The sequence below is a fragment of the Thalassobellus citreus genome (assembly GCF_044385915.1).
GTDB lineage: Bacteria > Bacteroidota > Bacteroidia > Flavobacteriales > Flavobacteriaceae > Thalassobellus > Thalassobellus citreus.
Map to the genome: position 1 here is coordinate 1 of NZ_JBISCC010000121.1, position 57,671 is coordinate 57,671.

A 57,671-nucleotide genomic window follows, 5' to 3' on the forward strand; every position below is an offset into this window, starting at 1 on the left:
ATCCACTTTAAAATAGGCATCCATAGCACCTATTTCCATGGTATTAATACCAAATTTTTTTAACTGAGCCATAACTGTGTTTAAAATATCTCTGTTTTTTATGGCAATTTCATCTGAAACCCTACCTTCTACGATACCCCAGTTTTTTGGATCAAAGTTAAAAATTGTAGCTTTTGAAATATTTTTAGCACTTTCTATAATAGAGTTATTATCATCTAATTGAGCTTCAACAAATAAATCTTCATCATTACAAGACATTATTAATATTGTAAATAAGAATAAAATGTTTGAGATTTTAAGTGATTTTGCTAAAAAAAATTGCATTTTGTTTTGAGAGTTAAATTTTAATTAATTTAATAACAACTTTTAATAGGTCATTAAAATTTCATTAATATACGATTAAATGTAACTTTTGGACGCTAAAAAATTTCGAATTGCAAATATAATTCACAATACACCTTTATCATAAGATTGTTAATAACTATTAGTAAATCACATACTTATAACAAAAAAAAAGACTCCTTGTTAGATAATTCTCATTATAATAAAAAAAATAATAGTATATTTCAACATTAAACCTTTCAAATAGACTTGAAATACTTAGTTTTATAAAAAATGTACGTTATCGAGAAAATTATAATTGTTAACGAAATTTTATGCTATTAGCTGTTAAATCTTAATGATAATTATATATTTGAAAAGTTTTTATAAACTTCCCTCCCCCATTTAAGAACTAATTTAAAATTATAAACCTACTTTAATTGTAATGATCTACAAGACTACTTTTAAGCCACTATTAGATTTTTTAGTGTCTCTATTTGCCTTAACAATTCTTTCTCCTATAATTATAATAGTTACCATTCTACTATTTATAGTAAATAATGGTAAACCATTTTTTTTGCAAAAAAGACCTGGAAAAAATGAAAGAATATTTAATATCATCAAATTTAAAACCATGACCGACAAAACAGACTCTGATGGAAAATTGCTTTCAGACTCAGATCGGTTAACAAAAATTGGTTTAATTGTTCGAAAAGCTTCAATTGATGAAATACCACAATTATTCAATGTAATAAAAGGAGACATGTCTATTATTGGACCTCGACCTCTATTACCACAATATTTACCATACTACACTAAAGAAGAAAAAAAAAGACATTTAGTCAAGCCTGGAATTACAGGGTTAGCTCAAGTAAATGGTCGTAATTTTTTAGATTGGGAACCTAGATTAAAATTGGATGTAAAATATGTTGAAAGTGTTTCATTAAAAGTAGACTTTAATATTTTTATAAAAACAATCTACAAGGTTTTAGCATCTAAAGATGTTGCTACTGATGCTACCAAAGCTCAACCCTATTTAGATGAATTAAGAAAAGATGATATAATTATTTAACTTTATCAACAAATTAATATATTATATACTCCCCCTTCTTTTCAAGGAAAAAATATTATATTTTAATTACATCTCAAAAATTAAGAAAAATGAGTATAAATAAAATTAAAAAAGTTAGAATTTATGGTGCTGGTGGGCATTCTCAAGTAATAAAAGAAGTTTTAGAAATTAACAACTTTACTATTACAGAAACTTTTGATGATAAGCCAGAAACTACTCATTTTGCATCAAAAAATGTTCACATGGGTGCTCGAAATCATTTAACAGAATTTCCACATGACGGAGATCCCATGATAATTGCAGTTGGTATAAATAAAGATAGAGCAGAAATTGCTGGTTTTTTAAAATGTAAATTTGAAAAAGCAATTCATAAATCTGCTATAATTTCACATAGCGCTAAAATTGGAACTGGGACTGTTGTTTTTGCAGGTGCTATTATACAATCAAATACCGTTGTTGGAAAGCATGTTATTGTCAATACTGGAGCTAGTATAGATCATGACAACATAATTGGTGATTATGCACACATTTCTCCAAAAGCAGCTTTATGTGGCCATGTAGAAGTTGGTGAAGGCTCTCATATTGGAGTTGGCGCAGTAGTTATTCCTCTTGTTAAAATTGGAAAATGGTGTACTATAGGTGCAGGAACCATTGTTTTAAATGATGTTCCTGATTATGCAACTGTAGTAGGAAACCCTGGTAAAATTATTAAAATAACAAAACCATAATTTTAATGGACAATATTAATAACATCTCTGATATTACATTTGTTGGTTCAGGAATATCAACATCCTTTACTCTTATAAATTTATTAAATCAAATAGAAAAAAACGTACTTAAAGATAAAACTACTATAACTATAGTTGATAAATATTCTGAGTTTAATACAGGTATTCCATATAGTTCTAGATCTGGGTTTTCAACACTTTTAATAACATCACTACTCAATTTTCTTCCTGAACCCGAGCTTACTATGTTTTACAGATGGCTCAAAAAAAACAAAGGCTGGTTGTTAGAAGAGTTCAAAAAAGAAGGTGGTGACTTATCTAAGCAATGGCTGTCTAATCACCAAGTAGAGATAGACAAAAACCAATGGGAAGATTTATTTATACCTCGTCGATTTTTTGGTTGTTATATTGATGAAAGAGTAAAAGAAATAATTAATGATTTAGAAAGAAAAAAGAAAATTAGTGTACGTTTTATTAATAGTGAAATAGTTAATATCACTAAACCTGAAGACTTTTTTAAGGTTTCAATGGAAAATGGAAAAAACCTTTTATCAAAAAGAATTGTTCTTTCTGTTGGTTCTCTTCCGTTTAAAAACCTTTGGAAAGACAAGGATATTATAGAAGAAGAAAATCTAATGTTTGTTAACAATCCTTACAAACCTGAGTTAAAATCAAGTTTAGATAGAATTAAAACATTTTTAGAAAAAAGAAAAATAGCGAATAAAAAAACTAATGTACTTATTATTGGTGCAAATGCAAGTGCTTTAGAGTTGTTATATAAATTAAATGATACCTCAATTAAGAAAAGTGAATCTAATTTTAATGATTTTACTTTTTTATCTACTCAAGGTAAAATTCCAGATTCTATAATAGACCAAGAAAGAAAAATGCAATTCAAAGCAACTAATTTACTTGATTTACATAGAAATGACTCTCTAACAGCAGACAAAATAGCTAAAGCCGCCTTTGAAGATATTAAACGCTCTGAAGAAATAAGTTTGGGAGCAGCTTCTACAGTTGAAACTATTTCATCAGCCTTTGGGTCTCTTCTTTCAAAATTAAGTTATTCTGAATTAGAAAAGTTTGCTTGTCAGTATGGCAATCAAATTGGTAAAAAGCAACGTTGTGCTGGTATACATTATACAAATACTGTTTTAAAATTAAAAGAAGAAAACCGTTTTAAGCATATCGCTGGACGTTTTATTGATATTGAGCTTAATAATGATGAGTATGTATTAAAATATTTAGACACAGAAACTCAAAAAGAATTAATTTACGACAAAAAAATCCACTTAATTATCAACTGCATCGGTGGAATGGATTTAACTCAAAAAAACTTACCGCAATTACATAAAAATTTAATGAAAAATAATTTATGTGATATAAATGATTCTAAAATAGGATTTAAGGTCAATGATTCATTAGAAGCATCTAGTGATTTACATATAATGGGACCATTATTAGCAGGAAATGTAATTAACAATAATGCGGTATGGCATGTCGAACATTGTGGTAGAATAATTTGGCTATCAGGAATGCTTTCTAAAACTCTGTTTAATTCTATTAGGAAAGAAAATTTAAACCTAGTTAATTTACTAAATCCAGATGGAAGTAAACTGGTTAAATCTCAATTTGAAATTATAACAGATAAAAATAATTGGGACTCAACTCTAAAGGAAATAGGTTGCTATGACTTCTATCATACATATGATTATCATAAATTATCGGCCCAGAATGGTGAAAACCCTACATTAATTAAATATGTTGAAAATAATGTAATTATTGCTTTACCATTAATTATTAGAGATATTTATAGTACAATTTATAAAGATGCCACATCTGTTTATGGTTATGCGGGACCAATATCAAACGGAATAGACGAAAAGTTTAATAATTATAACTTTATCAAATCGTTAAAGAGTTATTTCAATGAAAATAATATTATATCTGTTTTTTCAAGATTAAACCCCTACATACCAAATCAAAATGAAATTTTATTTGGCTATGGTGATTTAGCTCCTCAGGGAAAAGTAGTAAATATAGACTTAAAACTAAGCCTTGATGAACAAAGGAGTAAATACAGAAGCAGGCTAAAAACATATATAAACAAAGCCAGACGAGAATATTCTATAATATCAGGCTCATCAAATGAAGATTTAGATATTTTCATAAAACTTTACTATGAAAACATGGATAGAGTTAATGCAAAAAAGTATTATTATTTCAGTAAAAACTATTTTGAAAAAATTATTAACAGTACTGATTTTAAAACCTCAATTTTATTTGTAGTGGATAATAAAACTAAAGAAGTTATTGGTAGTGCTATGTTTATTGAAACAAATAAAATTATACAATACCATTTATCTGGTACAAAAAAAGAATATGCAAAATTAAACCCTATCAAATTATTAATTGATGAAATGAGAATTAAAAGTACAGAACAAGGTTTTCAGTTTTTTAATCTAGGAGGTGGTTTAGGTGGATCTGATGACGATTCATTATTTCACTTTAAATCATCATTTTCTAAAGATTTTAGTGAGTTTCACCTGTGGAAATGGATCACAAATAAAAAAATATATGACAAATTAGTTTCTACAAAAAAAGGTTGTAAAAAACGAAACTACTTCCCTCTTTATAGAGCTATTGAAGATATAAACGTACAATTGTGATTCATAACAATCCATTTATTTCACCAGTATTCATTAAGACCTGGATAAAACATTTCAATAAAAGTAAACCTACTTATTCTTTTGATTTTATTAAAGGATTGTCTTTTTTTAAAACACCTTTACCTCTATTTATAAATATTGGTAAAAACCTAACAAAGGGCATTTCTTATTATATAAATGAAAGCTCTAAAATATTAGATTTTAAAGGTAAAGTATTATTAATTTATGATGTACCAAGATTTTTTAATCTTAAAGAAAGCAATCTCCCAAAAAGAATTAAATCAATAAAAATTAAACAATATCCAGGATTTTTAATCAATCTTGAAAAATATATTGACCTAAATGATTATTTAAGTAAAAATTTCAGTAAAAGTAGTAAGCAAAAATTTAATAGATATAAATCAAGACTAGAACTATGCTTTGATATTAAGGAAAAAATGTTAATTGGTAATATTGAAAAATCAGAATATGATTTCGTTTTTAATCACTTTAAAGCATTACTTACCAAAAGATTTGATGACAAACAAATAGTAAACAACAATTTAAATCCTGAAGAATGGAATTTTTACTATGAAGTGGTTTATCCAATGTTACTTGAAAAAAAAGCCGCTTTATATGTTATTTATAATGGAGACATTCCTATTTGTGTAAGGTTATTATATTTTTCAGATACAATTATATTTGATGCTATAACAGTATTTGACATTGATTATTCAAAATTTCATATTGGCAAAGTTTCAATCATGAAAATGTTAGAATGGAGTTTTAAACATGAATATAAAATTTTTGACTTTTCAAAAGGTTACTATGATTATAAAGAAAGTTGGAGTGATTTAAAATATGATTTTGAATACCATGTGTTCTTTGATTCTAAGTCAATAATATCATATATTCTTGGTATTACTATTGCTATATATTTTAAATTCAAACAATTTTTAAGAGAGAAGGAATTAAACAAAAAGCTTCATGAATTAACTTATCGATTGAGAAAAAACAAAACAAAAACATATGATACGGTTTTTATTAAAGAAATAGCTCCTAATGATTTCGATTCATCTAAACTTAAAGAAATAAAACTAGATAACAGTAATACTTTTTTAAAAAAACACGCATATGATTTTCTTTTTATCACTAAAGAACATTTCAAAAATTTAAAGGTTTATAAAGTAAATAATATATACATGCTAGAAGTGAATGAACATAGAAAAATTTTATCCTTAAAAATTTAGATATGCTAAAAAAGATACTCAGTACTGAACATTTCCAATTTAGATTGTTTGAAAAAAGGGGGTTGCAGGAATTTTACAAAGGTGTCTATAATCACCATAATAAAGATTCTTTTCTTTCTAAGGACGAATTTAAAATAATAAAAAAAACTTCAAACCAAAGATTATCAAGAGTAAATTTCGTGCCACCATACTTAAATTTAGCTATAGACGAAAGCTCTAAACTAAAAAAAATAGAAATTAATAGTATTGACAAAGGCTATTTAGCAAATTTAAAAAAGCATTCAAGCATTGAAGAGTATTTATTATCACAATTTAGTGCTAAAAACAGAACTAAAATTAGATCCAATGTAAAGCGCTTAGAATTATGCTTTAATATTTCATATAGATTTTACTATGGAAATATACAAAAAAAAGATTATGATTTTTTGTTTAAAAACCTCTATTCATTAATAAACACAAGGTTTACAGAGATTAATAAAGAGCACCAAGCTTTAAAAACTTGGGATAAATATAAAGAAAGTGTTTATAAAATGATTTTAAATAAATCTGCTTCAATTTTTGTAATTTATGATGATGAAAAACCAATAGATATTTGTATCAATTATCACTTCGACAATGTATTTCTTAATCATATTAGGTCTTTTGATATAGACTACTCTAAATTCAGATTAGGGTATATTGATATTTATAAACAAATAGAATGGTGCTTTGAAAATGGTTTTGGAATTTTTGACTTAGACATGGGGACACTTCGATACAAAAAAGAGTGGTGTAACGAAGTTTACACTTTTAAGCATCATATTATATTTAATAAAAAAAATATTTTAAATCACATATTAGTAGCGTTAACAAAAACATATACCTCAATGACAAAAAAAATATTTCAAATTAAAAGTACAAAAAAGAAAGCTCCACATAATAAAATTGAAACAGATAAAAAATATTCATTACAAAATATAACTTTAGAAAACTTTAATACAAATATAGAGAACTACACAGAGCTGGATATAGAATCAGAAAAGAATAAACATCTCAGAAGCTATTTTTATGATTTTTTATATTTAACCAAAAATTCAAAAATATCAACCAAAATTTACAACGACTATTCTACAAATAAATATATATTTAAAGGAAAGAATAAAATTCAAGAACTTGAATTAACAACTTAATTCTATTAAGAAAAATGGTTAATTATATTTTAAACAAAGAGAATTTTTATACAGATCTATTTGAAAACAATAAAATTTCAAATGCGATTGAGAATATAAGTATTTCTAATTCAAATAAAGAAATATTTAAATCTGAACAGAATATAATTTTTGAAAATAAAATAAACTCCATACAATTAGTCCCTAACTATTTAAAAATACATATAGATAAAAAATTAAAAAGCAATACTGTATTTCAAAAAAAAGGATATGCTGTAGACTTAAATGGTTATGAAGATATAGGACAATATTTGAAAGCCAATTGTAGTAATAGCACCAAAAAAAACACCCTTAGAAGTATAAAAAAATTAGAAACTTGTTTTAGTATTCAATATAAAATGTTCTATGGAAGTATTGATTTTGATACTTATTCATTTATAATGAATAGTTTACTAGAAATGCTAATAAAAAGATTTGAACAACGTACAGGTAGGAATAGAGTTATTGAAAATTGGGATCATTATTTGAGTAAATGTTATAATCTTATTTTGAATAAAAAAGCATCCCTATTTGTAATATTTAATAACAACCAACCTATTAAAATAACTTTAAACTTTTATTATAATAGTATAGTTTATAGTGCTATATCATCCTATGATATAAGTTTTTATAAATTTAGTTTAGGTAATATTGACACTTACAAACAACTAGAGTGGTGCATAAATAATAAATTTTCAATATTTGACCTTGGATATGGTGACTTTAACCAGAAAAAGACTTGGTGTAATTTAATTTATGACTTTGAAAACCATGTGATATATCTTTCTAAATATCAGATGATAGCAAAAATTTTTACTTTTTTTATAAACTTTAAATATAAATTTATAAATTATTTGATATCTAAAAACATAAACACAATTTTCACTAAATACAAATCAATATTTAATAATAAAAAGAAATCTAAGAAAGTTGAGCAATATAAAACTGACATTATTTCAAAAGAACTTGTTGATTATAAACGCCTTGTTAAAGTAGATTTTTACAACAAAGAATATAACTTTTTAAAAGAAAATGTCTATGATTTCATTTATAAAAATAATGAACACATAGAAAATATTAGTACTTATAAATTTAAGAATAAAACAAATAGCTATATAATTGAAGGAGAAAAAAATTACAGGCAAGATAATTTTTAATAATCACCATTTAAATTAGGTTTATCTAGATAAATTAAGAAGAAAGAATAAATATGACAAGAGAGGTATTTATGTGGAATTACATTAAAAAAAATATAGTACCTAACTATTATAATGAATTATATATAAATTCTAAAAAAATTTATTCCCTAAAAAATGATTCTGAAAAAAAAAATATTTCCTCTTTAATTTTATACACCTCTCTTTTTCCTAGCTTTATTCAATCTAAAATACACAATAATGAAGACTATATATTAAAAAAAATAATTCATCGCAACTACGATGGTGCAGGTATTTTAATTAAAGATAACTATTCAATAGAAGATTATTTAAACACATTTTATAAGCAAAAATTTCGATCAAATATTAAACGCTATAAAAGACATTTAGAAAGTTCTTTTGATATTAAATATGAAACATATTTTGGAGATATTTCTAAAGAAAATTTTAACTTCTTAATAGATAATTTATACATATTACTAAAAAAAAGATTTAAACAAAAAAATAAAAAAAATCATTTTTTAGAGAATTGGGAAAATAACATTAAAGATTTACGTACCCAAATAAACAATAAAAAAGCATCATTGCTTGTTATTTATGATTGCAAAAAACCAATAAGTATATCTATAAGTCAACATAATGATGCAGCAGGCATTAGGTTTAGCGATTGTACCGCCTATGATATTGATTATTCAAAATTTGGTTTAGGCCATTTATCAAATTATAAAAAACTAGAATGGTGCCTAAATAATAATTATATCTTTTTAGATCTTGGTAATGGAATATCAAATATAAAAAAAGAATGGTGTAATACATTATATGATTTTGAATATCAATTATATTACAAAAAAAAATCCACCCTTGCCTACATAATAGCTTATTATGAAATTTTTAAAATAAAAGTCAAGAATTTGATTAAACATTTATTTATAAAAAATCAAGTTGAAAAAAACAAATCTAAAAGCCCTAAATTAAAACCATCATATTCTTTATATAAATTAAATTCTAACAAAAATATTCAAAATGGTAATCATGTTTTAGTAAATATTAATAAGCAGAACTTTGAATTTTTAAGACTCCCAGTTTATAACTATTTATTTTCTTGCAACGAACATATTAACAATATTACCATTTATGAAGTAAAAAATGAATTGAATACATATTTGATTAAGGGACAAAATAATTTCACAAAATTAATTTTAAATACATAACTCTTTCTATAATTAGAAAAAACATGGTATACTTGAAAAAACACTTATTTCTTTGGAACTATATAACAAAAGGAGAAACCCCAGAGTGCTATGAAGAATTAGCAATTAAAAATAAAATTTATGGCGCAAAAAATAATATAAAAATTTCGACTAAATCGCCAATTGTAACTAGCGTAAGTTTATTCCCTAAATTTATTACACCTCCAAAAGCTTTAAATACTTATAGCTTAAAAACCTTTAAACATTATGGTTTTGAAGGAGCAGGTATATATATTGAAATAGAAAAAAACGAAACAATTGATTCTTATATGAGTTCACATTTTAAGACTCAATTAAGAAAAAACATAAAGCGCTATATAAATCGTCTTGAAAAATCGTTTGATATTAAATATGAATATAACTTTGGTAACATATCTCAAAGCAAATATGATTTTTTGTTGACTGCTTTAAAAGGTATGATGACAAAAAGATTCGAACAGAAAAATATGGCTAATATTTTTTTAAAAAAATGGGAAGAAAACACAAAAGGTATTTATAACTTAATAAATAAAAAGAAAGCCTCACTTATAGTGATTTACGATGGTGAAAAACCTATAAGTATTTCACTTAATTATCATGAAAGTAATGCTATCTTATTTGGGCATTCTGGCTCATTTGATGTTGATTATTTAAAGTTTGGTCTTGGTCATATAGATCTTTATTTGCTATTAAATTGGTGTTTAAAAAACAAATACATGTTTTTAGATTTAGGCACAGGAATATTAGATTACAAAAAAAAATGGTGCAATACATTTTATGATTTCGACTATCATCTTTTTTATAAAAAAAAATCAATTTTAGCATTCATCATTTTATCTTTTGAAATTTTCAAAATAAAAATAAAAAACACTATCAAATTAATTAACCCAAAAGGTGTAATTTTAAAAATAAAAAACATATTTAATTCGAAAAAAGACTTTAAACCTAATTCTGTTTCTGATTATAACATTGAAACTATTGAAACACATAAAATAGATGAAACTTTGTTAAAAACAATAAATATTAATACACCAGAATATCAAACTTTAAGACTTCCTATCTATAATTATTTATATACGAGTCAAGAAAACATTAAAGATATTTCTGTATATAAAATTGAAAACGAATTACAAACCTTTTTAGTTCAAGGAAAAAAGAATACTTTAAAAGTAATCTTTAATATTTAATATAACCATTTGAAATGTCCCTAATAGAAAAAAAAGCATTTATAGATAAACTTAAGTATAGAGGTAGAATAACATCTCCATACTCTATTATTTCTAATGCAAATTCAAATAAAACTTTATACACTTCAAATATTGAACAAAAAGAGAGTAACGCTTTAACAAAACTAATAACATTATTTCCAACTTACTTATCTTTTAATATAGAGAGCAACAAGAATTTAAAAGTTATAAAGGTTAAACAGCAAAACTTGCCAGGTTTAGCAATTAAAACAGATAATTACAATGATATAAACTCATTTATGTCTGATAATTTCACTCCTAAAGTAAGAACATCAATAAGAAGGAGTTTAAAAGGTTTAGAAACATGTTTTGATATAAAATACAAAATGGTATTTGGTGAAACATCTCATGATGATTACACTACTATAATGGAATCACTCAAAACTTTATTAACGAAAAGATTTAACCAACGAAATGAAGTTAATGTCTTTCTAAACATTTGGGATGAAAATTTTGAATCTATTTTTAAGTTAATTAATAAAAAGAAAGCTTCATTATTTGTTATCTACGCAGATGAAAAAATTATTGGAGTATCAGTTAATTATCATTTTAGAAATATTTTTATTGGAGATGTTATTGCATATGATATTGACTTTTCTAAATTTGGTGTAGGAAACACTATCATATACAAACTTATAGAATGGTGTTTGAATAATAATTATTCATTATATGATTTTGGTAATGGAGATTTAGCATTTAAAAAAAGGTGGAGCAACCTATTTTATTCTTTTGAATATCATGTTTTTTATAACAAAAATTCTTTGTTAAGCTATTTAACAGCGATAGCATTAGTATTACAAATTAAGATAAAGAATTTATTAAAACTATGTAATGTTCAAACATTATATGAATATTTAAAAAACACATCTAAAGGAAAAAAAATAGAGATAAAAAACAACTATATTTTAAATAATATTGAGAAGATAGAAAAATACGAAAAGCTAGAACAAATAAATATTTCTGATGCTTCTTTTTCGCATCTCAGAAAATTATTTTACACTTTTTTATACACTAATAATGACCACATTAAAAATGTTAGGATATTAAAAAACACAGACAAGCACTTTTTTTTCATTGGTAAAAACAAGTCCCAAGAAATTATTTTCAACCAGTAATCTATTTACATGAAACTTATCCGAACAAACTTTTTCAATACATTAAAAGAAAATCATTCTAATATTAAAGGTTATAAAAAGTTAAATTATACCCCTAATAATATAAAGCTATCTGATTTCGAAGGGAAAGTAGATGATAACACTATTCTAAATAAAGTTATATCTAATATGCTATTTCCTTCATACTTAAAACCTGAATTTAGTAATGAACCAAATATTAAAATAGCTATAATACCTCAAAAAAAAATAACAGGGTATTCAATACTATTAAAAGATTCTAAAAATATTGAAGACTTTTTATTAAAAGAATATAATAGTCGCTATAGAAAAGAAATCAGGAGGCATTTAGGGAAATTTGAAGCTTGCTTCAATGCTAACTATAAAATTTTTTTCGGTAAAATTTCTAAAGAAGACTATGATTTTTTAATGGGTTCGTTGCATAATATGCTCATACGACGTTTTAATCAGCGTAATGACAAAAATAAAATTCTAGAAAATTGGGATTACTATTTAAAAACAACATTTTCTCTCATCAATTCTAAAAAGGCATCTATGTATGTTATTTATGATGGAACAAAACCTGTGCAAATTTCTGTTAACTTTCATATTGACAAAATATTATTCATTTCAATAACATCATACAATATTGATTACCAAAAATTTTCGATGGGAAACAATGCTATTTATAAGTTATTAGAATGGAGTATTGAAAATGGGTATAACCATGTAGATATGGAATATGGTTATCTACATTATAAACAAAAATGGAGTAATTTTATTTATGGCTATGATCAACATGTTATCTTCTCTAAAAGTAACCCAATGATGATCGCTCTTGCATTTGTTGAAATACACAGAATAAAATTCAAAAATTTACTAAAATCTTTAAATATTGATGATTTAATAAAAAAGATTAAAGAAAAAATTAAAAGTAAAAGTATACCAGAAAAACAAATAACTTTTGAAAAAGAAGTTATAGAAAATTTAAACACGACGCAATTAGATTTGATTCATAAACATGAAAATGATGAAGATTATTTTAAAATTAAACCTGCAGTATTTGATTTTCTATATTACCATAGAGAACATATTGATTCAATAAAAATTTTTAAAGACAAAACGAATAATTCTGAATACTATTTAATTGGAAAAACAAAGACTGAAAAAATCAAATTACATTAGCTAAGTCTTTTCAATAATTTAAAACAACTAAAAAAAAGCATCATTTCTAAAATCAATATTTTAGAAATGATGCTTTTTTAAATTAATTTGCTACTATTTTTATTAAAGCTTAATTCTTAACAACTTTGAAAGCCTTTATATACTGATTACCTTTTATTATATTAAAAAAATAAGTTGCCTGTTCCAAGCTTTCTAAATTTAAAGTAACAACATTTTCTTGTATTATTTCTCTTCTAATTAACCTCCCATTAATATCTGAAAGTTCTAATTTTAAACTTTCTTGCTCATTCGCATAAAAATAAGTCTTATCAATTCTTAAAGTTAAATAATTACTTGTGGGATTAGGGAATAACGCTATATCAATACTAATATTAGTATCAACTCCTAATTCTTCAAATATCTCATAAGGTTGCTGAACTCCTGATGTTACAGTGTTTCCAGTACCATCGACAATCATTTCATAACATATTTGACCTATACTATAACTAGCTGTTCCTCCAACTCCTATCGCCTCTCCTCCAGAAGCAACTACTGCACTTTGCGCCTTTAAAAAACCAAAACCAGACAAAAAAATCATAAAGAATATTATATTTGTTTTCATTCTTTTAATTATTACTTTTTAGTTGCTCTTCTACTTTTACTAACCTTTCTAATAATGATTTCAAAACTGTATTCTCTTGTTCTAAATTATCTATTTTCTTAATAGCTTCTTCTAAAACCTTTATTTTAATTTCTTGAGCTTTTAATTGTTTATTTTGTTCAATAGTATATAACGTTAATTCTTCAATTTTTTCAACCAATTTAATATTCATTTCTGCTAATTGAAGTCCCTTCTTTTCCATTTCTTTATCTGAATCAATTCCAGGTAAATGTTTGTTTTTATTTATAAATTTTTCTACATCTTCTAGTTTTGGTAACTCATAATCACTAGCAAAAACATAATCTGGCCAGTCGCCAACATCTACAGAAACTTGAACTTCTTGCGCATGTATTTTACCCGCTACTATAAGTTTTGTAGCAGTACCTGTATCAGCTGGAATATCAGAAAAATCAGTAACAGCAATACCAACAACTCCTGAAGATAGATTGATATTACCTCCAACTGGTGTCCAAGGACTTGTTGTAACAGATCCACCTCTGTCACTTAAAGAAACAAGGTAATCTACTTGAGATAATGATTGTGTAGGTCCAGTAGCTCCTGTATCTCCTTTACTTGCAATTAAATCCCAATAGGTTGTATTAACTGGATCTTCATTTGAAACCGTATCTAAAATACAAATGTATGACGATCCATTAAATTGAACTGATTGACCAACTGTATAGCTTTGTGAATTCCAAGTTCCTTGCCAATCAACAATTCCAGCAGGTCCTTGAGCTCCATCATTTCCATCTGAACCTTCTAAAGAAAGTAACCATGCTGACTCTGTTCCTACAAAACCATTATTAACTGCTACTTGATAAGCTGATACACCATCTGTTCCATTTACTCCATCTAATCCTGCTACACCTTGTATTCCTTGTATTCCCTGATCACCAGTATCGCCTTTATCACCCTTAGGACCTTGTGGGCCTCTTATTTGCCCCACAGTTATCCATTGTGTACCATTTGAAACCAGACCATCTCCTATAGCTACTGCATTTCCTCCTTGATCCGTTCCTGAATCTATAGCTATCCACATTAAGCCTGGAACTGTATTGTCTTTAAGAAATATATTTGCTAATGTATCTGAACCTTGAACTGTTACTCCTCCTCCATCTGCTCCTTGCTCACCCGTATCTCCTTTGTCTCCTTTAGGGCCTGTTGCTCCATCTGCTCCGTCTAATCCTGCTAAACCTTGTATCCCTTGTATTCCTTGATCACCAGCATCTCCTTTGTCGCCTTTATCTCCCTTATCTCCTTTAGGACCTGTTGCCCCATCTGCTCCGTCTAATCCTGCTACACCTTGTATTCCCTGATCACCTTTGTCACCCTTAGGGCCTTGTGGACCAGCAACAGAACTACCACTATTTTTTGCATATAATGCATAAGGAACACTTATAAGTTGACTAACACCATTAATGGTATAATTTGTTCCTCCAAAAGGATCTATTTCAGTTTTAATGTAGTAAATATCATTTCCCCAATCAATCGTTTTAAAATCATCAATAGTAACCCCTGTCCCTATTTCTACACTTAATAAACCATTGATATTTGTTGTAGGATTTTGTGTTTCTGTATAAACAATAGTCCCTTCAGAATTATTTTTTACAATTCTAATTCTAAGACCCAAAGTTGTATTTACTAATAAATTACTAAAGTTATCTCTAACAACCGCTTGGTAACTCATTTTTTCAGGAGCCTGAGCAAATGAAAAAATTGTTACAAAAAAAATAAGCACAAAAAATATACTTTTAAATTTCATCTTTATATCTTTTTTAGTGTCAGAATCTGGTTTGCAATTTTCAAATATCATTGGGATTATAATTTTATTAATTCTTTATTCAATATTACATTGCTATTTCTACTAATTTTTAAAACATAATTCCCTGGCATTAAACCAGCTAAATTAATATCTGTTCTGGTAGTATTATTTAATGCTTTATTCATCTCAACACCATTTTGCGAATTCAAAATTTCTATTTCACAAGACTCACAAACATCTTTAAACTCTAATCCTAAATTATCTTTTCTTCTGGGATCTAGAATTGTTTTAACTTCTTGAATTAATCCACCTGTAGCATAAATATTATCTACAATCCTAAAATTAGTATAGAAGCTTTTTTTATCTGCTTTTTTTCTAGAAGCTTTGCTAAACGTATTAATATCAGAATCCGCATCAAGTTTAGCTATAAATTCAGACCCTCCTTGTGCATGAAAACCTGGTTTTAAAATAATATTATTTACCGATTCAAATTTTGCTTTTTTTGTAGAGGGTATTATAAAATCATTTTTTGCTTCAATGGTATATTGATAATAAAAAACTTCTTCTTGAGTATGGTATGTATTATTAACTGTATAATTATATAATTCAGCCAACTGGTTTTCAGCATAAAATACTCCCCAAGATTTAGAATCAATCATATCATCAGGGTTTACAGCAGGTAAAGCAACTCCTGCTGAAGTTTGACTAACGCCATCATATCTAGGTAAAAGGTTTTTAATATATAAATCATCACCAGAAGAATAACCATGTAATTCTACCCAATCTTGCCAAAGCTTATCAACCATACCATGGTGTAAATAAAATATAGGATCTCGAGGAGAATTACCAGCAGCCATAACTCCTCCAGTCCATATATGCCCTCTAGTATGTACTTTTCCATTCTCTACTACTTCAGAATAAATCTGGATATTACTGCCTGAAGCTTGTGCTGTATTCACATCACCTATTGTAGGTAATGTAATACCTCCATAATTCCTACCTAAACTCCATAAAGCATCAAACCCTCCCATAAAACCTGGGTACCAAAGCTTACCTGGAGAAGTATCATATGTATTGTCAACTGTCCAATCCCAATAAGGAATAGATACTTTAGAGTTAATATTTTGCATGGCCTGCTCTAATTCAAAAATTTGTCTTCTATGCCATGGAAAAAACACATCTTTTTCAGGGGTGTTTGGTAAATTAAAATGAATGTCATCAAAATTAAAGTCATGATAATTGGCTAAATCATTAACCAAACCTATTACATCTGGTGTACCTGGATCATCATCATGATCATAATCGGCTTCTAAATCTTTAAATGCTTGTACTAACTCATCTTTCTCAGATTGAGTCATTTCATTATAATTTTTACGGATACTTTGAGAGTAAATATTAGATATACAAAAAATAAATAATAATGTATATTTTTTTAAATTTAAAAAGTTAATATTTATCAATATTTTATATATCATAATTATTTAAATACTATATAATAAAACTATCATCTAAAAAATATGGTAATTTTAATTATCTATTAAAATTTATAATAAAATTTTAATTTTATTGTATAAAACAAAATTTATGAGGGAAGTAATTACTGACTGCAAAAATTTATAATTAAAGTTAAATACAAAAAAAATTAAATTTAAAATTTTGCTATTAATCTATTCAATTTAAAAAGTAATCGAAACAAATATAGATTTAAAATAAAAAATAGAACTTGTATTATTTTAATTTCGATTAAGTATAAATTTTAGTCGTTTAATTACATTGTTAGGTTTTAAATCCTTTTCATTCATAGCAATTCAATTGATTTAATATTTTAAGTATGAAAAAAATTATTATATAATATTAGTATAATCATTATTTAAACCATGTTTAGTGAATTTAAATAACACAAAAAAAGCCCTCTAATGAGGGCTTTTTATATATTTATAATACAATCGATTACATTTCATTAAATATAGAATGCATTAATCGTTTTTTATCATTAATACTTTCTTCAAGAGAAATCATAGTTTCAGTTCTATAAACACCTTCTATATCATCTAATTTAAAAATTATTTCTTTTGCATGCTCTGTACTTCTAGCTCTAATTTTACAGAAAATATTAAATTTCCCAGTAGTAATATGTGCAACCGTAACAAAAGGTATTTCGTTTATACGCTCTAAAACAAACTTAGTTTGCGATGTATTGTTTAAATAAACACCTACATAAGCAATAAAAGAATATCCTAATTTCTTATAATCTAAAGTTAATGAAGAACCTCTAATGATTCCAGCTTCTTCCATTTTTTTTACACGTACATGAACAGTACCTGCAGAGATTAATAGTTTTTTAGCAATATCTGTAAACGGAATTCTTGTGTTATCTATTAACATGTCAAGAATTTGATGATCAATTTCGTCTAATTTAATTTTTCCCATAATTAACTATTCTTAAATATAAAGCAAAATTAATACATTTTTATTAAAAATAATACATTAAACATGGGTTTTATTTCAATAATAATGATATTTTTTCATTATTTAATATTACGAAAACGTTTTCGTAACCAACATCCACAAGTAACCCCTCTTCATTATACACCTCTAAATAATTGGCATCAAGCTCTTTATGACCATAAAAAGCACTTAAATCTTCTATTTTATCTATTTTTGGAACAAAATTCACGACACTATCAATTAATTTTTCTTGATAAAGAATAGCTATATCTACTATTCTGCCATCACTCCCATTCTTAGTATTTCTAATAATTATATCGTAAAAACATTTATCATTCTCTGGTATTTTTAAATAAGACTCGTATTTATCTCCCTTAATAGCGTTTTTAGAGATATAATCTAGAGATTCTAAAAGCGATACATAAATATATTCTCGTGTTTGCTCCCTATCATAATCATTATAATAATGGCCAGCTTCAAAAAGAATAGTTGGTACGTTTTCTGTTTGAAATGTATCTCCAACACAATTTATATTAAAAGCATCATCATAAACCCCTATATGATTAGGAATTAAGGCTTGTAAAGCATCGTTCATAGCACTAATTACCTCCATAGCTACTTTTCTATTAGGCGTAATAGTACATGCCTTATCTTGAGCAGGCGCTAAAAACGAAACAGTAGCAGGCTTATTAGATGTTCCTGCACTAAATATAGTGCGTTGTCCATGTAAATTATAACAAAAATGAGGTTTAAAGCGTTTAAACACATCTCTAAGCACTCTACTTTCTGGTTGCGACAAATCTTGTGCATCTCTATTTAAATCTACCTTATTAGCATTAATACGCGTATAAGCTTTAGCGCCATCTGGATTTAAAATTGGTATAATATATAATGTACAAGTCTCTAAAATGTATTCTAAAGTTGACTTTATGTCTAATAAGGTGTTCAACAAATCAAATAAAGCCTTAGTAGTGGTAGATTCATTACCGTGCATTTGAGACCACATTAAAATACGCTTATCTCCATTTCCTATTTTTAATCCGTAAATAGAATCGTTTAAAACAGATTTACCAATAGTTTCAACCGTTACATTATTACTTAAATTTTTTAACAAAGAACTTATATGTTCATTAGTTATATATCTGCCATAAAGACTTGCTTCCTTATGATCTAAAAAAAGTGTTTTAATATCTTCTGCTTTCATCAAAATTATTTAGGCTACAAATGTAAACAAATACTAATTTACAATTGTAAACATTAAAAATCAACACCTGTGTTTACATAAGTATACATTAAGTACAGGTTATTATTAACTATTTATTGGTTAATAATGTGTTTTTAAAATATATTATCGTAATTACATTTATTCAGAAGTTTAAAACATATTATATAAAGTTTAAGTTTATATCAAACATACTTTAAATCATCTTTTATTATGTTATTTGATAGTATATTGTTACATTTGTAAAACGCTTAACTCTGTAACACTGTTTACAATGATAAACAATGAAGAATTTACAAAAAGACTCCAAAAAGTTATAGAATACTATGGCGAATCTGCATCTTCCTTTGCCGAAAAAATAGGTGTACAACGTTCTAGTATTTCTCATATTCTATCCGGCAGAAACAAACCTAGTTTAGAGTTTATTTTAAAAATCCTCTCCACCTTCCCTGAAGTTGAATTATATTGGTTATTAAACGGTAAAGGAACTTTTCCTGCTATAGAAAAAAAGCAAACTGAAATAAAAAAAGATAACACCCCTCTTTCTTTATTTGAAAATACTACACCACTACCTGAAGTAAAAAAACATACCACATCTAAAACAATTGATCGTATTGTTATATTTTATTCTGACGGAAGTTTTGAAAATTTCAAGAATTAATAATTTTCTTTAGTAGTTTTGCATTTCAATCATAATTTATGAAACTCTTCTACATACTCCCATTAATCTTTCTAACAAGTTGCTACGAAACGACGCGTAATTGCAGTGATTATAAAACAGGCGAATTCTACAGTGAAGTTACAATAAATGGCGAGTTATTTAAATCAAAATTTAAAAGGGACGAAAATATTCAAGTTGAGATTTACGATACAAAAAAAGACTCTTCAGAATTAAGATGGATAAATGATTGCGAAGTTATTTTTAAGACCATAAAGCCTAAAAACATGGCAGAACGTAAAGACATTCATCTAAAAATACTCACTACAACAGATTCTTCGTATACATACGAATATTCATATGTTGGTGAAACAAAAAAACAAAAAGGAATAGCTTATAAAATTAAATAAAAAAATTATTCTAAAGGATATAAAAACGATTCAGAAAGTTCAAAATCAACAGTTTGATCTTCATTTACAAAATATAGCAACAAAACTTCTCCCCAAAATTCTCCATCTGAAAAATCAGCAATAATCCATTTATGATTCAATAATTTTACTGTGTTAATTAATATCTTCCTACCGTCACTTGAAGCATAAGGAACTAATGGATGTTCTCCTTTTACAGTATTCAATTCATAAAGCGCATCTTTAATAACCGGAATTAAATCATCAACATGATAGCCATCATTTTCAAAATAACTAATAGCATCTTCATTATTTTCTAAACTAAAATGAGACATGTTATTAATATTATTCTGCAAAACAAGCACCGAATCTTTATACTTTTCAGATAGCGACTTATAAGCCTGTAATTTATTATCAATACCTTCTATCAAACTTTTAGATTTCACATATTGAAACAACACAAGTAATATTGAAAAAATTAAAGCGTAGGTTAATATTTTTTGTTTCATCTTTATTATTACTTTATAAATTTATTTGCAAACCATCGTATGCCAAAAATACATTTTTTGGTAATGTTTTTTCTACTTCTTCATGAAAACCTAACAAATGACTAACATGAGTTAAATATGCTTTTTCAGGATTCACCTTATTAATAAACTGTAAAGCCTCATCTAAATTAAAATGCGATCGATGCTTTTCTAACCGAAGCGCATTAACAACTAACACTTTAACATTTTTAATTTTTTCAATCTCTTTATCTTTAACCGTTTTCATATCGGTTAAATACGCAAAATCATTAAACCTAAATCCAAAAACTTGTAAATCTGCATGCTTACCATTTACAGGAATAATCTCTAAATTATTTAATTGAAAAGGTTTATTTTTTATTCTGTTTGTAATAACCGTCGGCGCTCCAGGGTATTTGTTTTTAGTCTTAAATACATAATCAAATCTTTTCTTCAAAGACTTCAACACTCGTTTATGTGCATAAATAGGAATATCACCTTGCCTAAAATAGAACGGTCTAATATCATCAAAACCCATAACATGATCAGAATGCTCATGCGTAAAAATAATACCATCAATTTTATTACAACCAGCACGCAACATTTGATATCTAAAATCAGGCCCACAATCTATTACATACGTACAATCATTCCATTCTACCAAAACAGAAACACGTAAACGTTTATCCTTTGGATTATCGCTCAAACAAACAGGGTGCTCACTCCCTATTATTGGAATTCCTTGTGATGTTCCCGTACCTAAAAAAGTTATCTTCAAAAAATAATTATTTAATATTAATTACTATGTCTTGTTAACCTGAACACCTGTTAAGACAGCAAATTGTAATTGATTGACTTTGTGATTCATAATTTACAATGTGCTTTTTTAATGATATCTCAAAATATTAAACTCAAAACATCTTCAATCTAAAAGCAGGGCTTCTCACGAACAAATTTAAGCTTATTTTTTTTTTTACTTCTATTATTTGATACCTTTGTTTAACACATTAGTAACCCAAAAAGAGCATGGAAATTAGGATTAAAGGTGATAAAGAGTTTAATGACATCCCATCATTAAAATCAAAAGCACTTCGTATAAATTTAAACGAAAATATTTACGGATCATTTGCCGAAATTGGTGCAGGACAAGAAACCTGTAGACATTTCTTTAGAGCTGGTGGCGCATCTGGAACGATAGCCAAAGCCATGTCTGCTTATGACAAAAATTTTAGTGATGCTATTTATGGAGCTGAAGATGATGGTCGTTACGTAACAGAAGCACGTTTAAGAAAAATGCTTACCCATGAAATGAACCTCATGGAAAACAGGCTTACTCGTGAAGAAAATCCAACTAAAATATTTTTCACATACGCCAATACCGTTGCAACTATTGACTTTGCTAAACAATTTAAAGGTCACGGATGGGTTGGAATAAAATATCAAGTTGAAGAAAATGGCGATTATAATGAAATTATTTTACACGTCCGTTTTAAAGAAACAGATGCGCGCTTACAACAAGAAACACTTGGTGTATTAGGAACTAACCTTATTTACGGTGCATTCTATAAATACAACGAACCTAAAAAATTATTACGTTATTTATATGACCACTTAGATAAAGATCAATTAGAAATTGACACTATAAATTTCTCAGGTCCTGTATTTAAAAATGTAGACAACCGTTTAATGAGTTTACAACTTGTTAAAAATGGCATGACAGACGCCGTAATGTTTGGTCCTGATGGCACTAATGTTTTACCTGCAAAAGTTTTTTACAAAAAAAACATATTAGCGCTTCGTGGTAGCTTTAGACCTGTTACCAAAGTAAACATGGCTATGTATGAGAAATCATACGACATGTTTATAAAAGAAAACAAAGTAGACAAAGACAAAACAGTTGTTGTATTTGAAATAACACTTTCTAACTTAAGAGCCGAGGGTGAAATTGACGAGCAAGATTTTATTGATAGAGCCGATCTACTATGCTCTCTTGGACAATCTGTAATGATTTCAAATTTCCAAGAATACTTTAAAGTAGTTGAATACTTCTCGAAATATACAAAGGCAAGAATGGGACTAGCTATGGGAGTTAGTAATTTAATAGATATTTTTGATGAGAAATACTACCGTCATATGAGTGGAGGTATTTTAGAAGCATTTGGTAAATTATTCTTTAAAGATTTAAAAGTTTACCTATACCCAATGAAAGATGAAAAAACAGGGGAATTAATTACTAGTGATAATTTAAAAGTATACCCACGTATGAAAGAATTATACAAATTCTTTAAATACAACGGAAAAGTTATTGACATAGAAGACTACGACGAAACTATCATGAATATATTTTCTCGTGAAATATTAAGAATGATTACCGAGGGAGAAAACGGATGGGAAAATATGATACCCGAAGGAACAGCAGAATTAATTAAAGACTACCGTTTGTTTGGCTATACTAGAAAAGCTTTAACATTAAAGGGTAGAAGAAAATAACAATATTTATAAAACCTAAAAAAAGCGTCCATTTAAAAATGGACGCTTTTTTTTATTCTAAAATTTGAGCTGCATGATCTTTTGTTTTTACTTTTTGAATAACACGTTCTACAATACCATGTTCATCAATTAAAAAAGTCATTCTATGAATACCATCATATACTTTTCCCATAAACTTTTTTGGCCCCCAAACACCAAAAGCATTAATGACCGTCTTATCTTCATCTGCTAAAAGCGGAAAAGGAAATTCATATTTATTTTTAAAATTAGATTGTCTTTTTTCAGAATCAGCACTGATTCCTAAAAGTTCATATCCTTGCGCTTTTAAAACATCATAATTATCTCTTAAATTACAAGCTTCTGCAGTACATCCAGGTGTACTCGCCTTTGGATAAAAGAATACAACTAATTTCTTTCCTTTAAAATCGCTCAATGAAATAGTGTTCCCTTGTTCGTCTTTAGCCGAAAAACTAGGAACCACATCACCTTCTTTTAATGTTTTCATATATGTTTATTTTTATAAGTAATCACATCCTATTCACACAACCAATACTTTGATAGATTTTAAAATATTAGTTATGTTCATTCCATAGTATTAACTTTGATTTTTTATCAAAAATACAACTTATGACTAAAAAAGAGAAGGTTAATTTCGTTATAAAAACCTTAAAAGAATTTTATCCAACCATTCCTATTCCTCTAGACCATAAAGATCCATATACACTTTTAATAGCTGTTTTACTTTCTGCGCAATGTACAGATGTGCGTGTCAATAAAATCACCCCTTTATTGTTTGCTAAAGCAGACAATCCTTTTGATATGGTTAAACTTACTATTGAAGAAATAAAAGAAATTATTAAACCCTGTGGACTTTCACCAATGAAAAGTAAAGGCATTTATGGCTTATCAAAAATACTTATAGAAAAACACAACGGAGAAGTGCCTCAAAGTTTTGAAGCTTTAGAAGAGTTACCAGCTGTTGGACACAAAACCGCTAGTGTTGTTATGTCTCAAGCTTTTGGTGTTCCAGCATTTCCTGTAGACACTCATATTCACAGATTGATGTATCGTTGGAATTTAAGCAATGGAAAAAATGTTGCTCAAACCGAAAAAGATGCCAAACGCTTATTTCCAAAAGAATTATGGAACGATTTACATCTTCAAATTATATGGTACGGACGCGAATATTCGCCCGCAAGAGGTTGGAACCTTGAAAAAGACACCATAACCAATACTATAGGAAGACAATCTGTAATTAACGATTATTATAAATTAAAAAAGTCCTAACAACTAATTAATTGTTAGGACTTTCATACTTAATTTAGAAGTGCTTCAAACTTCAATTTATTATAACTTATAACACTTAAAGCCTTAGAGTAATTTAGAAGAAATTTAACCGTTTCTTCTTTCGGTTTTAGATCGTTAATTTCAATAGATTTTTCAGAGTAAAGTTTTGCCATTTTTATATTTTAAAAATTAATTCAAAATAAAAACGCAATAACTTTTACTTTATTGTATTAATTAGTTAAAACAATATTATGCTTATCAATTATCTTTCTTAAATTAATTAACGCATAACGCATACGTCCCAGTGCAGTATTGATACTTACACCTGTTCTATCTGAAATTTCTTTAAAACTCATATCATTATAAATACGCATTAACAAAACTTCTCGCTGATCTTCAGGCAGCTCATCTACTAAGCGTCTTACATCGCTTTCAACTTGTTCTTTAATAATTGTTTTTTCAGCATTTAAGCTTGTATCACTTAAAATAGAAAATATATTAAAATCGCCAGTATTATCAAATTTTGGCATTCTGTTGTTTTTTCTAAAAAAGTCGATAACTAAATTATGAGAAATACGCATAACCCACGGTAAAAACTTACCTTCTTCATTATAAGAGCCTCGTTTTAAAGTTCGAATAACTTTAATAAACGTATCCTGAAAAATATCTTCAGCAACATCTTTATCGTATACTTTTGAATAAATAAAACTGTAAATTTTTTGTTTGTGTCTAACAATAAGCGTCTCTAAAGCGCTTTCATCACCTTTAATATAACTACTAACTAGAGTAGCATCTGAAATAAGTTCTTGCTTCATAATAATTACTTTTATTGCATAGAAGAAGGGCTTCTTTGCTTGGGGTTACATAGTTTAAAAGTAATATTATGCTATAGGCGAGAGTTTTAACTGTTTATTAATAGCTTCAAATATAACAACAATCATTCCTAAAAAACAAAATTTAGTGACTTTTTTTACATTTTTATTCGATAAAATGCATTTTTTAAGCTGATTTACTTGTAGTATCTTTGCTTAATTATTCCTTTTAAAAGTCTATGAACACTACTATTTCTGAAGATAACCCGAAAGAAAACATAATTATTAAAGGCGCAAAACTGCACAATTTAAAAAATATTGATGTTGTTATTCCAAGAAATAAATTAGTAGTTATTACAGGACTTTCAGGATCTGGAAAGTCTAGTTTAGCTTTCGACACCTTGTATGCCGAAGGACAAAGACGCTATGTTGAAAGCTTATCTAGTTATGCGCGTCAATTTTTAGGACGCCTTAATAAACCAAAAGTAGATTATATAAAAGGCATCGCTCCTGCTATAGCTATTGAACAAAAAGTAAACTCGACTAATCCGAGATCTACTGTTGGAACGACTACCGAAATTTATGATTATTTAAAACTCCTATTCGCTAGAATTGGAAAAACCTATTCGCCTGTTTCCGGTAATGAGGTAAAAAAAGATACTGTTACTGATGTTTTAGAGTATTTAAAAACATTTCCCGAAAGAGAAAAACTCCTCCTACTCGCTCCTATTCATTTAGAAGAAGGACGAGACATAGAAGACAAACTAAAAGCTTTAAACCAACAAGGATACGCAAGAATTAAAGTAAATGATAGTATTGTTAGAATTGATGAAGCAAAAAATATAAACGAAGACGACGACATACTATTAGTAGTAGATAGAATTATCACAAAAAATGAGGATGACTTCTTTAATCGTTTAGCAGACGCCATACAAACTGCATTTTTTGAAGGTAAAGGTGAATGTTTTATTGAAACACTTACAGATAATAAACAACGTCATTTTAGTAATAAATTTGAACTAGATGGCATTACATTTTTAGAGCCCAATGTACACCTTTTCAGTTTTAACAACCCTTATGGAGCTTGCCCTAAATGCGAAGGTTATGGTGATATTATCGGTATTGATGACGATTTAGTTATTCCAAACACCGGATTATCCGTTTATGAAAACGCCATTTTTCCTTGGCGAGGAGAAAGCATGAGTTGGTACAAAGATCAGCTAGTTAATAATTCTCATAAATTTGATTTCCCAATTCACAAACCTTATTTTAAATTAAGTAAGGAGCAAAAACAACTTATTTGGGACGGAAACGAATATTTTGAAGGCTTAAATTCCTTTTTTGCCGAATTAGAGTCTAAAGCATATAAAATACAAAACCGTGTCATGTTATCGCGTTACCGCGGAAAAACAACATGTAAAGTATGTAACGGCAAACGATTACGAGAAGAAGCTAATTATGTAACAATTGCTGGTTCAACAATTACCGATTTAGTTGAAATGCCTTTAGATAAACTTACAAGCTTCTTTCAGCAATTAGAATTAAACGATTACGATACTCAAATAGCAAACAGATTATTAAAAGAAATAAACAACCGACTTGCTTTTCTTGCAAATGTTGGTCTTGATTATTTAACGCTTAACAGACGATCTAATACATTATCTGGAGGCGAAAGTCAACGTATAAACTTAGCAACCTCATTAGGCAGTAGTCTTGTTGGGTCTATGTATATTTTAGACGAACCTAGCATTGGTCTTCACCCAAAAGACACCGAACGCCTCATTCTTGTTTTAAAACAATTACGCGATTTAGGAAACACCGTTATTGTTGTAGAACATGATGAAGATATAATGAAAGCTGCCGATACCATTATTGATATTGGCCCAGAAGCAGGAACACTTGGCGGCCATGTAGTAGCTAACGGAACCTTTGCTAACATTATGGCTTCAAACTCATTAACAGCTCAGTATTTAAACGAAACTTTAAAGATTGAAACCCCTAAAACACGCCGAGAATCCAAATATTTCATAGACATAAAAGGGGCTCGCGAGAATAATTTAAAGAATATTGATGCCCGTTTCCCTCTAGGAATGCTCACCGTTGTAACAGGTGTTTCTGGTAGTGGAAAAAGCACACTTGTTAAAAAAATTCTATTCCCTGTTTTACAAAAAAAACTAACAGACTTTGGAGATAAACCAGGACAATTCACTGCATTAGAAGGGAATTACAGCAACATTAAGCAAATTGAATTTGTAGATCAAAATCCTATCGGGCGGTCTTCAAGATCTAACCCCGTTACATATATTAAAGCCTATGATGATATTCGAGCTTTGTTTTCAAAACAAAAGCTGAGTACCATTAGAAACTACCAAGCGAAACATTTTTCATTTAACGTAGATGGCGGACGTTGTGAAACTTGCAAAGGTGAAGGTGAAGTAACTATTGAAATGCAATTCATGGCAGATGTACATTTAGAATGTGAGACTTGCAAAGGAAAACGCTTTAAAAAAGAAGTACTAGAAGTTGTGTTTGCTGGCAAAAACATAGATGCCATCTTAAATTTAACCATTGATGATGCTATCACCTTTTTTGAAACAACAGAACAAACTAAAATTAAAAACAAACTACAACCCTTACAAGATGTTGGTTTAGGCTATGTAACTTTAGGACAAAGCTCATCTACACTTTCTGGAGGCGAAGCGCAACGTATTAAATTGGCCTCTTTTTTAGGCAAAGGAAGCAATAAAGCAAAAGCACTTTTCATTTTTGACGAACCAACTACTGGTTTGCATTTTCATGACATCCAAAAATTATTAAAATCGTTTAATGCTTTAATTGAAAACGGTCATTCTATTATTGTTGTAGAACACAATATAGAACTTATTAAATGTGCTGACCACATTATTGATTTAGGCCCCAAAGGCGGAGAAACAGGTGGCAATATTGTTGCGACTGGAACCCCTGAAGAGATTATTAATATTAAAGCTTCTGAAATTGGTAAATATTTAAAGGAAAAACTTAAACAAACAACTTAATACTTTCGTATTACATAAACATGGTTTGTTTTTTATTAAAAACCCACTACAAACAATTGTAAAACAATAAATTAGAATATCACAACAAACAATAATGTATAATTGTTTTTGTATATTTAAGAACTATTCTTCTATATTAAGAAAGAAATTTAAAAATACATTCTTATATTTTTTACTAAAATTAAGATAAGCCCCCCTCTCTTCTACGGCGTTCATCAGCCTTCTTTTGCTACTTTTTGTCTGATTTTAATATAAAATAACATAATTTTTTTACTGATTTTTTTTACAAATAAATAACTAATAAATATTTATAAAATTGTTCGTCGACCAAAAATAACATCAAATATTTATTAAATTATCAATATTAGTACACTAATTAGAAGATATTACCAATTATTAATTAAAATTTTAACTAAACTTAATTACATTATGAAAAAACAAATTACGCTTTTATTCACACTGCTCTTCGCATTGACTTCAAGTCTTGTGATAGCTCAGCAAGATGTTCTATACCTGATTCAGGATGGAACAAACGACTCAGACTACGAAAACAATGGAGGTTCTTATCCAGGTCAAGATAGAATTATAAAAATGCTTGAATCAGATGCTAACTTTACTGTTTCATGGGTTAAAATATCTCAAGCTTTTGAAGTAACCGAAATGGGAACTCAAGCAGCAGGATCTAACTCTGTTCTTTCTCCTGTTAATTTCACAGACTTTGAATTAGTTATTGTTTCTGAAAACTTAGCGTCTTCAAACACTATTTTTAAGATAGGAAACCCATTACATCCAGACCAATTGACTGTTCCTGTTATCTACGCTAAAGGATATGCCTTTAGAGGAAGCTCTTCAGCATTAGCTACATCTTCTAGTGTTGTTGTAAGAACTCAAGAATTATCTATGACTGTAGAAGATGCTACTAGCCCATTATTTAATGGTATTACAGTTTCTAACGGTAGTTCAATTAACTTTTTCAGAACTACTGCTGACGACAAAGGGAATGTAGGACCTTATTCTATTGACACTGTAGCTGATCTTGAAATTTCAGATGCTAATACCTTATTAGCTTCTGTACCACAAATTACAAATGCAGCAACAGGACTTGGAATTAATTATTTTCCTACTGGTACACAAATTGGAACAACAGCAGATGGTACATTTGCTAAAGATGCTATAGCTTTACCTTTTACTTGGGGAGCTATGGTAAAAAAGGATGGTGGAAATATTACTTCTGAGTTTTTAACAGTTTGGAGAAATGCTGCTTACATGTTAACAGGACAAACACCTCCGTCTACTCTATATGTTAATCCAGTATTTAATGATTATGAAATACTAACTGAAACAACTAGATACGACTTTACAGATGGCTCAATCATTCCAAATCCTTCTGACGGTTATGTAATTCAAGGATCTACTGAAGCAGCTAATGCACCTCAAACTGACAGATTAAAAAGTGAAGATGGAAGATTAGATTATAGACATGCTCCAGGTGACAACTACCATAGTAATACTTATGGACTAGATATGAAAGTAGGTTCTAGAGTTAATATAAAACCTTTAGGAACATCAGTTGTTAAAGTGCCTTTATCTGAATATTCATCTTTAGACTTCCAAGTAAAAATGCCAAACAACAACAGCAAGTCTTGGATAAAAGTAAACGGTGTAGCTACTTCTGCCCCATCAAAAACAACTTACGATCAAATTATTGATGCTTCAGCAACTACTGGAAATGATTTAAACGAATTTATCACAATAGAATTTTTCGCTACCGTTGGTAACTCGCAAAATTTAGAGTTCTGGGCAGATAACACTGTTGGTACAGGTTCTGATATCTACTTACCATATATTGACGTAACTTACCAAGTATTACAAAGAAAACCAACAAAAGTTCTTTATGTAAATCAAGCAGGTGTTGGTCAAGGCGCAGAAGCTTCTGCTCCTGGAGCTGACCCAATTATCAATATGCTAATAGCTGATACTAACTTTGATGTTACATATTTAGAAACTCCTGCAGATGGAAGTGCTATTAATCTAACTGGTTATGATTTAGTAATTGCACAAGAAACTATTAGTTCTGGAGCTGCATTATTCCAACCAGGTGGAGTACTTGGTATAAAAGATGTTACAATTCCTATTATATACAATAAATCTTGGGCTTTTAGAAATGGTAAAGCTGTTACTGATGCTGATGCAGCTGTTACCGGTACACAAAATCTTTTTGTTACTGTAGCTCCAGCTAATCAAAGCAACCCTATCTTTAGCGGTATAGACTTTACAGGTGGTAATGATATAAGAATCTTTAAATCTGCTACTGCTGGAGATGATGGTTCTGTTGGTGGTGGCACTAAAGCCATTGATGTCTTAAATGATTTAGACATTTCAAATCCAGCTGGAGGCTCATTAGCCACAGTTCCTGAAGTTACAGATGCCTCAAAAGCTTTTGTTATCAACCACATACCTGCTGGAACACAACTTGGTGAAGCAGCAACAGATGTACTTAATGTTGATGCTATAGCATTGTCATTTAGTTACGGTGCAACAATATTAAAAGATGGCGAAAACATAAGTCCAGAAGCATTAACTATATGGAGAAATGCTGCTTATATGCTTTCAAATAGAAGAACACCAAATACATTAATTGAAAATGAAGATTTTTATATCCCTAAAAAAGTACTTTATTTAAACAAAGCAGGTTTAACAGCTGGTGCTGGAGCTTCTGCTCTTGGAGCAGATCCTGTTATAAGCATGTTAATTGCTGACAGAAACTTTGATGTGACTTACCACGAAGCTTTAGCTGACGGTAGTGATGTACCTGCTCTTTCTGGATTCGATTTAGTAATTGCACAAGAAACTTTTGGTTCTGGCGACGGTATATTTAAACCAGGTAGCGCTCTTGGTGTAAGAGATGTAACTATTCCTGTTATCTACAACAAAACATGGGCGTTTAGAAACGGTAAAGCTATTACAGATGCTGATGCAGCTGTTACAGCTACTCAAAACACTTCAGTAACTGTTGTAAATCCAAATAATCCATTATTTAGTGGAATTGATTTAAGTGGAGGTAATGATATCAGAATTTTTGCTTCTGCTACTGCAAACGACGATGGTAGTACTGGAGGAACAAAAGGTATTGATGTATTAAATGGTATAGATCTTTCAAGTGCCGGTGCTGGAACTGCTGTTACCGTTCCTGAAGTAACTGATGCCTCTAAAGCTTTTGTAATAAATTATATTCCTGCTAATACTCAAATAGGAGAAGACGCATTAGATGTAATTCAAGTAAATGCATTTGCTTTCTCTTTTAACTACGGAGCAATGGTTATGGGAGACGGAGCAAACATTAGCCCTGAAGCATTAACTATGTGGAGAAACGCTGCTTACTGGCTTACATATGGCATACCTGAAATTCCAACTACATTAGTTGAAAATAATGCCTTTACTTTATCTATTGATAAAGCTGGAGAAGTCTCTAAAGTATCATCTAAAGTTAAAGCTATAGGAAACAGAGTTTATTTATCTAATGTTAAATCTTCTACAGAATTAAACATATATAGTATTTCTGGAGCTTTAGTTAAAACATTAAAAACTAATGAAGATACTGATTTTGAATTCAGATCTGGTCTTTGGATTGCTACAGTGAAAACTTTTGAAGGTGAAAAAGCCGTTAAATTTATTACTAAGTAATTTATATTTAAACAAAAAGTAAATATTGAAAAGGGTGCGTATTTTACGCACCCTTTTTTGTTATTATATGAATAAAATTAATAAGATAAAAAAGCAAAAGCACCCAAGATAAAAACGGTTAAAGGCGCTACAAAAGACAAAAACAAAAACGAAATAATACCGCCTTTAATAAAGCTTTTAAAAATTCCTTGTTGATAAAAACGCTGCAACGCTATTAGCAGATAAGCAAAGCTTGAAATTGCAATTAATAAATCAATCCAATTTGGGATGTCTAGAATAAAATTGACACCAATTATAATACTAAAAACAACAAATAAAAATGAAAAATAATAAAAACTAAATACTAAATGATGCGCATAAACACCTTGCTTTCTGTAAAACAATTTTAATAACATAGCAAAAATTGGCAGTAAAAAGAACATCGCAATTGGTACGGTATCATAAAAAACTTGTAATATACTTCCACCCTGTCTTGATTTATAAAACTTTAAAGCTTGAGTATACATACGCTTACTAAACCAATTAGCATTTTCACGCAATCCCATCGCTTTATAAAGCACATCATCTGAAGCATCTAGAGCAATTAATGAGTCTAGTTTTTTTTGATTAAAATCGAAAGAAACAATACCATTCTTTTCATAATCACCAGCTTTCACTAATGAATCTATTTTTGCTTCAGACATACCTGTTAAAAACTTATTATCATTTAAAGACTTCCTTAATTCACTTCTAGCAATAGAATCTTCTTTCTGTTCTTTAAATAAAGCAACAGCTTGTAAAGAATCTCTAACATCTGTATTACTTATAGCATCCAAAACCTTTGCTTTAGGTAAGCTTTTTGCCAGTTGCTTATCTAAACTCTGCACTTGATCGCGTTGAATAAAAGAAAACAAAAAGAAAAACACCACCGTAATAAACAAATACATTTGCGCTGGATGTAAATACAACAAACGCTTCCCTTCTATAAATTTAGAAGCTAAATACCCTGGTTTGAATAACAAAGGAATAAAACTCTTAAAAAAACGCGCATCAAACGAAAAGTAATTACTTATTGTATTATAAAACAAAACTCCAAGTGTTAGGGTGTCATTTACTTTTTGTCCGCAATGCGGGCAAAACTTAAACTTCTTTTTAAATTTCTGCTCACAATTTTTACAAGTCTCTAATATTTTTGGCATAAAATTAATTGGTTTTTATAAAAATACTAAAAAAGAAGCAAGCATCGCACACTTATAAAATACTCATAATTAACTATTTAAGTTTTTGGCACGCAAATTGAAAACTAAACTACAACAGCGTAAGCCGAAAAGCTAAAGAGTAGGCGAAATTATAAATCCTATGATTATGAAGAGAACAGTACTTTTATTTGCAGGTTTGTTAGTAGGATTAACAACTGCATCAGCAAAAACACTTACAACCAATAACAACGGAAACAATTTAAATAAAACAAAACACTACCGCTATGCAGAACCTATAACCTTTGTAGAGCGCGGTGTAGAATTTTTAATATTTCCTGATGGTAGTTTCGATTTTAATACAAACATTAACTATAACAAGTATAATGACACCCGCTATTACAAATCGAACTCTAAAAGAAACAAAGTAAACACAAGGTACAACAACCGTAATGCACGTTTTAAATATACTTCTAATTACAACAAAGGAATAAATATAGTAAGAGATAGAAGTGGAAAAGTAAGACGTATTGGAAACGTATTTTTAAACTACGACCGTTATGGCAAAATTACACGTGCAGGTAACGTTTTTATGAATTATAACCGTGGTAGAAATAATACTTTAATCCAAGTTGGTGGTTTACACGTTAACTACAACCGATGGGGAGGAATTATTAATATGCGCGGGCACGTTAACCGTTTTAACGCAGATTGCAATACAAGCTATTCTTATAATAAAAAGAATAGACACCAAAACAACAATTGGAATAACAATGATTATTATAAACATGATGATAACTATTACTACTTTAAACAAAGTGGTAAAGTGAAGAAACAAAAGAAAAACAAAAGATAATTTTTTGAATTAGTTATTTAGTGAGAGAAGAAAACCTCAAAGCATTTAAACTTTGAGGTTTTTTACATGTTGTTCGTTTAACGTTTGGTATATGAAACTTAGCATACAAATGGACGTTAACTTTTCGGATTACACCCAAGCCAAGCCTCTCGAACCTATATTATCTATAAATTATACACGTCTTAAACTTGTATCTACACCGAAATATTATAACTAAATCGATTATTATTATTTTACACTTTCAATTTCAGGACTATCTATTACACCATCAATTGATGCATTTTCCTTTTTAAGATGTTTATCTAAAAACTTAAGAATTCTACTATACGATTCAATTTGGTTTTCTTTTTTCACAAAACCATGACCTTCATCTTCGAACAATACATATTCTACTGGAACACCATTTTTTCTAACACCAGCGACAATTTCATCCGATTCTACTTGTAGAACTCTAGGGTCTTTAGCGCCTTGTAATACAATTAAAGGCTTCGTAACTTTATCGGTGTGAAATAATGGTGAAATACGCTTTAAACGAATTGAATCTGCAGAGAAAGGATCACCAAGCTCTAGGTAGAGTGATTCTCTAAAAGATTCCCAATAAGGTGGAATACTTTTTAAGGTACGTATCCAATTGGTTACACCAAATAGATTTACACCTACATCAAATTCTTCAGGTGTATAGGTTAAGGCTGCCATAGTCATATAACCACCATAAGAACCACCTATGATGCCTATTTTTTCGGCATCAATTTCAGATTGCGTTGCTAGCCAATTTTTACCTTCTACACAATCTTGTAAATCTTTTTCTCCATGGTTTAAATCATCCATTTGATAGAATGTCTTTCCATAACCACTGCTCCCACGATTATTGACTGCTAAAACCGCATAACCATGATTAACCATATACTGAATTAAAGAACGAAACCCTTGACGTGTTTGTCCTCCAGGACCACCATGAACCCAAACCATTGCAGGGACTTTGTTTTCTGCAGACGCTTGCTTAGGTAGGTAATAAATTGCTGGTATAACTGTGCCGTCAAATGATTTATAGCGCACTACTTTAGCCTTGACTAAATCGTCAGCATTAATCTCATCATTAAGTACATCTGTGAGTTTGTGTTGTTCTTTGGTTTCTAAATTATACGTGTATAAATCAGAAGGCAAATTGGATCCCCCAACATACATACGCATCCATTTTTCATCATCACTAAATCTTACACTCGTAATACTTTTATCGCCAAAATCAGGTAAATCAATAGTTTTCATGGTTTCAGTATTTAAAACATCAATGGCATTTTTACCATCATCATTAACATAAATTAACAAATACGTTCCTTTCGATGTAAAACCAGCACCTGAAATATCCCACGATTTCTCCAATACCTTTTTCTTCTCTTGAGTCTCTAAATTATAAGACATCAGATAAGCAAATTCCGAACCATCATCGGTAGTGTAATAAAATATTGTATTGTCTTTAGAAAAATCTTCTGCAGAATTACTACTCTGATTTTTATTAATTTTAGTCGTTTCTTTTGTAGTGACATTGTAAAGAAACAGATCACTATCATTAGTGTTTAACGATTTACTTAAAGCAAAATAATTCTCGTCATTTGACATCCCTGAAAAACTGAGTCCAGTATCATCTTGATATATCATTTCCGAAGTATAATCATCGATCGACATTTTGTAAGTATCAAAATAACTTGGGTTTCTTTTATTGGATCCAAAGTATAAGTACTTATCATCTTCAGACCATCCATAGAAATAAGCTTTAGCACCTTTTTCAGGAGTGATATCTTTTATGGTTCCGTCAAGTTCTCTAACAAAAAGATGATCAATTTCATCGCCATTCCCATCGGCATTTAAAATCATTCGATTGTCATTTGGAAAATAAGATTGTGCTGTAACAGATGTGCTATCAGATTCTGTTATTGTAGTCATTTCACCTCCTTTCGTAGGAATAGTGTAGACGTTATAGATTCCAGAGCGATTACTAGAAACGAGCAAACTACTGTTATCTGACGAAAAACTTCCTCCGCGTACTGCTTCGTTATCCATAAATTGTTCAATAGTATATTGCTTGACTTCGCGATCAACCATTGCTTTATTTGTTTTGTCTTCTTTACAAGAAAACATGAGTACTAATAAACATAATCCTAAAAATTTTGTTTTCATAATAATAGTTTTTGATTTTCACTTAAAAGTACGCTATTTAAAATTAAGGTCAGATTTATATTTTTTTTATAAAGCACTGAATATAATGACTTAATACAAAATCACTTTAATGTTTTATATCTAATACTACTGAAACAAGTTCAGCACGAACAAACGAAGTTTGACAATTTTTCTCACAAACACAAACAAGTCTATTTCAAATTTCAAAAACTTACCAACTTTATGTTTGCTGATTTTCAACAACTTAATCCTTGTGTTCTTTTTTTGGCACGCTGTTTGTAATTAACAAACTGTAGAACATTTAAAACATTCAATTATGAAAAAGATACTATTTATAATAACAGCTATATTCTTTACAGGATTTACTGTTACCGCAGCAGCTAACACCTCAGAAAACACATCAACTATTTACAATAGAGGTTATGGTAACTCTTTCATTTTTGTAGAAGATGGTATTGAGTTCTCGGTTTTTCGTGATGGTCAATTCGATTTTAATATTTTAAGAGGCAATTCTCGTTTCAACGTTTCAATTGGTTCTCCAAACGTAAATATCAGTTTTAATTCTGGGCATGATTATAATGCTTATGTACAGTACGATGAGTTTGGTGCCATTATTCAAATAGAAAACACACCTATTTACTATGACTATTACGGACGTGTAGATCAAGTTGGTAATGTAAATATAAACTACAACAGCTATGGTTATATAAATCGTGTTGGCGGGTTATATGTACATTATAATAGATACAATGCTTTTACTCACTGTTCTGGATTCATTAATATTTTTAATAGAGGTTATGTTTACAGACCATGGCACAGGTATTACAGTGTACCATCTTACAACCACTGTGTAGTTTACAATAGACCTTACAGACAGTATTACACACCTGTACGTTACACTTACAACAGACCGTTTTATAACAACTACAGACCTAGAACATCTGTAGCTACAAGACGCGGAAACACTATATACAGAAACAGAAAATACGCTACAGTAAATAGAAGCAACAGAAATGTAACTAAAATAAATAGAAATGCTAATTCTAGACGAACCGTTGCACACAACAATACGAGTAGAAATAATAAAACGCAAACAAATAGTAACAGAGAAACTACAAGACGTTATAATAATTCTACAGCAAACAATAGTACTAGAAAAAGCAACAATACCGCTAATAGAACAGTTAACAGAAGAATAAACACAACAACACCTTCTAGAAAAAACACACAAGTAATTACTAAAAGAACTAGAGAAACGGTTAATAGAACAACAAGACCTAATACAAATAGTACTAGTACAAGAACGGTAACGCGAACTAGAAATAATACGATTACTCAAAAACCAAAAAGCTCTAATACGCGTACATATAATAAGAGTAATAACAATAATACTAGAAACACACAACGTGTAGCTACTAGAACAGTACAAAACAAACCAAGAACAACACAACGTACTGTAACAAGATCTACACAAAGTAGACCTAAAGCAACACAAAGCAGAAGTAGTAATTCTAGAAACAATACAAGATCGACAACAACACGCAGACGATCATAATAACTTTGGTTGGTTAGTTAAGAAAGCCCTTCGGTAAGTTCGCCTCAAAGCAACACCGAGGGGTTTTCTGTTTTTAAGAATATTATTTAAATTTCAATACTCTCTTTATAAGTGCCGAAATATCTTCAGAAAAATTAAATCTGAATATTACAAACACATAAACAATCGTTATTAGCAACGTTTTTAAACCAATATTTACAATAGGGTGAAACGGAAACTCCCAAAAATAAAACAACACAGCACATACTAGTATCAACATTGTTATTCTTAGCGTATTTACTGTAAACGGAAGAATTTTAAAGAATTTATAAACGAAGAATAACTTAATAGAATTATACGTGAATATAGCAATAAAAGTTGCTATTGCTGCACCATTGATACCGTATAACGGAATAAAAATCATATTGAGGCTCACCATCAATACCACCAAAACAACACCTAAAATCAACACCACTCTATAATAATCACTATTAAACAAAATAGCATTATTACTACCAAGCAGAGAATCATAGAGTTTAGCAAGACTAATTAATAATACTACAAGTAAGCCCGAGCTATAATCTTCAGAAATAAAAAGATACAATTGGTTGATATTTAAAATAATCAATAAAAAAATAAAACCACCAACTATAAACAAATTTAACGAGCTACGCTTATACAAATCATCTAAAGCACCTAAATCATTCTCGTTTAAGTACTTTGCTGTTAACGGCATTAATATTTGATGCATAGAGCGTTGAGGCACCGCTATAACTGCCGAAACAAAAATAGCAACACTATAATATGCCACATGCTTTATTGGAATATATTTCCCTAACATCACTTTATCGACATCTAAAAGAATAGTAGCTATAGAACCCGCAATGATTATTAAAAAAGAATATTTTAAAATACTGCTTAGATTATTAATCTTCTTAAACGTAATAACAGGAAATTTTATACTGAATGCATATATTTTCATGATTAACATGCGCAAAATATAGACACACACCAAACCAATCATGAATTGTTCTACATTTAAAACTTCAAAATGCAACATAAACAACAATACCATAGCTCCTACTCTATGAAATACTTCTTTCATAAAGTTACCAAACACAGTTAGCATTTGCACTTTTGCCCATGCAAAAAACACTTCAAAATACGCCAAAGCTATAGCTATAACAATGGTGTGCCATAAATAATCTTTTATAATAGCATTTTCTGTAGATAAATAATCTCCAATAGTTTGATATCCTACGTAACTAATAAGACTTAAAGGAATTATTATAAACAATGGCAAAAACAACATAAGCGTTAAAAAACTATTTAACGATACGCGTGTTTTAAATGACGTATAAAACTTGACTAAGGTATTATTTACGCCAAATGCCATTAACGGCATTAATACATAGGCTAAAGAAAGCATAAAGCTAACCATACCATAATAATCATCACCAAGAAAATTAATGTATAAAAACAAGGTATTTATAGCACCTATTCCAAACCCTAAATAGGTTGATATAACGTTTTTAAAAGATTGAGTAACTACAACACCCATTTTATATTAACTTAGATAAAGATTCTGTTAACGCCTTTCTATGATATTTCTGCAAACCTATTGGATGCGACTGCAATGTTTTATTTTGAAAAGCTTTATAATGCTCTAAGATAATTTTTTTTAACGATTCATAATCATCATAATTAAAGTAGTTTCCGGTATTGGTTTCTTTAATAATTTTTTCAACATCAGAGTCTTTGGGTCCCATTGCTAAAATAGGTCTACCTGAAACAATATACTCAAACAACTTACCTGGAATAATACACTTTGTATCTTCTGAATCTATTTCAATCAATAATAATAATTGAGTTTTTTTCTGATATTTAATTGACTCTATATGCGAAACATAACCTACATTATCTATATAACTACTTAAACCATGTTTTTCAATAGAATTAAGCACATTTTCACTAACAGAACCTACAAAAGTAAGCTGAAAATTAGCAGCAAACTCAGCATGCTCGTTTACTAATTCCGATAGTACTTTCCACAAAAATTCTGGATTTCTTTTTGATAAAAGCGATCCAATATGTGCTATTGAAAATTTAGAATCTAGCGTAACATTTTCTACTTTTTCATAATCATAACCATTGGTAATAACATCAATTGGTTTATTTGTTATTTGCTGAAATTCCATTTTTGTTACCGAACTCGTCACCACAATTTGATTGGCAGTATTTAAAACTTGAGCTTCTAATGCTCTATGTTTTTCTTTTGAAGACTCGGTAAGTTTAAGTTGTTTATGATAGCCTATAGTTGTCCACGGGTCTCTAAAATCTGCAATCCACTTCACTCCCAACCTTTCTTTTAACTGCAAACCTATTAAATGTAAACTATGTGGCGGTCCTGTAGTAATAATGGTTTCTATATTCTCTTTTGAAATATATTCTGAAAGAAAAGAAACAGAAGGTTTTACCCAACTTTTTCTAGCATCTGGAATAAAATAATTACCACGAATATAAAGCATTAACTTTTCAATAACACTTTGCTTCTTTTGCTCTGGAATAATACCTTTACTTATAGTTTTTGATGCTTTTTTTGAAAACACACCAGCTAATTTATAAGGCTCTTTAATAGGTTGTTTTAAAATAATAGCATCCTTTAAAACTTCTTCAAGCAAACTATTATCAACAATAGGATAATTAGGATTTTCTGGAACATAAACGATAGGTTGAATATTAAATTCTGGTAGATATTTTACAAATTTCAACCAACGCTGCACTCCTGGACCTCCCGCAGGTGGCCAATAATACGTTATAATGAGTGCTTTTTTTTTATCCATCTTTTATTCCTGCAAAACAGAAGCCCTTTTAATTCAAGTTTCAATCACGAGGTTTAATTTCTCTATTTTTAAACTCGTAAAACAAGCCTCCTAGTAACAACAAGCCAAATAACAACGAACTTGCCAACGCTATAGAGCTCCCTGTTTTAACAACATCGGGATCAAACCTAAACTCAATAGTATGCTTTCCTTTTGGAATCGACATACCACGTAATGTGTAATTTACACGTATATGCGTAGTTTCTTTCCCATCTATAAAAGTTTTCCAGCCATTACCATAATACACTTCAGAAAACACAGCAAAACCATCGTTTGAATTATTTGATTGATATTTTAAATAGTTAGGTTGATGCTTCACTATTTTAATTGACGCTAAAGAATCTACAGTATATCTATTAGGAAGCGACCTATCTATATCAATCTTCGCTTTTGTATAAATAGCAATGTTTTTATTATCTAAACTATCTAACCGCGTAATCTCTTCATTAGCAGACTCTACTTGCTTCAACTCTTTCACAAACCAAGCTGCACCATTAGCAGAATCATTATTATAATTAAATACAGTTCCTTCTTTGTCTTGAGCTACAACATATTTAGTATTAAACATATTTAACACATTTATATTATTTCTTGAAATATGCCAATCAAAAACTTCACGATAACGCTTTAATTCAGCCGCATTATAACCATTTAGCGAATTATGAAAGTATGATGGTTTTGAACGCCCTGAAACTAAATCGTAAACCCTATAATAGGTTGTGTCTTTTAAAATTTCTTTATCAGCTTCACTAGCTTGAAATGGTTTATTCACTTGAATTGCTGACACAAAATCACCATTATTAACATAACGTCTATCAACACCAACTAAATCGAATAATAAAAGAATCGCGAAAGCAACGATAACCCACTGTTCTTTCAACTTCTCTTTTAGAAACATAAAAACAGCTCCCGCAGAAAGCAAAACTAAAATTAATGTTCTTAGAGTATCACTAGTATAAAGTGATTTTCTATCTTTAACCAAAGCATCAACAAATGATTGTCCATAACTTTGACGATAATAACCATCATTAACACCTACAAAATCAAATAACGAAGACTTAAACAACAGAAAAGCAATAGCAAGACCTCCTGTTATTCCTAGGGTATATTTTAAAGCTTTTAGTTTTTCTTCTTTCTTTTCAAAATCATTAAACAATCTAACAAGTCCGAAAATAGCTAAAGCAGGAATACATAATTCTAAAATAACTTGAATAGAACTTACCGCTCTGAATTTGTTATAAAGTGGCACATAATCAATAAAGAAATCGGTTAAAAACCCTAAATTCTTTCCGTAAGATAATAATAGTGACATTAAAGTACCACCAACAAGCCACCATTTTAAGCGCCCTTTTACTAAAAACAAAGCAAATACAAATAAGAATAAAATAACAGCTCCAACATAAGCAGGCGCTTCTACAATTGGTTGATCTCCCCAATACATAGGCGCGTGTTTAGCTTGTTCTGCAGCCTGCGTAGTAGTTGCTCCTAGTTTTCTAAAAGCATCATAAGTTGCCGAATCTTTACCAACATCTTCTCCGTTACCACCTCCCATAAAACGTGGAATAAACAAATTAAATGTTTCTGTAATTCCGTAGCTAAACTGAGTAATATAATCTTTATCTAAACCAGAAGTAATCTCTTTTGGTGAACCATCAGGATTAATAGTAAGCTCACTTTTACCACGCGTACTCTCTTTTACATATTCTTGAGTCGCTAAAATATTTGTAGCATTTAAAGCTATCGACAATACAACAGCAGTAACCAAAATACCAACCGATTTAAAATAATGTGGTAGCAACTTCTTTTTATAAGCATCAATTAAATAAACAATTCCTAAAACAACAACCAATAGCAATAAGTAGTAGGTCATTTGAAAATGATTAGCCACTAACTCTAATCCCATAGCAACTACTGTTAACAAAAAACCTTTAATATATTGTTTTTGAAATGTTAGCAGTATACCACCTAAAACCAATGGCATATACGCAATAGCATGCGCTTTACTATTATGTCCAACTCCTAGAATAATAATGAGATATGTTGAAAACCCAAACGCTATAGCTCCCAAAGCAGCGAGTTTAAAGTCTACTTTTAAAACCAACAACAAAACATAAAACCCGATTAGATATAAAAACAAATAATCTGCTGGTCTTGGTAAAAAACGTAATGCTAAATCAAGCTTTTTTATATAATTATGAGGATATTTTGCCCCTAATTGATAGGTTGGCATACCTGCAAAAGCACCATTTGTCCAATAAGTCTCTTCACCCGTTTTTGCTTTAAAATCTTTTTGCTGCTTGCTCATGCCTATATATTGCATGATATCGCTTTGAAACAATTGTTTTCCTTGTAAAACAGGATTAAAATAGGCTAATGACAAAACAACAAACCCTATAAGAATTAGGATATGCGGAAGTATTCTTTTTATTGAAAATTGCATGGAAATGTTTTAAAAACAACGAATGTGAAATTATGAATATTTTTTTAAGAATTATATAAATTGAAATAATAAATTAAAATAAGATGTTTTCCGCTTTCGCTAAAACATAACACACTCCTATTCTACCTCTTCAAAATCTACATAATCACCAACATCCTTATTAGAAGTTTTGATGTTTGGCATTTTATCAATAGTAATCTCCCCTTCTTTTTTAGATGTTTCTTGCTGCTGACGCTGATTATTAAATTGCCCCCCAAAACGCTCTTCTGCTTTTTTTGCAGCATATTTTAACATAAAAGGTGCAAAAATTCGTGAAAACACCTTTATAAGATAATAGATTACTACAATTATAAGTATGGTCCTTAATAAACCCATAAATAAAACTTTTATTTTAATTTTAAAACAAAAATACAATTCTATACGTTTAAAAAACATTGAAAAATGATAAAAAAAGTATAAAATATCTATATTTGAGAACCCATTAAGAACCCTACTAATAAAAACACAAAATCGATCTATTTATAGATACATCTAAATTTTTAAATATGACCCCAATTAAATCTACCCTGCTCATATTACTTAGCTTAATTACAACACAGGTTTTCAGTCAGTATACAGACGTTATAAATTCTAATAGACCAGGTGTTTCAAGAAGCGCTTTTTCTGTTGGAACCAATGTTGCTCAACTTGAAGTAGGTCCATATATGATAAAAGAAAAAAGAACTCCTGCAATACCATATGAAGTATCTGGAGTTGGATTAGATTTTGCTGCTCGTTATGGTTTATTGTGGGAAGAATTAGAATTAAATATCGAAGGCACTTTCCAAAATGACAAAAAAACATTTAATCAAAATTTGTTAACCGAAGACAAACGAGCAAATTTTAAATTTTTAAGCATTGGCGCTAAATACTTAATTTACGATCCTTATAAAAACTCAGAAAACGACAAGCCAAATTTATATAGCTGGAAAGCAAACCATAGATTTAAATGGAATGAGTTAATTCCCGCAATATCAGTTTATGCAGGCGCTAATTTTGACACTAAAAACAATCCATATACCGCTACAGGCATTGATGGTTTTAGCCCAAAAATAATGATTGCAACACAAAACAATTTCGCAGGCGGATGGGTGTTTGTTATGAATTTAATAAAAGATAGAATAGGTACAGATCAATCTGATTTTCAATACATTTTAACACTAACCCATTCTTTCAATCCTAAATGGGTTATTTTTGGCGAAACACAAGGGATTAAAAGCGATTTTTATGCAGATAACCTTTTTAGATTTGGAGGCGCTTATTTATGGGGGAAAGATTTCCAATTAGACACCGCTTTAACATTTAACACTAAAGATACACCTTCTGTTTTAGGTGTAAATTTCGGAATGTCATATAGATTAGACTTTCATAAAGACAAAGAAATTGACAATGGAACGTCTGCTGAAGCCGAAGGCAAAAGAAGATCTAACCGCAATAATAGCAATAAAAACAAGAAAAAGAGTAAAAAAAATAGCGGTAGTGGAGAAATTATAAAAAAACAAAAACGAGATGATACCGATTTTGGCAACAATTAAAAGTCAAAATTCATAAACTTAATATGATTATACTAAAAGAAGTACTTACAAAAAAAGACTTAAAGGCATTTGTCAAATTCCCTTTCAAACTATATAAAGATTCAGAATATTGGGTTCCTCCTATTATTAGTCAGGAAATAAAAACCTTCGACAAAAAAGAAAACCCTGTTTTTAATGACGCTGAAGCTAGATTATTTCTTGCTTATAAAGACAATGAAATTGTAGGTAGAATTGCAGCTATTACAAATTGGCTAGAAATTAATGGTCAAAATCTAAAAAAAATGCGTTTTGGATGGTTTGATTTTATTGATGACCTTGAAGTCTCTAAAACGCTATTAAATAAGGTTGCTGAAATTGGAAAAGACAAAAACCTTGAATACATGGAAGGACCAGTTGGTTTTTCTAACTTAGATAAAGTTGGAGTTATGACCGAAGGGTTTGAAAGCATTCCCCCTATGGTTACTTGGTATAATTACTCCTACTATGTAAAACATTACGAAGCTGCTGGTTTTCAAATTGAAAAATCTTATTCTGAAAGTAAATTTCCTTTTAAAAATGTAAAACCAGAATTCTTTTATAAAGCTCAAGAACTAATAAAAAGACGCTATCAGCTTAAAGCATTGAAACTTACAAAAACAGAAGAAGTTATGCCTTATGTTGACAAAATGTTCGATTTATTTAACGAAAGTTATGCCTCTTTATCTTCATTTGTAGCTATAAACGATATACAGAAAGCATATTTTAAAAAGAAATTTATAAGCTTTGTCAACCCAGAATACATCAAATTTGTAGTTGACAAAGATGATAAAATGGTAGGTTTTGCTATTGTAATGCCAGCTTTTTCTAAAGCATTGAAAAAAATAAACGGTAAACTTTTTCCTTTTGGTTTCAGACACATTCTAAGCGCAAAGAAAAACAGTAAAGATGTAATTTTTTACCTAATTGGTATTCACCCAGATTACCAAAACAAAGGTGTACATGCTGTTATTTTTAATGAATATTACGAAACATTTAAAGAAAAAAGCATAGAAACCTGTTTTAGAACACCTGAACTAGAAGACAATCATGCTATTCATCAAATTTGGAAACATTTTGATCCAGTTGTTTACAAACGAAGAAAAACATTCAGAAAAGATATTGCATAAAAAAAATCCGACTCTATAAAGAGTCGGATTTTTAGTTTTTATAAAATAACTTATAACTACTCACCCATTGCCGCCATTACAGCTGCAGATAAACGCTTGTAAGTTCCATTTTCTAATCTATCTCTAATAGCTTCAAAAGCTGCTAAAGTTTCAGCTACATCTTCTAATGTATGTGTTGCTGTAGGAATTAATCTTAGTAAAATTAATCCTTTAGGTATCACAGGATAAACCACTATAGAACAGAATATTCCGTAGTTTTCACGTAAATCTCTAACTAAAGCCATAGCTTCAGGAATACTTCCTTTTAAGTATACAGGAGTTACACAACTTTGAGTTGTTCCAATATCAAAACCACGCTCTTTTAAACCAGATTGTAATGCATTAACATTTTCCCAAAGTTTATTTTTAAGTTCTGGCATTGTTCTAAGCATATCTAAACGCTTTAAAGCACCAACAACTAATTGCATTTGCAGTGATTTTGCAAACATTTGAGAACGTAAATTATATTTTAAGTAATCAATTATTTCTTGGTCTGCAGCAATAAAAGCACCTGTACCAGCCATAGATTTTGCAAAAGTTGCAAAATACACATCAATATCATCTTGAACGCCTTGCTCTTCACCTGTACCTGCTCCTGTAGCTCCTAATGTTCCGAAACCATGCGCGTCATCAACAAATAATCTGAAATTAAATTTTTTCTTAAGCTCAACGATTTCTTTTAAACGTCCTTGCTCTCCTCGCATGCCAAACACACCTTCAGAAATAACTAAAATACCTCCTCCTGTTTGTTCAGCCATTTTAGTAGCTCTTTCTAAGTTTTTTTCTAAACTTTGAACATCATTGTGCTTATAAGTAAAACGTTTACCCATATGCAAACGCACTCCATCAATAATACATGCATGTGCATCAACATCATACACAATAATATCATCTTTAGCTACCAAAGCATCAATAGTAGACACCATACCTTGGTATCCAAAATTTAAAAGATACGCAGCTTCTTTACTCACAAAAGAAGCTAATTCATCTTGAAGCTTTTCATGTAAATCTGTATGACCAGACATCATTCTTGCTCCCATAGGATAAGCAGATCCATAATCTGCTGCTGCCTCTGCATCAACTTTACGTACTTCAGGATGATTTGCTAAACCTAAATAATCATTAATACTCCAAGTGATTACATCTTTTCCTTGAAATTTCATTCTATTAGAAATTTCTCCTTCTAACTTTGGAAACACAAAATACCCTTCAGCTTGAGACGCCCATTTTCCTAATGGCCCTTTATCTTTATAAATCTTTTCAAATAAATCCTTCATGTATTATAATAATCTTATTGCTATTAAAATTTAAGACAAACTACCTAAGAGTCATTGCTTTTTAAGGAAAAACAAAAACATATTTTTAATGTTTAAGCATGTTTAATGAAAGCTTTTTGTCCTTGGTTAGTTCTTGCAAAATTAAATATTTATATTGTTTGTACATAATTTTTAGCCTTCAATTATTGATAAAATAAAAAAAGAGATAATATTTTAACATCACCTCTTTTTTTATCATATTGAGAACCTAGTACTTACAGGTATTATTTTACGTATTGTATACTTTCTGATACTTCATTTTTACTATCAAAAAAGCCTTGCTCTGTCATCCATTTATCACTATAAACCTTACTCATGTAACGAGAACCGTGATCTGGGAATATAACAACAATATTATCATCCTCACCAAACTCTCCTTGCTCATTTAATTGTTTTATAGCTTGCATTGCTGCACCAGATGTATATCCCATAAAAAGACCTTCTGTTCTAGCTAATTCTCTTGCTGTATGAGCACTTTCTTCATCAGTTACCTTAATAAACTCATCAATAACATCGAAATTAGTTGCTGTAGGAATTAAGTTTTTCCCTAAACCTTCAATTCTATATGGGTAAATTTCTTTTTTATCAAACTCTCTTGTTTCATGGTATTTCTTAAGTACCGAACCATAAGCATCTACTCCAATAACCTTAATATTTGGATTTTGCTCTTTTAAATATTTAGCTATCCCAGAAATAGTTCCCCCTGTACCACTACATGCAACAAGGTGCGTTATTTTACCTTCTGTTTGTTTCCATATTTCCGGACCAGTAGATCTATAATAAGCATCAACATTTAATTGATTAAAATATTGATTTATATATATAGAACCTTTCATTTCACTATGTAATCTTTTTGCAACTTCATAGTATGATCTAGGATCATCTGCACTAACATGAGCAGGACAAACATAAACTTTTGCCCCCATTGTTTTAAGCATGTCTATTTTATCTGGAGACGATTTAGAACTTACAGCTAAAATACAATCATAGCCTTTAATGATACTTACCATAGCTAAACTAAAACCTGTATTACCTGAGGTTGTTTCTATAATTGTATCTCCTGGTTTTAAAATACCTTGCTCTTCAGCTTGTTCTATAATATAAAGTGCTATTCTGTCTTTACAAGAATGTCCTGGATTAAAGCCTTCTACTTTACTAAAGTAATTCCCTTTAAAATCTTTAGTTATTGTATTTAACCTAATAAGTGGTGTATTACCAATAAGATCTAATACGCTATTTACTACTTTTGGATTATCTGCCATAAATTGCTTTTTATAAGCTACAGTAATATTACTAAAATTATTTGTAACCTAAAACCTGACAAAAATAAAACTTTTTTTTTTATTACCTATGAATTCCTTCTAAATCTAATAAAAAAGCATATTCTAAGGCTACTTCTTTAAGGCTTTCAAAACGTCCTGAAGCCCCGCCATGACCTGAATCCATATCAATATGAAGTAGTAATTTATTTTTATCAGTTTTTAATTCGCGAAGCTTAGCTACCCATTTGGCTGGTTCCCAGTATTGTACTTGTGAATCATGCAAACCTGTTGTTACCAACATATTTGGGTATAATCTTGCCTCAATATTATCATATGGAGAATACGACTTCATATAATTATAATATGTTATTTCATTAGGATTTCCCCATTCATCATACTCGCCCGTTGTTAACGGAATGGTATCATCAAGCATGGTTGTAACTACATCGACAAATGGAACTGCTGCTAAAACCCCATTATATAATTCAGCGTTCATATTAATAATTGCTCCCATAAGTAAACCGCCTGCCGATCCTCCGTAAGCATATAAATGTTTATTTGAAGTGTAGTTTTGCTCTATTAAAAATTTTGAACAATCTATAAAATCGGTAAACGTATTTATTTTTGTTAATAATTTTCCGTTTTCATACCAGTCTCTACCTAAGTATTCTCCGCCTCTAATATGCGCAATAGCATATATAAAACCTCGGTCTAACAAGCTTAAACGTACTGTTGAAAAAGATGGATCTATTGTAGAACCATAAGAACCATAAGCATATTGTAACAATGGATTTGTACCATCTAACTTAATCCCTTTTTTATAAACCAAAGATATTGGCACTTTTACACCGTCTCTAGCTGTTGCCCAAACACGTTTAGATTCGTAATTTTCTTTATTAAACGTACCGCCTAATACTTCTTGTTCTTTCTTTTTTTCTCGTGCTTTTGTCTTGAAATTATAATCTATAACAGAACTTGGTGATGTTAACGAGTTAAATCCGTAACGTAATACTTCGCTATTAAAATCTGGATTATTACCCAAGTACGCCGTATAGGTTTCAGAATTAAAAGGTAAATAGTAATCTTCGTTACCATTCCAACTTATAATGCGCAATTTATTAAGTCCGTTTTCACGTTCATTAACAACTAAATAGTCTTTAAAAATTTCAATATCTTCTAATAAAACGTCTTTTCTGTGCGGAAGCACTTCTTGCCAATGTTTTTTTTCTGTTGCATCTTCTTTTGTTTTTAACAACTTAAAATTAGTGGCACCATCTTTATTAGTAATAATATAAAAGCTATCATTATAATGAGCAATATTATATTCTAAGTCTTTTGTTCTTTCCTGAAACAGCTTAAACTTATCATCAGGCGTATCTGCATTTAAAATTTGATATTCTGAAGACAATGTACTTGATGACCCAATAACTATATATTTCTTAGATTTTGTTTTATAAACAAAGGTGTTAAAGGTTTCATCTGATTCATAATAAACTTCAATATCTTCTTTAGAAGAAGTATGTAACTTATGCTTAAAAATTTTATGAGAACGCAAAGTTACTTCATCTTTCATTGCATAAAACAACGTTTTATTATCGTTTGCCCAAGTAGCACTGCCTGTTGTGTTTAAAACTTTATCTTCATAAACCTCACCTGTAATTAAGTTTTTTACTTGAAGCGTATATTGTCTTCTACTAACAACATCTACAGAAAATGCTGCTAATTTATTATCTGGACTAATAGAAATACCACCTAAATTAAAATAAGCATGATCTTTAGCCATGGCATTACAATCAAACAGAATTTCTTCAGGAGCGTCTAATGTTTCTTTCTTACGAATATAAACAGGATAATCTTTTCCTTTTTCATAACGCGTTAAATACCAATAACCGTTTAATTTATAAGGAACGGAGCTATCATCTTCCTTAATTCTGCCTTTCATCTCTTCAAATAAATCCTTTTGAAAAGACTCTGTATGCTTCATTACATCTTTGGTGTAATCATTCTCTGCATTTAAATACTCAATAACTTCAGGGTTCTCTCTATCATTCAACCAATAATAATTGTCAATCCTTATATCTTTATGTTTTTCTAATTTTTTAGCTATTTTTTTAGCTACAGGAATTTTTATAGTAGTTATATCACTATTCATTTTGATTTCTTTTTTACAGGAAACGGCAAAAATAGAACTTAGCAACAAAACAATGGTAAGGTTTTTCATTTTTCGTATTATTTACAATAAATTTGCAGATATTAATTAAAAACTAAAATATATGTTTGGAGATATGATGGGTATGATGGGCAAACTAAAAGAAGCCCAAAAGAAAGTTGAAGATACAAAGAAACGATTAGATACTGTTTTAATTGATGAAGCTAGTAATGATAATAAACTTAAAATTACACTTACAGCTAATAGAACTATTAAGTCTATTGAGATTGATGATGAATTACTAGAAGACAAAGAACAGCTTGAAGATTATCTTATTTTAACAATGAATAAAGCCATTGAAAAAGCAACCAAAATAAATGAAGCAGAACTTGCTGCGGCTGCTAAAGATGGTATGCCAAATATTCCTGGAATGGATTTATTTAAATAAAACTTATTTGGGATTATAAATATTGAAGCGTCTTTAACAATTGATTATGCATCACATTTGTGTAATCTAAATGTGTTACCATGCGCAATTTACCGCCTCCCATGCCTATAATATGAATGTTTTTATCGGCTAGTTTTTTAATAAAATATTTTTCTTCAATATCATCATTCAATTCAAAAATCACAATATTTGTTTCAATAGGTTCAACGGTTTTCACCATTGTTAATTTACTTAACTCCTCGCCTATTTCTTTGGCCCTTTGATGGTCTTCTTTTAATCTTTCAATATTATTATCTAAAGCATAAAGTCCGGCAGCAGCTAAATATCCTACTTGCCTCATATTGCCACCAAATATTTTTCGGATTCTGATAGCATTTTGCATAATTTCAGAATTCCCCACTAAAACAGAACCTATTGGACAACCTAACCCTTTACTTAAACATACTGAAATCGTGTCGAAAACTTCTCCATATTGCTCTGTTGTATCATTTTTTTCAACTAAAGCATTCCATAAACGAGCGCCATCTAAATGAAACCCTAAATTGTTTTCATCACATACTTTTCTAATCTTTTTTATTTCATTAAAATCCCAACAAGCACCACCACCTTTATTAGTTGTGTTTTCAATTTCTACTAGACTTGTTTTACTGTAATAATAAGCATCCGGATTTATAGCTTCTTCAACTTGTTTTGCTGCAAACATGCCTTTATTACCATCAATTAATTTACAAGAAACGCCACTATTAAAAGAGGCTCCACCAGATTCGTAATTATAAATATGAGCATATTTATTGCAAATAACCTGATCTCCAGGATTTGTATGGAGCTTTAAAGCCGTTTGATTCGCCATAGTACCACTGGGAAAAAACAACGCTTGATCTTTTTTAAACATTTTTGCAACACGTGCTTCTAACTCATTAACTGTATGGTCTTCTCTAAATACATCGTCCCCCACTTGGGCTTGCATCATCGTTTCCAACATAGGTTTTGTTGGTTTTGTTACGGTATCACTTCTTAGGTCTATAGTCATGTATTCTTACTTTTCAAGTAAATATTAATTAATGTAATTTAACCGATACCAACAAAATTTCCTCTAATTTATTTAGTTTTTTGTGTTTTTTTTTGTAATATAAATTTAAAATAATTAAAATGAATATTATTAGTTCTGAAATAATTAAAATCAAACAAAAAATTAAAAAAGGTAAAACTCGTTATTTTGTTGCTGCCAGCTATATTTTAGTTGCATTCCTATTATTCATTGTTTTTTATATAAATAAGAAATACAATATACCATTTGAAAAATTAACTGGAGATCCAGCATTAACTTTTAATGCTCATCCTTTTATTGGTTTTTTATCAAATTTAGGAGTTCTTTTGTGGTGCTTTACTGCTTCTGTTTGTTACTTTTCATCTGCTTTACTATTTACCACAAACAACAACAAAAAAGCTCTTTTTTTTCTAAGTTCTGGATTTTTCACTAGCATACTATTAATTGATGATTTTTTTATGTTTCATGATTACATCTTTTATTCATTTGAAAGTTTTAAAATTATTCAACCAATAACATATGTAATATATGGCATGCTATTACTTTTGTGTATAATTAAATTTCACAAAATTATATTTGATAGCCTCTATATATTTTTAGCATTAGCTGTTGGATTTCTAGGTTTATCAGTTTTTACAGATTTAGTATTTGAAAATATTGGATTAGAATATTTTATTGAAGATGGTTTTAAATTTATTGGAATAACAAATTGGATGTTATTCTTTTCTATAACTTCTTATCAAAATGTTAAAACTAGATTATACTGATCTAAATATTTAATACACCTTTAAACTTAGAGTAAATAATAGAAAGTATTGATAAAGGATTTTTCTTGTAATATTTTAAAGGAGTATTTTTTAATAAAAAACTAAAATTAAAAATAAACAAAAAATTTTGTTTGATTTTTGGCTTTATTCCTGTTAAAGTTAAAAACTTAGTGTGTTTGTAATTTAGTACTTCAAAATCAACATTTATAGCTGAAAGACAATATAAATAAGGGAAATTTACCCCAGCAATTTCCGAAGCCTCAGTAGTTTCCCAAAATCTTGGATTAATTTCTAAAACTAAAAATTGCTTAGTTTTATTATCAAATCGTATATCTATATTTGCTACACCATTCCACATAAGGGACTTCATTAGTTTTTCTATGATATCATATAATTGTTGATTATAAAAAAACTCTAATCCTATTTGTGGTGAAAATGGTTTATCTGACCACAATGTTCCTTTTTGCATTGTATAAGCAAGTAGTTTACCATTCTTACACAAAACATTGCACCCTAAATCGAATCCATCAATATACTCTTCAATTAAATAATCATATTTAAATTTATTATTATTATTATTATTATTATTATTATTATTAAAAAAAGATTTAAGCTCTTCATTACTAAAAAACTTTTTAATTCCATCTCCTCCTCCTGAACCTATTGTTGGTTTTGCTAATACAGGGAATTTAACATCTGAATCGTTCTGAAAAGAATCTCCTGATTTAATTAAAAAACTTTTCGGAGTAGGTAATTCGTTTTTTAATAAGTGTTTTGCCAATAAGCCCTTATCATTTGCATTATAAAAAGCTTCTAACGTGGGTAAAAAAAATAATTTATCTTTATGTAATATTTTATCTTTATTTTTTATTAATGCTTCAATACCAAATTCATCTATTGGCATAATTACGTCAATTTTAAACTTTTTGAGTTCATTATTTATACTAGAAATTAATTCTAACTCATCTAATCCTTTTGGATAATAAGAGTAATTCTTAATTTTTCTAGAACGTTTAATATTAACATCTTCTCTATTCGAAATTATATAAATATCAACTCCCTTTTTCTCAAACAAACAATTTACTATAAAAGATAAAAAATTACTCTCTGCTTCAGGAATTAGAACAGATAATTGCATAGATTTTTTTTTCATTTTAATAATTTTAAACTGTGCGTTGCACAAAACAAATCAAACTCTAAATAGACTTTTAAATTTATAAAACACAATATAAAGAAAAGGAATAGGGTCTTTAATATAAAACCTGATTGGAGTAAACTTCATAATAAATCTTAAATTAAATATAAATAATTTATTACCCCTTATTGAATTCATTAGCCCAAATAAATTTAAATATCGTATATGATTATATGATACTCTAGGGAAATCTAATTTTAAACTCTTTAAAGTATACAAATATGCAAAATTAACTCCAGAAGCGACAGAAGCATCTAAAGAAACCCAAAACCTAGGATTAATTTCAATAATTTTATATGTAACATCTTTTTCATCAAACCGCATGTCTATATGGGCTACACCAGACCAATTAAGTGTTTTCATTATTTTTTTCACAACATCATATAACTTTTCAACATATAAAAACTCTACACCATCTGGAGGAGAAAATTCTCTTTCTCCTGATAAAAAGCCTTTTTGAATTGTAAATGCTAATACTTCTCCTTTTTCACACAAAACACTACAATCAATATCATAACCTTTTATATAATCCTGAATAATGAATTTAAAATCCAATTCATTATTCAACAAGTATTGTTTTAACTCTTTAAAATCATTAAACTTAATAATATCGCTTCCACCACCACAATCTTGAATTGGCTTAATTAAAACAGGAAAATCTTCAATAACATTTAATAACAACTCTTCTTTTGTATAATAATATGTTTTAGGAAAAGGAATACTATACTCTAACATATGGTGAGTTAATAAAGCTTTATTATCTGCTATATTAAAGCTTTCAATATTAGGCAACAAACCTATTTTATTTGAAAAAGAAACCTTATTCCTATATTTTATAAGTGTTTTAACACCATAAGTATCTATAGGAATAACCAAATCAATTGAATGTTTTTTTAATTCTTTTTCAATATTACCCAACCAATCAATTTCACTATTCGTTTCTGGATAATAAGCAAAATTTGTAATTTTTGTAGAACACCTGAAGCCAACATAATTTATATTAGAAATAACATAAATATCAACATTTCTCTGCTCAGATAAACAGTTAACAAGCGAAGTAGTATGTGTTATACTCGCTTCTGGCAAAAGAACAGATATATGACCATTTTTATTTATCATATTTAAAATTTATAAAAACTACAGTTATCAAGCTTAATTTTTCAAAAAAGTATTGATTTTTTTTATAGAAAAAAAAAAAAAACCTCAAAATACAATTATAATACTACCAATAACTACATTGTAACCTCTTTATAAGTTTTGTTGAGCAATTAAATATTAAACTCTATTTTTGTTAAAAAATATTATTCATGATAACTTCCGATCAAATTAAAGATCTTAATCCCCGCCTTAACGCAATTAGGCACTACCTTTGACGTAGACACCAAACTTATAGAAATACAAAACGAAGAAGAGCAAACCTTCGACCCTAATTTCTGGAACGACTCTAAAGCTGCAGAAATTATAATGAAATCGCTTCGGGTTAAAAAAAAATGGGTAGAAGATTACAATAAAGCCAAAGCACAATTAGAAGAATTAGAGCTTCTTTATGAATTTTATAAAGAAGGTGAATATACTGCTGAAGAAGTTGAAGAACACTACAACAATCTTACAACCCTTCTTGAAGATATCGAGTTTAAAAACATGCTTTCTGAAGAAGGTGATAGTTTAAGTGCTGTGTTACAAATAACAGCTGGTGCTGGTGGTACCGAAAGTTGCGATTGGGCAAGTATGTTAATGCGTATGTATTTAATGTATGCCGAAAAAAGCGGATTTAAAGTTAAAGAACTTAACTTTCAAGAAGGCGACGTTGCTGGTATAAAAACAGTGACTTTAGAAATTGAAGGAGATTTTGCATTCGGTTGGTTAAAAGGTGAAAATGGTGTGCATCGTTTGGTGCGTATTTCGCCTTTTGATAGTAACGCAAAACGTCATACTAGCTTTGCTTCGGTTTATGTGTATCCGTTAGTTGATGATACTATAGAAATAGACATAAATCCTGCTGACATTGAAATTACAACCGCACGTTCTAGTGGTGCAGGAGGACAAAATGTAAATAAAGTTGAAACCAAAGTACAACTTCTTCATAAACCTACTGGTATCCAAATTCAGTGTTCAGAAACCCGTTCACAACATGATAATAGATCTAGAGCTATGCAAATGCTTAAATCTCAATTGTATGAAATAGAACTTCAAAAACAATTGGCACAACGTGAAGATATTGAAGCTGGTAAAATGAAAATTGAATGGGGAAGCCAAATACGAAACTACGTGATGCAACCTTATAAATTAGTGAAAGATGTTAGAACAGCTCATGAAACCAGTAATGTTGACGGAGTTATGGACGGACAAATAGATGACTTTTTAAAGGCGTACTTAATGATGATGGGACAAAAACAAGAAGACCCAAATACATTATGAGTAAAATAGACACTATTATTTTTGATTTGGGAGGTGTTTTAATCGATTGGAATCCTGAATATGTTTTTCTAAATGCCTTTAATGGAGATAGAGAAAAAACGCAATGGTTTTTAGACACTATTTGTACCATGAATTGGAACGAAAATCAAGATGCAGGCTATCCTATAAAACAAGCTACAACCGATTTAGTTAAACAATTTCCTGAATACAAAAAGTACATTGAAATGTATTACGGACAATGGGAACAAATGCTTGGAGGAGATATTAGCGGAACCGTTAAAATTTTAGACACACTAATAAAATCTAATAATTACAAAGTAGTTGCACTAACAAATTGGAGTAACGAAACCTTTCCTATTGCTAAAAAATATTTTGAGTTTTTAACTTGGTTTGACGGTATTGTGGTTTCAGGTGATGAAAAAACAAGAAAACCCTTCAAAGAAATTTATGAAATCACACTTAATAAATTCAATATAAATCCTGAAAAAGCTATTTTTATTGATGATAATTTAAGAAACATTGAAGCTGCCAATGCCCTAAAAATTAAAGGTATTCATTTTAAAAACCCAGAACAGCTTCAAAAAGCATTAAAAACTTATAATATACATACATAATGACAAAAATATATCATAATCCACGTTGTTCTAAGTCTAGACAAGGCATAGAAATACTAACTAAATCGGACAAACCATTTGAGATTGTTAAATATTTAGATGACAACCTTTCAGCAGAAGCTTTAACAGAAATTATCACTCTTTTAAACATTAACCCAATTGATTTAGTAAGAAAAAATGAAGCTATTTGGAAAAGTGACTTTAAAGGAAAATCATTATCAGATTCTGAAATTATAGAAGCCATGGTTAACAATCCTAAACTTATTGAGCGCCCTATAGTAATAAACGGAAATAAAGCTGTTATTGGTAGACCTCCTGAGTTAATTTTAGATATTATCTAAGCTTTCTCTTCTTTCTTATTTAACAAAGCTTTAACCTTTACCCGCTAAACCTTAAAGTATTTTTGTAGTCTAATCGATTAAAAACGAACATGACCAAACTTATCTTAAGTACTTTACTGTTTTTTGCACTATTATCAAATGGTAAAGCCTACTCAAAAAACACTTTTAAACCTGACTTTAAAACAACTATTGATGCAGAAGTTACA

The 57,671-nt window shown here is 29.2% G+C and carries 49 protein-coding genes (1 of these 49 running past the window's edge); 26 read left to right on the forward strand and 23 right to left on the reverse strand.

All coding sequences use genetic code 11. From position 1 onward, the window contains the following. On the reverse strand, nt 1-324 hold a 324-nt coding region (locus tag ACH5TX_RS06160; RefSeq protein ID WP_439338657.1), incomplete at its 3' end, for a hypothetical protein. A gap of 445 nt (nt 325-769) precedes the next feature. On the opposite strand from ACH5TX_RS06160, the gene ACH5TX_RS06165 reads away from it, so the two are divergent. From ACH5TX_RS06165 to ACH5TX_RS06210, 10 genes are all read left to right on the forward strand, one after another. Continuing rightward, on the forward strand, nt 770-1,393 hold the full coding sequence (locus tag ACH5TX_RS06165; RefSeq protein ID WP_439338909.1) for a sugar transferase: 624 nt from the start codon (nt 770-772) through the stop codon (nt 1,391-1,393). 89 nt (nt 1,394-1,482) lie between these two features. Then, a complete protein-coding gene (locus tag ACH5TX_RS06170; protein WP_439338658.1) occupies nt 1,483-2,121 on the forward strand; it encodes an acetyltransferase in 639 nt (212 codons plus the stop codon). 5 nt (nt 2,122-2,126) lie between these two features. Next, nucleotides 2,127-4,790: a peptidoglycan bridge formation glycyltransferase FemA/FemB family protein gene (locus tag ACH5TX_RS06175; RefSeq protein ID WP_439338659.1), complete on the forward strand. Its 2,664-nt coding sequence runs from the start codon at nt 2,127-2,129 to the stop codon at nt 4,788-4,790. Beyond that, nucleotides 4,787-6,019, forward strand: a complete 1,233-nt coding sequence (locus tag ACH5TX_RS06180) for a GNAT family N-acetyltransferase (protein WP_439338660.1) — start codon at nt 4,787-4,789, stop codon at nt 6,017-6,019. The genes ACH5TX_RS06175 and ACH5TX_RS06180 overlap by 4 nt, the downstream gene beginning before the upstream one ends. A gap of 2 nt (nt 6,020-6,021) precedes the next feature. Next, the gene (locus tag ACH5TX_RS06185; RefSeq protein WP_439338661.1) at nt 6,022-7,188 is read left to right on the forward strand and encodes a GNAT family N-acetyltransferase; all 1,167 of its coding nucleotides are present in this window, start codon (nt 6,022-6,024) and stop codon (nt 7,186-7,188) included. A 14-nt stretch (nt 7,189-7,202) separates the two neighbouring features. Further along, entirely contained in the window at nt 7,203-8,363 is a 1,161-nt protein-coding gene (locus tag ACH5TX_RS06190; protein WP_439338662.1) for a GNAT family N-acetyltransferase, read from the forward strand. A 53-nt stretch (nt 8,364-8,416) separates the two neighbouring features. Continuing rightward, the gene (locus ACH5TX_RS06195) at nt 8,417-9,574 is read left to right on the forward strand and encodes a GNAT family N-acetyltransferase (protein ID WP_439338663.1); all 1,158 of its coding nucleotides are present in this window, start codon (nt 8,417-8,419) and stop codon (nt 9,572-9,574) included. A gap of 32 nt (nt 9,575-9,606) precedes the next feature. After that, the gene (locus ACH5TX_RS06200) at nt 9,607-10,779 is read left to right on the forward strand and encodes a GNAT family N-acetyltransferase (protein WP_439338664.1); all 1,173 of its coding nucleotides are present in this window, start codon (nt 9,607-9,609) and stop codon (nt 10,777-10,779) included. 14 nt (nt 10,780-10,793) lie between these two features. Beyond that, nucleotides 10,794-11,954, forward strand: a complete 1,161-nt coding sequence (locus ACH5TX_RS06205; RefSeq protein ID WP_439338665.1) for a GNAT family N-acetyltransferase — start codon at nt 10,794-10,796, stop codon at nt 11,952-11,954. Nucleotides 11,955-11,963: 9 nt separating this feature from the next. Further along, the gene (locus ACH5TX_RS06210) at nt 11,964-13,136 is read left to right on the forward strand and encodes a GNAT family N-acetyltransferase (protein WP_439338666.1); all 1,173 of its coding nucleotides are present in this window, start codon (nt 11,964-11,966) and stop codon (nt 13,134-13,136) included. A gap of 109 nt (nt 13,137-13,245) precedes the next feature. Here the strand turns inward: ACH5TX_RS06210 and ACH5TX_RS06215 are convergent, their stop codons facing one another. The 5 genes from ACH5TX_RS06215 to ACH5TX_RS06235 form a co-directional block, all read right to left on the reverse strand. After that, the gene (locus ACH5TX_RS06215) at nt 13,246-13,737 is read right to left on the reverse strand and encodes a T9SS type A sorting domain-containing protein (RefSeq protein ID WP_439338667.1); all 492 of its coding nucleotides are present in this window, start codon (nt 13,735-13,737) and stop codon (nt 13,246-13,248) included. 4 nt (nt 13,738-13,741) lie between these two features. Next, nucleotides 13,742-15,538, reverse strand: coding sequence for a DUF8740 domain-containing protein (locus ACH5TX_RS06220; RefSeq protein WP_439338668.1), 1,797 nt, complete (start codon nt 15,536-15,538; stop codon nt 13,742-13,744). Nucleotides 15,539-15,594: 56 nt separating this feature from the next. Beyond that, entirely contained in the window at nt 15,595-16,896 is a 1,302-nt protein-coding gene (locus ACH5TX_RS06225) for a tyrosinase family protein (RefSeq protein ID WP_439338669.1), read from the reverse strand. Between the two features lie 592 nt (nt 16,897-17,488). Next, entirely contained in the window at nt 17,489-17,968 is a 480-nt protein-coding gene (locus ACH5TX_RS06230; protein ID WP_439335500.1) for an Lrp/AsnC family transcriptional regulator, read from the reverse strand. A 70-nt stretch (nt 17,969-18,038) separates the two neighbouring features. Then, entirely contained in the window at nt 18,039-19,190 is a 1,152-nt protein-coding gene (locus ACH5TX_RS06235) for a M14 family metallopeptidase (RefSeq protein ID WP_439338670.1), read from the reverse strand. 292 nt (nt 19,191-19,482) lie between these two features. On the opposite strand from ACH5TX_RS06235, the gene ACH5TX_RS06240 reads away from it, so the two are divergent. Beyond that, nucleotides 19,483-19,869, forward strand: coding sequence for a helix-turn-helix domain-containing protein (locus ACH5TX_RS06240; RefSeq protein ID WP_439338671.1), 387 nt, complete (start codon nt 19,483-19,485; stop codon nt 19,867-19,869). A gap of 38 nt (nt 19,870-19,907) precedes the next feature. Then, nucleotides 19,908-20,276: a DNA topoisomerase IV gene (locus ACH5TX_RS06245; RefSeq protein ID WP_439338672.1), complete on the forward strand. Its 369-nt coding sequence runs from the start codon at nt 19,908-19,910 to the stop codon at nt 20,274-20,276. A gap of 5 nt (nt 20,277-20,281) precedes the next feature. Here the strand turns inward: ACH5TX_RS06245 and ACH5TX_RS06250 are convergent, their stop codons facing one another. After that, entirely contained in the window at nt 20,282-20,782 is a 501-nt protein-coding gene (locus tag ACH5TX_RS06250) for a hydrolase (protein ID WP_439338673.1), read from the reverse strand. Between the two features lie 13 nt (nt 20,783-20,795). Then, the gene (locus ACH5TX_RS06255; protein ID WP_439338674.1) at nt 20,796-21,557 is read right to left on the reverse strand and encodes an MBL fold metallo-hydrolase; all 762 of its coding nucleotides are present in this window, start codon (nt 21,555-21,557) and stop codon (nt 20,796-20,798) included. Between the two features lie 248 nt (nt 21,558-21,805). Here ACH5TX_RS06255 and ACH5TX_RS06260 point away from each other — a divergent pair, with 248 nt between their 5' ends. Beyond that, nucleotides 21,806-23,269: a TonB-dependent receptor gene (locus ACH5TX_RS06260; protein WP_439338675.1), complete on the forward strand. Its 1,464-nt coding sequence runs from the start codon at nt 21,806-21,808 to the stop codon at nt 23,267-23,269. A 52-nt stretch (nt 23,270-23,321) separates the two neighbouring features. Here the strand turns inward: ACH5TX_RS06260 and bcp are convergent, their stop codons facing one another. Further along, complete coding sequence (gene bcp, locus ACH5TX_RS06265; protein ID WP_439338676.1) at nt 23,322-23,774, reverse strand: thioredoxin-dependent thiol peroxidase; 453 nt, start codon at nt 23,772-23,774, stop codon at nt 23,322-23,324. A gap of 122 nt (nt 23,775-23,896) precedes the next feature. Between bcp and ACH5TX_RS06270 the strand changes: the two genes are divergently transcribed. Then, entirely contained in the window at nt 23,897-24,556 is a 660-nt protein-coding gene (locus ACH5TX_RS06270) for an endonuclease III domain-containing protein (protein WP_439338677.1), read from the forward strand. 29 nt (nt 24,557-24,585) lie between these two features. On the opposite strand, the gene ACH5TX_RS06275 is transcribed toward ACH5TX_RS06270, so the two are convergent. Further along, the gene (locus ACH5TX_RS06275; RefSeq protein WP_439335491.1) at nt 24,586-24,729 is read right to left on the reverse strand and encodes a hypothetical protein; all 144 of its coding nucleotides are present in this window, start codon (nt 24,727-24,729) and stop codon (nt 24,586-24,588) included. A gap of 57 nt (nt 24,730-24,786) precedes the next feature. Continuing rightward, on the reverse strand, nt 24,787-25,371 hold the full coding sequence (locus ACH5TX_RS06280) for an RNA polymerase sigma factor (protein WP_439338678.1): 585 nt from the start codon (nt 25,369-25,371) through the stop codon (nt 24,787-24,789). Between the two features lie 236 nt (nt 25,372-25,607). On the opposite strand from ACH5TX_RS06280, the gene uvrA reads away from it, so the two are divergent. Next, on the forward strand, nt 25,608-28,403 hold the full coding sequence (gene uvrA / locus ACH5TX_RS06285; RefSeq protein ID WP_439338679.1) for an excinuclease ABC subunit UvrA: 2,796 nt from the start codon (nt 25,608-25,610) through the stop codon (nt 28,401-28,403). 429 nt (nt 28,404-28,832) lie between these two features. Further along, nucleotides 28,833-32,087 (forward strand): hypothetical protein, encoded by a 3,255-nt coding sequence (locus ACH5TX_RS06290; RefSeq protein WP_439338680.1) that lies wholly within the window; start codon nt 28,833-28,835, stop codon nt 32,085-32,087. A gap of 77 nt (nt 32,088-32,164) precedes the next feature. On the opposite strand, the gene ACH5TX_RS06295 is transcribed toward ACH5TX_RS06290, so the two are convergent. Beyond that, complete coding sequence (locus ACH5TX_RS06295; RefSeq protein ID WP_439338681.1) at nt 32,165-33,265, reverse strand: DUF3667 domain-containing protein; 1,101 nt, start codon at nt 33,263-33,265, stop codon at nt 32,165-32,167. Nucleotides 33,266-33,431: 166 nt separating this feature from the next. On the opposite strand from ACH5TX_RS06295, the gene ACH5TX_RS06300 reads away from it, so the two are divergent. Then, nucleotides 33,432-34,118: a hypothetical protein gene (locus tag ACH5TX_RS06300; protein ID WP_439338682.1), complete on the forward strand. Its 687-nt coding sequence runs from the start codon at nt 33,432-33,434 to the stop codon at nt 34,116-34,118. Between the two features lie 228 nt (nt 34,119-34,346). Here the strand turns inward: ACH5TX_RS06300 and ACH5TX_RS06305 are convergent, their stop codons facing one another. Next, nucleotides 34,347-36,293 carry a S9 family peptidase gene (locus ACH5TX_RS06305; RefSeq protein ID WP_439338683.1) on the reverse strand — a complete coding sequence of 649 codons (1,947 nt, stop codon included), beginning with the start codon at nt 36,291-36,293 and terminating at the stop codon, nt 34,347-34,349. A 316-nt stretch (nt 36,294-36,609) separates the two neighbouring features. Here ACH5TX_RS06305 and ACH5TX_RS06310 point away from each other — a divergent pair, with 316 nt between their 5' ends. Continuing rightward, nucleotides 36,610-37,848: a hypothetical protein gene (locus tag ACH5TX_RS06310; RefSeq protein ID WP_439338684.1), complete on the forward strand. Its 1,239-nt coding sequence runs from the start codon at nt 36,610-36,612 to the stop codon at nt 37,846-37,848. An 82-nt stretch (nt 37,849-37,930) separates the two neighbouring features. On the opposite strand, the gene ACH5TX_RS06315 is transcribed toward ACH5TX_RS06310, so the two are convergent. The 4 genes from ACH5TX_RS06315 to ACH5TX_RS06330 form a co-directional block, all read right to left on the reverse strand. Beyond that, nucleotides 37,931-39,388 carry an oligosaccharide flippase family protein gene (locus tag ACH5TX_RS06315; protein WP_439338685.1) on the reverse strand — a complete coding sequence of 486 codons (1,458 nt, stop codon included), beginning with the start codon at nt 39,386-39,388 and terminating at the stop codon, nt 37,931-37,933. Between the two features lies 1 nt (nt 39,389). Continuing rightward, the gene (locus ACH5TX_RS06320; RefSeq protein WP_439338686.1) at nt 39,390-40,670 is read right to left on the reverse strand and encodes a glycosyltransferase family protein; all 1,281 of its coding nucleotides are present in this window, start codon (nt 40,668-40,670) and stop codon (nt 39,390-39,392) included. A gap of 40 nt (nt 40,671-40,710) precedes the next feature. Further along, nucleotides 40,711-43,149: a YfhO family protein gene (locus tag ACH5TX_RS06325; protein WP_439338687.1), complete on the reverse strand. Its 2,439-nt coding sequence runs from the start codon at nt 43,147-43,149 to the stop codon at nt 40,711-40,713. 117 nt (nt 43,150-43,266) lie between these two features. Continuing rightward, on the reverse strand, nt 43,267-43,524 hold the full coding sequence (locus ACH5TX_RS06330; protein WP_439338688.1) for a DUF4834 family protein: 258 nt from the start codon (nt 43,522-43,524) through the stop codon (nt 43,267-43,269). 170 nt (nt 43,525-43,694) lie between these two features. Here ACH5TX_RS06330 and ACH5TX_RS06335 point away from each other — a divergent pair, with 170 nt between their 5' ends. Together ACH5TX_RS06335 and ACH5TX_RS06340 are read left to right on the forward strand one after the other, a co-directional pair. After that, the gene (locus ACH5TX_RS06335; RefSeq protein ID WP_439338689.1) at nt 43,695-44,723 is read left to right on the forward strand and encodes a transporter; all 1,029 of its coding nucleotides are present in this window, start codon (nt 43,695-43,697) and stop codon (nt 44,721-44,723) included. Between the two features lie 23 nt (nt 44,724-44,746). Then, a complete protein-coding gene (locus ACH5TX_RS06340; RefSeq protein ID WP_439338690.1) occupies nt 44,747-45,868 on the forward strand; it encodes a GTP cyclohydrolase in 1,122 nt (373 codons plus the stop codon). 56 nt (nt 45,869-45,924) lie between these two features. Here ACH5TX_RS06340 and capB read toward each other — a convergent pair whose 3' ends face one another. The 3 genes from capB to ACH5TX_RS06355 all read right to left on the reverse strand — a co-directional run bounded on the left by capB (nt 45,925) and on the right by ACH5TX_RS06355 (nt 50,706). Next, a complete protein-coding gene (gene capB / locus ACH5TX_RS06345; protein WP_439338691.1) occupies nt 45,925-47,184 on the reverse strand; it encodes a cysteate-C-fatty acyltransferase in 1,260 nt (419 codons plus the stop codon). 263 nt (nt 47,185-47,447) lie between these two features. Continuing rightward, nucleotides 47,448-48,485: a cysteate synthase gene (gene capA / locus ACH5TX_RS06350; protein ID WP_439338692.1), complete on the reverse strand. Its 1,038-nt coding sequence runs from the start codon at nt 48,483-48,485 to the stop codon at nt 47,448-47,450. Between the two features lie 82 nt (nt 48,486-48,567). After that, nucleotides 48,568-50,706 carry a S9 family peptidase gene (locus ACH5TX_RS06355; protein WP_439338693.1) on the reverse strand — a complete coding sequence of 713 codons (2,139 nt, stop codon included), beginning with the start codon at nt 50,704-50,706 and terminating at the stop codon, nt 48,568-48,570. 52 nt (nt 50,707-50,758) lie between these two features. On the opposite strand from ACH5TX_RS06355, the gene ACH5TX_RS06360 reads away from it, so the two are divergent. After that, nucleotides 50,759-51,082 (forward strand): YbaB/EbfC family nucleoid-associated protein, encoded by a 324-nt coding sequence (locus ACH5TX_RS06360; protein ID WP_439338694.1) that lies wholly within the window; start codon nt 50,759-50,761, stop codon nt 51,080-51,082. Between the two features lie 13 nt (nt 51,083-51,095). On the opposite strand, the gene ACH5TX_RS06365 is transcribed toward ACH5TX_RS06360, so the two are convergent. Then, nucleotides 51,096-52,112 carry a threonine aldolase family protein gene (locus tag ACH5TX_RS06365; protein WP_439338695.1) on the reverse strand — a complete coding sequence of 339 codons (1,017 nt, stop codon included), beginning with the start codon at nt 52,110-52,112 and terminating at the stop codon, nt 51,096-51,098. Between the two features lie 119 nt (nt 52,113-52,231). Here ACH5TX_RS06365 and ACH5TX_RS06370 point away from each other — a divergent pair, with 119 nt between their 5' ends. Continuing rightward, nucleotides 52,232-52,897: a DUF8692 domain-containing protein gene (locus ACH5TX_RS06370; protein ID WP_439338696.1), complete on the forward strand. Its 666-nt coding sequence runs from the start codon at nt 52,232-52,234 to the stop codon at nt 52,895-52,897. 1 nt (nt 52,898) lies between these two features. On the opposite strand, the gene ACH5TX_RS06375 is transcribed toward ACH5TX_RS06370, so the two are convergent. Further along, the gene (locus ACH5TX_RS06375) at nt 52,899-54,050 is read right to left on the reverse strand and encodes an ATP-grasp domain-containing protein (protein ID WP_439338697.1); all 1,152 of its coding nucleotides are present in this window, start codon (nt 54,048-54,050) and stop codon (nt 52,899-52,901) included. A 36-nt stretch (nt 54,051-54,086) separates the two neighbouring features. Continuing rightward, nucleotides 54,087-55,211 (reverse strand): ATP-grasp domain-containing protein, encoded by a 1,125-nt coding sequence (locus ACH5TX_RS06380; protein WP_439338698.1) that lies wholly within the window; start codon nt 55,209-55,211, stop codon nt 54,087-54,089. Nucleotides 55,212-55,399: 188 nt separating this feature from the next. On the opposite strand from ACH5TX_RS06380, the gene prfB reads away from it, so the two are divergent. The 4 genes from prfB to ACH5TX_RS06400 all read left to right on the forward strand — a co-directional run. Then, a protein-coding gene (gene prfB / locus ACH5TX_RS06385; protein ID WP_439338699.1) for a peptide chain release factor 2 occupies nt 55,400-56,510 on the forward strand; the annotation gives its coding sequence in 2 pieces (ribosomal slippage) (nt 55,400-55,462 and nt 55,464-56,510; 1,110 coding nt in all). Next, entirely contained in the window at nt 56,507-57,124 is a 618-nt protein-coding gene (locus ACH5TX_RS06390; RefSeq protein ID WP_439338700.1) for an HAD family hydrolase, read from the forward strand. The genes prfB and ACH5TX_RS06390 overlap by 4 nt, the downstream gene beginning before the upstream one ends. Continuing rightward, entirely contained in the window at nt 57,124-57,465 is a 342-nt protein-coding gene (arsC, locus tag ACH5TX_RS06395; protein WP_439338701.1) for an arsenate reductase (glutaredoxin), read from the forward strand. Before ACH5TX_RS06390 ends, arsC begins: the two co-directional genes overlap by 1 nt. Before the next feature lie 89 nt (nt 57,466-57,554). Then, nucleotides 57,555-57,671, forward strand: the 5' portion of a protein-coding gene (locus tag ACH5TX_RS06400; protein ID WP_439338702.1) for a TonB-dependent receptor. It continues 2,334 nt past the right edge of the window; 117 of the gene's 2,451 nt are visible here — the first part of the coding sequence; its start codon is at nt 57,555-57,557; its stop codon lies off the right edge, out of view.

Coding starts and splice junctions, on each gene's coding strand:
- ACH5TX_RS06370 (WP_439338696.1), top strand. CDS start 52,232: ATGAATATTATTAGTTCTGAAATAATTAAAATCAAACAAAAAATTAAA.
- ACH5TX_RS06365 (WP_439338695.1), bottom strand. CDS start 52,112: ATGACTATAGACCTAAGAAGTGATACCGTAACAAAACCAACAAAACCT.
- ACH5TX_RS06310 (WP_439338684.1), top strand. CDS start 36,610: ATGAAAAAGATACTATTTATAATAACAGCTATATTCTTTACAGGATTT.
- ACH5TX_RS06260 (WP_439338675.1), top strand. CDS start 21,806: ATGGAAATTAGGATTAAAGGTGATAAAGAGTTTAATGACATCCCATCA.
- ACH5TX_RS06230 (WP_439335500.1), bottom strand. CDS start 17,968: ATGGGAAAAATTAAATTAGACGAAATTGATCATCAAATTCTTGACATG.
- arsC (WP_439338701.1), top strand. CDS start 57,124: ATGACAAAAATATATCATAATCCACGTTGTTCTAAGTCTAGACAAGGC.
- ACH5TX_RS06215 (WP_439338667.1), bottom strand. CDS start 13,737: ATGAAAACAAATATAATATTCTTTATGATTTTTTTGTCTGGTTTTGGT.
- ACH5TX_RS06315 (WP_439338685.1), bottom strand. CDS start 39,388: ATGGGTGTTGTAGTTACTCAATCTTTTAAAAACGTTATATCAACCTAT.
- bcp (WP_439338676.1), bottom strand. CDS start 23,774: ATGAAAACATTAAAAGAAGGTGATGTGGTTCCTAGTTTTTCGGCTAAA.
- capB (WP_439338691.1), bottom strand. CDS start 47,184: ATGAAGGATTTATTTGAAAAGATTTATAAAGATAAAGGGCCATTAGGA.
- uvrA (WP_439338679.1), top strand. CDS start 25,608: ATGAACACTACTATTTCTGAAGATAACCCGAAAGAAAACATAATTATT.
- ACH5TX_RS06205 (WP_439338665.1), top strand. CDS start 10,794: ATGTCCCTAATAGAAAAAAAAGCATTTATAGATAAACTTAAGTATAGA.
- ACH5TX_RS06175 (WP_439338659.1), top strand. CDS start 2,127: ATGGACAATATTAATAACATCTCTGATATTACATTTGTTGGTTCAGGA.
- ACH5TX_RS06240 (WP_439338671.1), top strand. CDS start 19,483: ATGATAAACAATGAAGAATTTACAAAAAGACTCCAAAAAGTTATAGAA.
- ACH5TX_RS06225 (WP_439338669.1), bottom strand. CDS start 16,896: ATGACTCAATCTGAGAAAGATGAGTTAGTACAAGCATTTAAAGATTTA.
- ACH5TX_RS06360 (WP_439338694.1), top strand. CDS start 50,759: ATGTTTGGAGATATGATGGGTATGATGGGCAAACTAAAAGAAGCCCAA.
- ACH5TX_RS06280 (WP_439338678.1), bottom strand. CDS start 25,371: ATGAAGCAAGAACTTATTTCAGATGCTACTCTAGTTAGTAGTTATATT.
- ACH5TX_RS06355 (WP_439338693.1), bottom strand. CDS start 50,706: ATGAAAAACCTTACCATTGTTTTGTTGCTAAGTTCTATTTTTGCCGTT.
- ACH5TX_RS06190 (WP_439338662.1), top strand. CDS start 7,203: ATGGTTAATTATATTTTAAACAAAGAGAATTTTTATACAGATCTATTT.
- ACH5TX_RS06320 (WP_439338686.1), bottom strand. CDS start 40,670: ATGGATAAAAAAAAAGCACTCATTATAACGTATTATTGGCCACCTGCG.
- ACH5TX_RS06325 (WP_439338687.1), bottom strand. CDS start 43,149: ATGCAATTTTCAATAAAAAGAATACTTCCGCATATCCTAATTCTTATA.
- ACH5TX_RS06380 (WP_439338698.1), bottom strand. CDS start 55,211: ATGATAAATAAAAATGGTCATATATCTGTTCTTTTGCCAGAAGCGAGT.
- ACH5TX_RS06330 (WP_439338688.1), bottom strand. CDS start 43,524: ATGGGTTTATTAAGGACCATACTTATAATTGTAGTAATCTATTATCTT.
- ACH5TX_RS06335 (WP_439338689.1), top strand. CDS start 43,695: ATGACCCCAATTAAATCTACCCTGCTCATATTACTTAGCTTAATTACA.
- ACH5TX_RS06245 (WP_439338672.1), top strand. CDS start 19,908: ATGAAACTCTTCTACATACTCCCATTAATCTTTCTAACAAGTTGCTAC.
- ACH5TX_RS06195 (WP_439338663.1), top strand. CDS start 8,417: ATGACAAGAGAGGTATTTATGTGGAATTACATTAAAAAAAATATAGTA.
- ACH5TX_RS06250 (WP_439338673.1), bottom strand. CDS start 20,782: ATGAAACAAAAAATATTAACCTACGCTTTAATTTTTTCAATATTACTT.
- ACH5TX_RS06300 (WP_439338682.1), top strand. CDS start 33,432: ATGAAGAGAACAGTACTTTTATTTGCAGGTTTGTTAGTAGGATTAACA.
- ACH5TX_RS06275 (WP_439335491.1), bottom strand. CDS start 24,729: ATGGCAAAACTTTACTCTGAAAAATCTATTGAAATTAACGATCTAAAA.
- ACH5TX_RS06210 (WP_439338666.1), top strand. CDS start 11,964: ATGAAACTTATCCGAACAAACTTTTTCAATACATTAAAAGAAAATCAT.
- ACH5TX_RS06185 (WP_439338661.1), top strand. CDS start 6,022: ATGCTAAAAAAGATACTCAGTACTGAACATTTCCAATTTAGATTGTTT.
- ACH5TX_RS06220 (WP_439338668.1), bottom strand. CDS start 15,538: ATGAAATTTAAAAGTATATTTTTTGTGCTTATTTTTTTTGTAACAATT.
- capA (WP_439338692.1), bottom strand. CDS start 48,485: ATGGCAGATAATCCAAAAGTAGTAAATAGCGTATTAGATCTTATTGGT.
- ACH5TX_RS06295 (WP_439338681.1), bottom strand. CDS start 33,265: ATGCCAAAAATATTAGAGACTTGTAAAAATTGTGAGCAGAAATTTAAA.
- ACH5TX_RS06390 (WP_439338700.1), top strand. CDS start 56,507: ATGAGTAAAATAGACACTATTATTTTTGATTTGGGAGGTGTTTTAATC.
- ACH5TX_RS06340 (WP_439338690.1), top strand. CDS start 44,747: ATGATTATACTAAAAGAAGTACTTACAAAAAAAGACTTAAAGGCATTT.
- ACH5TX_RS06290 (WP_439338680.1), top strand. CDS start 28,833: ATGAAAAAACAAATTACGCTTTTATTCACACTGCTCTTCGCATTGACT.
- ACH5TX_RS06170 (WP_439338658.1), top strand. CDS start 1,483: ATGAGTATAAATAAAATTAAAAAAGTTAGAATTTATGGTGCTGGTGGG.
- ACH5TX_RS06375 (WP_439338697.1), bottom strand. CDS start 54,050: ATGAAAAAAAAATCTATGCAATTATCTGTTCTAATTCCTGAAGCAGAG.
- ACH5TX_RS06305 (WP_439338683.1), bottom strand. CDS start 36,293: ATGAAAACAAAATTTTTAGGATTATGTTTATTAGTACTCATGTTTTCT.
- ACH5TX_RS06270 (WP_439338677.1), top strand. CDS start 23,897: ATGACTAAAAAAGAGAAGGTTAATTTCGTTATAAAAACCTTAAAAGAA.
- ACH5TX_RS06235 (WP_439338670.1), bottom strand. CDS start 19,190: ATGAAAGCAGAAGATATTAAAACACTTTTTTTAGATCATAAGGAAGCA.